The sequence below is a fragment of the Serratia sp. JSRIV004 genome (assembly GCF_019968705.1).
Taxonomy (GTDB): domain Bacteria; phylum Pseudomonadota; class Gammaproteobacteria; order Enterobacterales; family Enterobacteriaceae; genus Chania; species Chania fonticola_B.
Genome location: NZ_CP074140.1, coordinates 5455965 through 5513635 on the forward strand (window position 1 = coordinate 5455965; position 57671 = coordinate 5513635).

General features: G+C 55.0%; 52 protein-coding genes and 1 riboswitch (2 of these 53 cut by a window edge). Of the genes, 17 read left to right on the top strand and 35 right to left on the bottom strand.

What is annotated here, in order from left to right:
• Positions 1-126 carry the beginning of an LrgB family protein gene (locus tag KGP21_RS25925; protein WP_021180789.1) on the bottom strand. It extends 564 nt beyond the left edge of the window, so the window shows 126 of its 690 coding nt (coding positions 1-126); the start codon lies at positions 124-126; its stop codon lies off the left edge, out of view.
• The gene (locus tag KGP21_RS25930; protein WP_059199016.1) at positions 119-541 is read right to left on the bottom strand and encodes a CidA/LrgA family protein; all 423 of its coding nucleotides are present in this window, start codon (positions 539-541) and stop codon (positions 119-121) included. Before KGP21_RS25930 ends, KGP21_RS25925 begins: the two co-directional genes overlap by 8 nt.
• A 134-nt stretch (positions 542-675) precedes the next feature.
• Here KGP21_RS25930 and KGP21_RS25935 point away from each other — a divergent pair, with 134 nt between their 5' ends.
• Both KGP21_RS25935 and KGP21_RS25940 read left to right on the top strand, forming a co-directional pair.
• Positions 676-1560, top strand: coding sequence for a LysR family transcriptional regulator (locus tag KGP21_RS25935; RefSeq protein ID WP_094981540.1), 885 nt, complete (start codon positions 676-678; stop codon positions 1558-1560).
• Between the two features lie 252 nt (positions 1561-1812).
• Positions 1813-3540 (top strand): SulP family inorganic anion transporter, encoded by a 1728-nt coding sequence (locus KGP21_RS25940; protein WP_223498546.1) that lies wholly within the window; start codon positions 1813-1815, stop codon positions 3538-3540.
• Positions 3541-3576: 36 nt separating this feature from the next.
• On the opposite strand, the gene KGP21_RS25945 is transcribed toward KGP21_RS25940, so the two are convergent.
• The 5 genes from KGP21_RS25945 to KGP21_RS25965 form a co-directional block, all read right to left on the bottom strand.
• Positions 3577-5226, bottom strand: a complete 1650-nt coding sequence (locus KGP21_RS25945; protein ID WP_021180793.1) for a Na+/H+ antiporter — start codon at positions 5224-5226, stop codon at positions 3577-3579.
• Positions 5227-5410: 184 nt separating this feature from the next.
• Positions 5411-6772 (bottom strand): NCS2 family permease, encoded by a 1362-nt coding sequence (locus KGP21_RS25950; protein WP_039995975.1) that lies wholly within the window; start codon positions 6770-6772, stop codon positions 5411-5413.
• A gap of 388 nt (positions 6773-7160) precedes the next feature.
• Positions 7161-7568 carry a VOC family protein gene (locus tag KGP21_RS25955; RefSeq protein WP_021180795.1) on the bottom strand — a complete coding sequence of 136 codons (408 nt, stop codon included), beginning with the start codon at positions 7566-7568 and terminating at the stop codon, positions 7161-7163.
• Between the two features lie 46 nt (positions 7569-7614).
• A complete protein-coding gene (locus KGP21_RS25960) occupies positions 7615-8283 on the bottom strand; it encodes a glutathione S-transferase family protein (protein ID WP_094982835.1) in 669 nt (222 codons plus the stop codon).
• Positions 8280-8504: a lipocalin-like domain-containing protein gene (locus KGP21_RS25965; RefSeq protein ID WP_218832963.1), complete on the bottom strand. Its 225-nt coding sequence runs from the start codon at positions 8502-8504 to the stop codon at positions 8280-8282. Before KGP21_RS25965 ends, KGP21_RS25960 begins: the two co-directional genes overlap by 4 nt.
• Before the next feature lie 211 nt (positions 8505-8715).
• On the opposite strand from KGP21_RS25965, the gene KGP21_RS25970 reads away from it, so the two are divergent.
• Entirely contained in the window at positions 8716-8976 is a 261-nt protein-coding gene (locus tag KGP21_RS25970; protein ID WP_021180798.1) for a YdgH/BhsA/McbA-like domain containing protein, read from the top strand.
• Between the two features lie 196 nt (positions 8977-9172).
• Positions 9173-9922: a 3-oxoacyl-ACP reductase family protein gene (locus KGP21_RS25975; RefSeq protein WP_059199020.1), complete on the top strand. Its 750-nt coding sequence runs from the start codon at positions 9173-9175 to the stop codon at positions 9920-9922.
• Positions 9923-9980: 58 nt separating this feature from the next.
• Here the strand turns inward: KGP21_RS25975 and ssb1 are convergent, their stop codons facing one another.
• Complete coding sequence (gene ssb1 / locus KGP21_RS25980) at positions 9981-10523, bottom strand: single-stranded DNA-binding protein SSB1 (protein ID WP_024483970.1); 543 nt, start codon at positions 10521-10523, stop codon at positions 9981-9983.
• Between the two features lie 287 nt (positions 10524-10810).
• Here ssb1 and uvrA point away from each other — a divergent pair, with 287 nt between their 5' ends.
• Complete coding sequence (gene uvrA, locus KGP21_RS25985; RefSeq protein ID WP_141133084.1) at positions 10811-13639, top strand: excinuclease ABC subunit UvrA; 2829 nt, start codon at positions 10811-10813, stop codon at positions 13637-13639.
• A 218-nt stretch (positions 13640-13857) separates the two neighbouring features.
• Here the strand turns inward: uvrA and KGP21_RS25990 are convergent, their stop codons facing one another.
• The 4 genes from KGP21_RS25990 to KGP21_RS26005 all read right to left on the bottom strand — a co-directional run bounded on the left by KGP21_RS25990 (position 13858) and on the right by KGP21_RS26005 (position 16984).
• Positions 13858-14277, bottom strand: coding sequence for a DUF1090 domain-containing protein (locus tag KGP21_RS25990; protein WP_059199022.1), 420 nt, complete (start codon positions 14275-14277; stop codon positions 13858-13860).
• Positions 14278-14649: 372 nt separating this feature from the next.
• On the bottom strand, positions 14650-15003 hold the full coding sequence (locus KGP21_RS25995; protein ID WP_021180803.1) for an MmcQ/YjbR family DNA-binding protein: 354 nt from the start codon (positions 15001-15003) through the stop codon (positions 14650-14652).
• 245 nt (positions 15004-15248) lie between these two features.
• The gene (locus KGP21_RS26000; protein WP_179249245.1) at positions 15249-16442 is read right to left on the bottom strand and encodes an amino acid aminotransferase; all 1194 of its coding nucleotides are present in this window, start codon (positions 16440-16442) and stop codon (positions 15249-15251) included.
• Between the two features lie 74 nt (positions 16443-16516).
• Positions 16517-16984: an Lrp/AsnC family transcriptional regulator gene (locus tag KGP21_RS26005; protein ID WP_115159942.1), complete on the bottom strand. Its 468-nt coding sequence runs from the start codon at positions 16982-16984 to the stop codon at positions 16517-16519.
• Between the two features lie 224 nt (positions 16985-17208).
• Here KGP21_RS26005 and KGP21_RS26010 point away from each other — a divergent pair, with 224 nt between their 5' ends.
• Positions 17209-17976 carry a transporter substrate-binding domain-containing protein gene (locus tag KGP21_RS26010; RefSeq protein ID WP_223536530.1) on the top strand — a complete coding sequence of 256 codons (768 nt, stop codon included), beginning with the start codon at positions 17209-17211 and terminating at the stop codon, positions 17974-17976.
• A gap of 71 nt (positions 17977-18047) precedes the next feature.
• Here the strand turns inward: KGP21_RS26010 and KGP21_RS26015 are convergent.
• The 3 genes from KGP21_RS26015 to dnaB form a co-directional block, all read right to left on the bottom strand.
• Positions 18048-19408 (bottom strand): IS3 family transposase gene (locus KGP21_RS26015; protein WP_371824863.1). Its coding sequence is split into 2 segments (ribosomal slippage): positions 18048-18890 and positions 18893-19408, totalling 1359 coding nucleotides; the frame shifts between segments, so codons are not numbered across the junction.
• Between the two features lie 90 nt (positions 19409-19498).
• Positions 19499-20578, bottom strand: coding sequence for an alanine racemase (gene alr / locus KGP21_RS26020; RefSeq protein WP_059199025.1), 1080 nt, complete (start codon positions 20576-20578; stop codon positions 19499-19501).
• 17 nt (positions 20579-20595) lie between these two features.
• Positions 20596-22008: a replicative DNA helicase gene (gene dnaB / locus KGP21_RS26025; RefSeq protein ID WP_024483977.1), complete on the bottom strand. Its 1413-nt coding sequence runs from the start codon at positions 22006-22008 to the stop codon at positions 20596-20598.
• A gap of 167 nt (positions 22009-22175) precedes the next feature.
• Here dnaB and KGP21_RS26030 point away from each other — a divergent pair, with 167 nt between their 5' ends.
• Positions 22176-23165 (top strand): quinone oxidoreductase, encoded by a 990-nt coding sequence (locus KGP21_RS26030; protein ID WP_223536533.1) that lies wholly within the window; start codon positions 22176-22178, stop codon positions 23163-23165.
• A gap of 295 nt (positions 23166-23460) precedes the next feature.
• Here KGP21_RS26030 and pspG read toward each other — a convergent pair whose 3' ends face one another.
• The 3 genes from pspG to KGP21_RS26045 form a co-directional block, all read right to left on the bottom strand.
• A complete protein-coding gene (gene pspG, locus KGP21_RS26035; protein ID WP_021180810.1) occupies positions 23461-23679 on the bottom strand; it encodes an envelope stress response protein PspG in 219 nt (72 codons plus the stop codon).
• Between the two features lie 158 nt (positions 23680-23837).
• Positions 23838-24848 carry a tRNA dihydrouridine(20/20a) synthase DusA gene (gene dusA / locus KGP21_RS26040; RefSeq protein ID WP_223536535.1) on the bottom strand — a complete coding sequence of 337 codons (1011 nt, stop codon included), beginning with the start codon at positions 24846-24848 and terminating at the stop codon, positions 23838-23840.
• A gap of 153 nt (positions 24849-25001) precedes the next feature.
• Positions 25002-25574 (bottom strand): sugar O-acetyltransferase, encoded by a 573-nt coding sequence (locus tag KGP21_RS26045; RefSeq protein WP_059199028.1) that lies wholly within the window; start codon positions 25572-25574, stop codon positions 25002-25004.
• A gap of 220 nt (positions 25575-25794) precedes the next feature.
• Between KGP21_RS26045 and zur the strand changes: the two genes are divergently transcribed.
• On the top strand, positions 25795-26304 hold the full coding sequence (zur, locus tag KGP21_RS26050) for a zinc uptake transcriptional repressor Zur (protein WP_024483981.1): 510 nt from the start codon (positions 25795-25797) through the stop codon (positions 26302-26304).
• Positions 26305-26419: 115 nt separating this feature from the next.
• On the opposite strand, the gene KGP21_RS26055 is transcribed toward zur, so the two are convergent.
• The 4 genes from KGP21_RS26055 to KGP21_RS26070 form a co-directional block, all read right to left on the bottom strand.
• Complete coding sequence (locus KGP21_RS26055) at positions 26420-26629, bottom strand: CsbD family protein (protein ID WP_024483982.1); 210 nt, start codon at positions 26627-26629, stop codon at positions 26420-26422.
• 296 nt (positions 26630-26925) lie between these two features.
• Positions 26926-28278, bottom strand: coding sequence for an MATE family efflux transporter DinF (gene dinF, locus KGP21_RS26060; RefSeq protein ID WP_223536537.1), 1353 nt, complete (start codon positions 28276-28278; stop codon positions 26926-26928).
• A gap of 111 nt (positions 28279-28389) precedes the next feature.
• A complete protein-coding gene (gene lexA / locus KGP21_RS26065) occupies positions 28390-28998 on the bottom strand; it encodes a transcriptional repressor LexA (RefSeq protein WP_021180815.1) in 609 nt (202 codons plus the stop codon).
• 123 nt (positions 28999-29121) lie between these two features.
• Complete coding sequence (locus KGP21_RS26070) at positions 29122-29490, bottom strand: diacylglycerol kinase (RefSeq protein ID WP_021180816.1); 369 nt, start codon at positions 29488-29490, stop codon at positions 29122-29124.
• Between the two features lie 322 nt (positions 29491-29812).
• Between KGP21_RS26070 and plsB the strand changes: the two genes are divergently transcribed.
• Entirely contained in the window at positions 29813-32278 is a 2466-nt protein-coding gene (plsB, locus tag KGP21_RS26075; protein WP_209529597.1) for a glycerol-3-phosphate 1-O-acyltransferase PlsB, read from the top strand.
• A 69-nt stretch (positions 32279-32347) separates the two neighbouring features.
• Here the strand turns inward: plsB and ubiA are convergent, their stop codons facing one another.
• The 6 genes from ubiA to KGP21_RS26105 form a co-directional block, all read right to left on the bottom strand.
• The gene (gene ubiA / locus KGP21_RS26080) at positions 32348-33214 is read right to left on the bottom strand and encodes a 4-hydroxybenzoate octaprenyltransferase (protein ID WP_209523945.1); all 867 of its coding nucleotides are present in this window, start codon (positions 33212-33214) and stop codon (positions 32348-32350) included.
• Between the two features lie 17 nt (positions 33215-33231).
• Complete coding sequence (gene ubiC / locus KGP21_RS26085) at positions 33232-33753, bottom strand: chorismate lyase (RefSeq protein ID WP_223500467.1); 522 nt, start codon at positions 33751-33753, stop codon at positions 33232-33234.
• Between the two features lie 301 nt (positions 33754-34054).
• A complete protein-coding gene (gene malM, locus KGP21_RS26090; protein WP_094982846.1) occupies positions 34055-34957 on the bottom strand; it encodes a maltose operon protein MalM in 903 nt (300 codons plus the stop codon).
• A 112-nt stretch (positions 34958-35069) separates the two neighbouring features.
• Complete coding sequence (locus tag KGP21_RS26095) at positions 35070-36365, bottom strand: maltoporin (RefSeq protein ID WP_141234374.1); 1296 nt, start codon at positions 36363-36365, stop codon at positions 35070-35072.
• A 29-nt stretch (positions 36366-36394) separates the two neighbouring features.
• Positions 36395-37510 (bottom strand): maltose/maltodextrin ABC transporter ATP-binding protein MalK, encoded by a 1116-nt coding sequence (gene malK, locus KGP21_RS26100; RefSeq protein WP_059199032.1) that lies wholly within the window; start codon positions 37508-37510, stop codon positions 36395-36397.
• Entirely contained in the window at positions 37503-38477 is a 975-nt protein-coding gene (locus tag KGP21_RS26105; protein ID WP_223498555.1) for an alpha-amylase family glycosyl hydrolase, read from the bottom strand. Before KGP21_RS26105 ends, malK begins: the two co-directional genes overlap by 8 nt.
• 354 nt (positions 38478-38831) lie before the next feature.
• Between KGP21_RS26105 and malE the strand changes: the two genes are divergently transcribed.
• The 3 genes from malE to malG all read left to right on the top strand — a co-directional run bounded on the left by malE (position 38832) and on the right by malG (position 42599).
• Positions 38832-40028, top strand: a complete 1197-nt coding sequence (gene malE / locus KGP21_RS26110) for a maltose/maltodextrin ABC transporter substrate-binding protein MalE (protein ID WP_371822650.1) — start codon at positions 38832-38834, stop codon at positions 40026-40028.
• A gap of 93 nt (positions 40029-40121) precedes the next feature.
• Complete coding sequence (gene malF, locus KGP21_RS26115) at positions 40122-41696, top strand: maltose ABC transporter permease MalF (protein WP_218520213.1); 1575 nt, start codon at positions 40122-40124, stop codon at positions 41694-41696.
• Positions 41697-41708: 12 nt separating this feature from the next.
• Positions 41709-42599 (top strand): maltose ABC transporter permease MalG, encoded by an 891-nt coding sequence (malG, locus tag KGP21_RS26120; protein WP_223500470.1) that lies wholly within the window; start codon positions 41709-41711, stop codon positions 42597-42599.
• 88 nt (positions 42600-42687) lie between these two features.
• On the opposite strand, the gene psiE is transcribed toward malG, so the two are convergent.
• The gene (gene psiE / locus KGP21_RS26125) at positions 42688-43095 is read right to left on the bottom strand and encodes a phosphate-starvation-inducible protein PsiE (RefSeq protein ID WP_021180827.1); all 408 of its coding nucleotides are present in this window, start codon (positions 43093-43095) and stop codon (positions 42688-42690) included.
• A gap of 224 nt (positions 43096-43319) precedes the next feature.
• Between psiE and KGP21_RS26130 the strand changes: the two genes are divergently transcribed.
• Positions 43320-44756 (top strand): capsule assembly Wzi family protein, encoded by a 1437-nt coding sequence (locus KGP21_RS26130; RefSeq protein WP_223498557.1) that lies wholly within the window; start codon positions 43320-43322, stop codon positions 44754-44756.
• Positions 44757-44818: 62 nt separating this feature from the next.
• Here KGP21_RS26130 and pgi read toward each other — a convergent pair whose 3' ends face one another.
• The gene (pgi, locus tag KGP21_RS26135) at positions 44819-46465 is read right to left on the bottom strand and encodes a glucose-6-phosphate isomerase (RefSeq protein WP_059199036.1); all 1647 of its coding nucleotides are present in this window, start codon (positions 46463-46465) and stop codon (positions 44819-44821) included.
• A 336-nt stretch (positions 46466-46801) separates the two neighbouring features.
• A riboswitch (Lysine riboswitch) is annotated at positions 46802-46995 on the top strand.
• A 110-nt stretch (positions 46996-47105) separates the two neighbouring features.
• On the opposite strand from pgi, the gene lysC reads away from it, so the two are divergent.
• Together lysC and panS are read left to right on the top strand one after the other, a co-directional pair.
• A complete protein-coding gene (gene lysC / locus KGP21_RS26140; RefSeq protein ID WP_166733547.1) occupies positions 47106-48473 on the top strand; it encodes a lysine-sensitive aspartokinase 3 in 1368 nt (455 codons plus the stop codon).
• Positions 48474-48732: 259 nt separating this feature from the next.
• Entirely contained in the window at positions 48733-49653 is a 921-nt protein-coding gene (panS, locus tag KGP21_RS26145) for a ketopantoate/pantoate/pantothenate transporter PanS (RefSeq protein ID WP_223500472.1), read from the top strand.
• Positions 49654-49719: 66 nt separating this feature from the next.
• Here panS and KGP21_RS26150 read toward each other — a convergent pair whose 3' ends face one another.
• The gene (locus KGP21_RS26150) at positions 49720-51369 is read right to left on the bottom strand and encodes a Na/Pi cotransporter family protein (RefSeq protein ID WP_094982851.1); all 1650 of its coding nucleotides are present in this window, start codon (positions 51367-51369) and stop codon (positions 49720-49722) included.
• 320 nt (positions 51370-51689) lie between these two features.
• Here KGP21_RS26150 and KGP21_RS26155 point away from each other — a divergent pair, with 320 nt between their 5' ends.
• Complete coding sequence (locus KGP21_RS26155; protein WP_223500475.1) at positions 51690-52943, top strand: FAD-dependent oxidoreductase; 1254 nt, start codon at positions 51690-51692, stop codon at positions 52941-52943.
• Positions 52940-53212, top strand: coding sequence for a 4Fe-4S dicluster domain-containing protein (locus KGP21_RS26160; RefSeq protein WP_059199039.1), 273 nt, complete (start codon positions 52940-52942; stop codon positions 53210-53212). Before KGP21_RS26155 ends, KGP21_RS26160 begins: the two co-directional genes overlap by 4 nt.
• Here KGP21_RS26160 and KGP21_RS26165 read toward each other — a convergent pair.
• The 4 genes in view from KGP21_RS26165 to KGP21_RS26180 are tightly spaced (at most 54 nt apart) and all read right to left on the bottom strand, a layout consistent with a single transcriptional unit that may run on beyond the window.
• Positions 53209-54147: an electron transfer flavoprotein subunit alpha/FixB family protein gene (locus tag KGP21_RS26165; protein WP_223536539.1), complete on the bottom strand. Its 939-nt coding sequence runs from the start codon at positions 54145-54147 to the stop codon at positions 53209-53211. The two genes, KGP21_RS26160 and KGP21_RS26165, sit on opposite strands and share 4 nt — an antisense overlap.
• A complete protein-coding gene (locus tag KGP21_RS26170) occupies positions 54144-54947 on the bottom strand; it encodes a hypothetical protein (protein ID WP_223536541.1) in 804 nt (267 codons plus the stop codon). The genes KGP21_RS26165 and KGP21_RS26170 overlap by 4 nt, the downstream gene beginning before the upstream one ends.
• 12 nt (positions 54948-54959) lie before the next feature.
• Positions 54960-56294 (bottom strand): MFS transporter, encoded by a 1335-nt coding sequence (locus KGP21_RS26175; protein ID WP_223500478.1) that lies wholly within the window; start codon positions 56292-56294, stop codon positions 54960-54962.
• 54 nt (positions 56295-56348) lie between these two features.
• Positions 56349-57671 carry the 3' portion of an FAD-binding oxidoreductase gene (locus tag KGP21_RS26180; protein ID WP_094982857.1) on the bottom strand. Its footprint extends 132 nt past the window's final position, so only the last 1323 of its 1455 coding nucleotides appear in the window; the start codon falls outside the window, past its right edge; it ends in the stop codon at positions 56349-56351.

Consider the following 57671-nt stretch of genomic DNA (forward strand, 5'->3'; position numbering starts at 1 on the left):
TACCATCGGCGTTAGCACCAATGGCATCAACAGCAGGCTACGGCGACGGCGATAGAGCCGTTTATTGGCAAAGTAGAGTACCAATGTCACCACCAGGCAGGTGATGCTGAGGATCACGTCATTCATTACGCATTTTCCGCCGTTGCAGCCAGATCTCGAAGCGATAAACGCGATCCACCACCAACCCGGTCGCTCCCAGCGTCAGCATGGTGCTGATGGCAATCACCAGAAAAATCTTCCAGCCTTCCACCATCAACAGTTGGGCATAGTTCACCACCGCCACCACCGCTGGCACAAAAAACAGCAGCATTTCGGCCAGTAACCAACGCGATCCCGCTTTTACCCAGTTGAGCGGCAAAATGCGCAGCAGGATCAGCGCCAACATCATCAACATCCCCACGATATTGGCGGGCAAAGGCAGATGAAACAGTTGCACCAGCCGATCGGCAAGCAGGAATAACAAGGCATATAGCACTACCTGGATCGGCACCTGTAAGCGAGTCAGCAAAGCAGGCGCAGCACGGCGTAACGCCAGAGACATGAAAGCAACCTCAGAAAAAATCAAGGCTTACAGTATACGCAGCCGGGAAACCCTGCCTGAAATGAATTAAAATTATCAACATCATGCCGTAAGGGAATAGTTTCCCGGCGGCACCGCCTTCAGGAGAGCCCAAAGTGGATGTCCGCACCCTGCGTTATTTTGTGGAAGTGGTCCGCCAGCAAAGTTTCACCCGCGCGGCCGAGAAGCTGTTTGTTACCCAACCCACCATCAGCAAGATGTTGCGCCATCTGGAAGATGAGTTGGAGTGCACACTGCTGGTACGTGAAGGGCGCAAGCTGCACCTCACCGACAGCGGGCAGGCGGTTTATCAGCGCGGCCTGGCGATCCTCGATGAGTTCCGCCAGTTGGAGGCCGAACTGGAGGACATCAGCTCGGTGAAAAAGGGGGTGCTGCGGCTGGGTATTCCACCGATGGTCGGCAGGCAGATCGCCGGTTTGATCCGTCAGTTCCGCCAGACCTATCCGGGGATCGAACTGAAGATCTCCGAACTGGGCGGCCTTTCGGTCGAACAGGCGGTGTTAACCGGAGAATTGGATCTGGCGATGACGATACTGCCCGCAGTCTCTGACCAGCCGTTGACCTTTTTGCCCCTGCTAAGCCACCCGATGTGCGTAGTTGTGCCAAAGACGGCACACTGGCTCAACCGCACCAGCATCGCGATCAATGAGCTGGCCGAGTGGCCAATCCTGATTTATAACGAAGACTTCACGCTGTATAAAATGCTGATGGCAGCCTTTCAGCAGGCGGGCTTCGAACCCAAGATTGCCGTACGCAGCGGCCAGTGGGATTTTCTGGCAGCGATGGTGCAGGCCGGAGTGGGAATTGCCACCTTACCGGAGCCAGTCTGCCAATGGCTGGATAAAGAAAACCTGATCTGGCTGCCGCTGGAGCCACGTATGGAGTGGCAAGTGGGGCTGATCTGGCGCCAGGGCAGCTATCTTTCCCACAGCGCCCAGGCCTGGATTGCCTGCTGCCGGGAGTACTGGCCTCAGCCTTGATAGTCTTCTGTTTCCCCTCACCCCAACCCTCTCCCAAAGGGCGAGGGAGCCGATTCAGAGCGCCTATCAAGTAGCGTGATCAATCTGTGGCCCGTAAAGTCCCTCTCATTGCATAACGGTAGCAAATTCACGTCATAATCCCCTGCTATACTTCGGCTAATGCTCACCCAAAATCACAAAAAAACCGCTGATTTACTCTTCCGGCCAACGAAAGAGACAGCATGCCCCTTTATTCAGCCGGATGGAAATGATATGCAGCGGAAATCCCTCCAGAGTATCGCGCCTGGCCTGATGAACCTGCTCGCTTACGATCGTAGCTGGTTGAAACCTGATATCCGCGCTGGCCTCTCGGTGGCAGCAGTGGCATTACCGGTGGCGATTGCCTACGCCGAGCTGGCTGGCGTGAGCGCCATCGTCGGGCTTTACTCCTGTATTCTACCGATGATCGCCTACGCCATTTTTGGCTCATCGCGTCAGCTGATCGTCGGGCCTGATGCAGCCACCTGCGCGGTCATCGCCGCAGTAGTCACTCCTCTAGCGGCTGGCCATACCGAGCTGCACTGGCAATTGACCATCGTAATGACCCTGATGATGGGAACCTGGTGCCTGATTGCCAGCCGCTTCAAGCTGGGAGCCATTGCAGACCTGCTGTCACGCCCGATCCTCAATGGATTGCTCAACGGCGTGGCGCTTACGATTATCGTCAATCAGATCAGCAAGATATTCGGGTTTGCCTCGTCCTCCAGCGAGCTGATTGAACGTATTTACGCACTGCCGGTTAACTTACTCAACAGCCATTGGCCCACGGTGCTTATGTCACTGCTGACGCTGCTGATCCTGCTTGGCGTCCACTACACCCGGCCTAACTGGCCTGCACCGCTGTTCGCCGTAGTGCTGACAACGGCGTTGACCTGGGCGGCTAATTTGCCGCATTTTGGCATTGAAACGGTTGGGGGCTATACCGGTGGCGGTTTGCCCATGGTGTCATGGCCTGATTTTAAACCCGGGCTGCTGCGCGATCTGGTGATCCCGGCGCTCAACCTTGCCGTAGTCAGCTTTGTCAGCATGATGCTGACCACCAGGAGCTTTGCGGCAAAGAATGGCTACGAGGTTGACGCCGACAGCGAGTTTCGCGCACTGGGGCTGGTGAATATCGTCTCCGGGCTTTCGCAGGGGTTTGCCATCAGCGGTGCCAACTCTCGTACCGCCGTTAATGATGCCAACGGCGGAAAAAGTCAGTTGGTCTCGGTGATTGCCGCGCTGGCGATCGCTTTGGTAGTGGCATTTTTTAGCGAGCCGCTGCAGTTTATCCCCATCCCGGTGCTCGGCGTGGTGCTGATTTACGCCTCTTGGTCACTGCTGGATATGCGCAGCATTTTCCGGTTGCGCAAACGCAACCGCCCCGCGTTCTATCTGGCGCTGTTTACTTTCTTGAGCGTGCTGCTGGTAGGGATCATTCCCGGCATTGGGCTGGCGGTGCTGCTGGGTCTGTTGCAGTTTCTACAGACGGTTTTCCGGCCAACCGAACAGCTACTGGGGGTCAATGCAGACGGTATGATCCATTCGCTGGGTAAGAGCAACGGCGTCCAGCCTGTCGATGGCGTCATTATGTACCGCTTTAATTCGCCGTTGACCTATTTTAACGTTGCCTACTTCAAGCGGCGGATCACCACTCTGGTAAATGGGGCTCCGGGCCATCCACGTTGGGTGGTTATTGACGCGGTGGCCAGCTTCACCCATGCGGATATTAGCGTGTTAGCCGCTATCGAGGAATTGAAGCGGGATTTGCAACTACGGGGGATCGGCCTGGTGCTCGCAGGCCGCCGTACCGAGCTGACACGCTGGTTTCGCCTGGATCGCTCCGGCAGCAAGGAGAATAAACTGATCCTGGTTCCCGATCTGTATCTGGCGTTGAAGCTGATCCAAAGCAAGGAGAGTAAAGCGCAAGGGGATCGAGATGCCGAAGCCTTGGCTGAATAAGATAGGGGCCGCATAGCGGCCCCCGTAAAGATGTGGTTAGCCTTCTCGCTCAACCAGTAAGGCTTCCAGCAGATCGAGATCGTGCAGCAGTTTTTGCAGCGTCTCGTTGCTGATTTTTTGCGTAGCGCGTAGATGATAAAGCTCACCACGCTCCGCCCGCAAGGCGGTCAAACGGAAACGCCGCTCGAGATTTTCCAACGCCAGCGCATTTTCGATATCGTCTTTACTGGCAATACGCCGCCGCAACATTCCGGTCACCCTGGAACTGACCTCTTTGAGCACCTGCGGATCGAGGTTTTCCTCGGTGTCGGCCACCAGCCGCTCTTCCATCTTGTTGATGCTCTCAATCGCCACCTCGGCAGCCATGGCAATCGCCATGCGCTCTTCGGTCTTGCTGGCACTCTTGTCTGCGACATGCACCCCGCGCAGCAATAACGGCAACGCCAGTACGCCAACGATCAGTGACAGCAAGATCACCCCGGCGGCGATAAACACCAGCTGATAGCGCGCCGGGAAGGCGGTGCCATCGCTAAGTAACAGCGGGATAGAGAGCACACCAGCCAGCGTAATCGCCCCACGCACGCCAGCGAAAGAAGCAACCCACAGCTCACGTATGCTGTAATCGCCAAACTGTAGAGGGCGCTTTTTCATAAAGCGATTACTGGCCTTTTTCATTACCCACAGCCAGCTGAAACGCAGCACCAGCAGCGCGGCGTAGATAATCGCCACGTCGGTGAACAGATACCAGGTCTCGATAGTCGGATCCAGTTCAGCCTGCACAATCGAGGTTTCCAAGATCCCCGGCAGTTGCAGCCCCAACATGATGAACACCATGCCGTTGAACACGAACTCCAGCATCGCCCAGACGCTGTTAGCGCGCAAACGCATGGCCAGCGGTGCGTTACGGATCACGCCAGACTGGCTGATGGTCATCCCCGCCGCGACGGCAGCCAGGATGCCGGACACGCCGATATGTTCGGCAATCAAATAGGAGGCAAAGGGTAACAGCAACAGCAGCACAATCTGCGTGGCCGGATCGTCTCCGCTCCAACGGCTCATCACGCGCAGCGATTTACTGTAGGTCCACGTCACCGCCACACCGGCCAGCAGGCCACCGATTGCCACCTTCAGGAACTCCATAGTGGCGCCACCGACGGTAAACACCATGGTCCCCATTGCCACCGCGATGGCAAATTTTAACGATACCAGGCCAGAAGCGTCATTCATCAACGCCTCACCTTCCAGCACACTCATGATACTTCTTGGGATACGCCCTTTACCGACGATACCGCCCAGAGCCACGGCATCGGTAGGAGACAATACTGCCGCCAGCGCAAACGCGGCGACCAGCGGGATCCCTGGTACCATCAGGTAAATGAGATAACCCACGCCGACAACGGTGATCAACACCAACACCAGGGCCAACCCCAGGATTTCACGCCCGTGGTGCAAGAATTCACGGGTAGGCGTTTTCCATCCGTCGGCAAACAGCAACGGTGGAATAAACAGCACTAAAAACAGTTCGGGGTCAAAATCAACGTGCAACCCGAAATGCGGCCAGGCCAGCAAGGCCCCAATGGCAATTTGCATCAAGGGTAACGGGATCTGGAACGGCAACATGCGTGTTACCACCCCAGACAGGGAGACCACCAGGATCAAAATGAGGATTGTAAAAAATATTTCCATGCTTTCCTTAGACTCTTAAGTTCAGATCACCAAAGCGCGCGGGTAACAGTGTCCGAATAGTAGATCACTTTTTTTCTCAGTTATAAAGCTTGTTGTGCCTTTCAAAACACGTCGCAGAAAAGGGGAAGAATAGTCTTAAGGAAATGAACGACGGGGCCGGAGGATGGCCCCGTAGAAGAAAGGCTTAAATTGCCCAACCACCCGCATAGAATGCCACCAGCGCCACCGCGATTAACACGGTACCGATATTCAGCCTACGCCATTCACCAGAGAACACGCGGCCAATCACCAGCGAGCTGAAGCCCAGCATGATGCCCGTCACAATGTTACAGGTCAGCACGATAAACACCGCGCACAGCAAACCGGCCATGGCGTCGACAAAGTCGTCGAAATCCAGCTTGGTGACGTTGCTCAACATCAGCAGGCCAACGTACATCAGCGCAGGAGCGGTGGCGTACACTGGCACCAGATAGGACAGCGGCGACAGGAACAGGATCAGCAGGAATAACAGCCCAACCACGGTGGCCGTCAGGCCGGTTTTACCGCCCGCCGCCGTACCTGCGGCAGATTCGATATAAACCGCGGCAGGTGCAGCCCCAACCAGCCCGGAGAAAATGCTGCTCAGGGAATCAGAGGTCAGCGCTTTGCCACCGTTAATGATCTGGCCATCTTTATCCAGCAGATTGGCCTGCCCGGCGACCGCACGGATGGTGCCAGTGGCGTCAAACACCGCAGTCATTACCAATGCCAACACGCTTGGCAACACCACCGGTTGTAACGCCCCCATGATATCCAGGCTGAAGATCAGCGATTTGCCATCCGGCCCCGCCAGGCTAGGCATGGCGAACAACCCTTGGTATTTCACCGCCGGGTCGAAAATCAGGCCGATAACCGAAATGGCAATAATGACCAGCAAGATGCCGCCAGGTACACGCAGTTTTTCCAGGCCGAAGATAACCGCCAAGCCGATTAACGTCATCACCACCGGAAACGAGGTAAATGCTCCCAGCGCTACAGGCAAACCATCCAGCGGATTTTTCACCACCAGGCCGACACCGTTAGCCGCGATCAACAGCAGGAACAGGCCGATACCAATACCGGTGCCGTGCGCCACTCCCATTGGCAGGTTACGCAGGATCCAGGAGCGGATACCGGTAATCGAGATGATGGTAAACAGGATCCCCATCAGGAATACCGCGCCCAGCGCCACGGGAATGCTGATCTGCTGACCCAGCACCAGGCTAAAGGCGGTGAACGCCGTCAGTGAAATGGCACAACCAATCGCCATCGGCAGGTTGGCCCACAAGCCCATCAGCAACGACCCCAAACCGGCAACCAGGCAGGTGGCAACGAATACCGCAGTCGGTGGGAAACCGGCTTTACCCAGCATGCTGGGAACCACGATCACCGAGTAGACCATCGCCAGGAAGGTGGTTAGCCCTGCCACCACTTCCTGACGCACGTTGGTACCCCGTGCTGTAAGTTTAAAGTACGCATCAAGCCCGCCTTTGGGTGTCACGGCGTTATTTGCTTGAGAATTCGACATGTTGCTGTCCCCTGTTTTTCATTGCTGCCAGCCTGGATGAAGTGGCTTGTTATCCCACTGATGCATGGTCATTACGAAACCGTTTCCGTCACGTTCGCTTCCTTACCCTTCAGGAACGCGGCAACAGACGCCGTGTAAAAGGCAAACGTTTAACTCTCATCGCATGCAGCGGGTGATTTATGATGGTCTTATCCCCAAAAATCCCAAACGCTACCGGGTGGGATTTTCAAGGCAAACGATTATCTAGCCTTCTATGCCGTCTGATCAACTAAAGATCGCGACAATTTATGCGAAAACGTATTGGGATCGCTCATTGTTGAAGATGTGAGGTTTATCACATTACGACTTGAAGAGGAGAGATCGCCCCGACAGCTTGGGGCGGAAAAGATTATTGCGATTGCATCGCCTGCTCATCCATGTACATCAACTCCCAGATATGACCGTCCAAATCCTGGAAGCCATGGCCATACATAGTGCCGTAATCCTGTGGCTGATTATAGGTATTGCCACCGGCGGCAATGGCTTTGCGTACCAACGCGTCTACCGCAGCACGGCTGGGTTGCGACAGGCAAATCAGCACTTCCGTCGCTTTGTTGGCATCGCTGACGGGATTGGGGGTAAACAGTTGGAATTTCTCGTGAGTCAGCAACATCACGTAAATACTCTCACTCACGACCATGCAGGCGGCAGTGTCATCGGTAAACTGCGGGTTGAAGATAAACCCCAGTTGGCGGAAGAACTCGATAGAAGCGGGCAAATTGCTGACGGGCAGGTTAACAAAAATTTGCGTAGCCATGGGCTACCTCCTATGAAAGTGACCCTATCGAGTATAGTTCAAGCCTTCACCCCAGCACGCTAAACGGCCCACCCTGTTCCAGAGCCCGCTGATACGCAGGACGCGCGTGAATGCGTTGCAGATAGTCTTGCAGTTTCGGGCAACCATCCAGCCCGCCTCGCCCAGCTAGCGCCTCCACCGGGAAACTCATCTGGATATCCGCAGCGCTGAATTCATTGCCTACAAACCAGGTGCTTTTATTCAGGTGTTGCTCCAGATAATCGCGATGCGTGACAATCTGCTTATCCAGATACTCTTTCTGTACCCCTTTACCGATCGCCCCGGCAATCGGGCGTATCACCCATGGGATCGGCGGGTGTCCTAAACGGCTAAACACCAGTTTCATTACCAGCAGCGGCATCAACGACCCTTCTGCATAGTGCAGCCAATAGCGATACTCCTGGCGAGCGTGAAAATCCGTGGGCGTGAATAACCCTTGTGCGTCATAGGCTTCCTGCAGGTATTCAATAATGGCGCCCGACTCGGCCAGTGTCAGATCGCCGTCTACCACTACCGGCGATTTGCCCAACGGGTGGATCTTTTTCAATTCGGGCGGTGCCAGCATGGTGGTTTTATCACGTTGATAACGCAGAACCTGATAGGGAACACCGAGCTCCTCCAGAAACCATAAAATGCGCTGCGAACGCGAGTTGTTCAGATGATGCACGATAATCATGATTTTTCTCCCTCAGCGGCCTGGAGCCGTTGCCACACCAATTCGCCAATTTGCACGCTGTTGTCCAGTTGCAACGGCACGGTGCGTAATGTGAGTGTCTCGCCAGTGAAACTGTAGAAGCGGATCTGCTGGCTACCCAGCCAGTTGGGGAACGAACCCCCCTCGACCCGATGAATGACGCACTGTTTATCTTCATCAATCCGATAGTGGCCAACTGCCAATAAACTGATTCGTTGTCATCACATTCGCTCCCTTGACGCCCAGGTTAAAAGGTAGTTGTGATTTCAACTATCGCCAACCCTACGTATAATTCAATTTATTTGATGTAGATACTCAAAACTCTCCGATTTTCCATTACCGCCAAGTGGCCTATCATTCAACACATCGAGAGACAACGGCCTCTCACCTAACAAAACCCCTGAGGATTGAATTATGAAAAGCATCAAAATTTTTGCTACCGCTGTACTGTTAACTTCCGCTTCTTTCGCCAGCATTGCCGCTGACCAGGTCACCAGCCAGCCAACTGCCGACTCACAGAAAATCGGTGTGGTTTCCGTAAGCGGTGCCAGCAACCTGAGCGCTCTGGAAGCCGAACTGGCAAGCAAAGCGGCCGCATCCGGTGCCAACTCTTACCGTATCGTTTCCGCCGGTGGCCAGAACAAGCTTTACGGCACAGCAGAAATTTTTAACTAATCGTCAGATTATGAGCCCCGCAAGGGGCTTTTCGCGTTTTAACCGGTAATACAAACCGGAACAACCAGACTACTCTATAATGTAACCCATCCCCGCCAGCCAACCGGCACATGGCCCATTTTGGCAATCCCCTGCCTGCGTTTTCCCAGATACTGCAGTTGCTATTTATAACCATTACAACTTTTGGAGAGATATCATGTCGGTAACCCAACTTCTGTCTGGCCGAGTAGCTTTTGTCCAAGGTGGTTCACGCGGTATCGGTGCCGCCATCGTTAAACGCCTGGCACGTGAAGGCGCTACCGTCGCATTCACCTACGTTTCCTCCCCCGATAAAGCCGATGAGGTGGTTGAAGCCATTACGGCGGCTGGCGGTCAAGCCATTGCCATCCGTGCAGACAGTGCCGACGCAGAGGCTCTGCAACAGGCTATACGCCAGACGGTAAACAGCTTCGGCAAGCTGGATATTCTGGTGAATAACGCGGGCGTGCTGGCAATGGGTAACCTGGAGGAATTGTCGTTAGCAGATCTGGATCGCACGCTGGCCGTTAACGTCCGCAGCGTATTTGTTGCCAGCCAGGAGGCCGCCCGCCATATGAATGATAATGGTCGCATTATCAATATCGGCAGCACCAACGCCGAGCGTATGCCGTTTGCCGGTGGAGCGATCTACGCCATGAGCAAGTCGGCGCTGGTCGGCTTAACCAAGGGCATGGCTCGCGATCTGGGTTCACGCGGCATTACCGTCAATAACGTCCAGCCCGGCCCGGTAGATACCGATATGAACCCGGCAGATGGCGATTTTGCCGAACAGTTGAAACCGATGATGGCCGTTGGCCGTTATGGTAAGGATGAAGAGATTGCCAGCTTTGTGGCTTATCTGGCGGGGCCGGAGGCGGGATATATCACCGGTGCCAGCCTGGCGATTGACGGTGGCTTCTCAGCGTAATGCCCTCTAAAGCAAAAAAGCCCCAAAAAGGGGCTTTTCGTTTTGAACCTGAGGACAATCAGAACGGAATATCGTCGTCAAAGTCCATTGGTGGTTCGTTGCTGGCCGCTGGTGCGCTGTTTTGCGCTGGGCGAGCCTGCTGCTGTTGACCACCGCTGAACTGGTTGCCACCCTGTGGCTGCTGAGGTTGACCCCAACCGCCCTGCTGGCCACCCGCTGGAGCGCCGCCGCCTGCTGGAGCACCACCACCTTGGCGGCCGCCCAACATCTGCATGGTGCCACCCACGTTGACCACGATTTCGGTGGTGTATTTTTCTACGCCCGCCTGATCGGTCCATTTACGGGTCTGCAATGCACCCTCGATGTAAACCTGGGAACCTTTACGCAGGTATTCACCCGCCACTTCTGCCAGCTTGCCGAACAACACCACGCGGTGCCATTCCGTTTTTTCTTTCTGCTCGCCAGTAGCCTTGTCACGCCAGCTCTCGGAGGTCGCCAGGGTAATGTTGGCAACTGCGCCGCCATTAGGCATGTAACGGACCTCAGGGTCTTGACCCAGATTCCCGACCAAAATTACTTTGTTTACGCCTCTGCTGGCCATGTTCGATCTCCCGATGAGTCATTTAAGTGGATTCAGACCACATTTTGGATAGTCTAAACCACAAATTGTAGCATGCCACCTGCTTAGATTATACCTGCGAAGTGCCTTCCAAAAATGTCCCGGCGATCGACCTTGTTGCATTCGTATACTGGATATTCATTCAGGTTTTTTTGTGCCATAATTATGCGTTTCGTACTGGCCGAGCCGTTTTTTTGCGCAATAGATCACATAATCGCCCACAAAAGAACGCAGACAGGCGCGGTGTATCATCAAGACGGGAAGTGTAAATGGACAATATCGAAGTTCGTGGTGCTCGAACCCACAATCTCAAAAACATCAACCTGATTATCCCGCGCGACAAGCTGATCGTCGTCACCGGTTTATCAGGTTCAGGCAAGTCCTCACTGGCTTTTGATACCCTGTATGCCGAGGGGCAGCGGCGCTACGTTGAGTCGCTCTCTGCCTACGCTCGCCAGTTTCTTTCGCTGATGGAAAAACCGGACGTCGACCATATTGAAGGTCTATCCCCGGCGATCTCCATCGAGCAGAAATCGACCTCGCATAACCCGCGCTCCACGGTCGGGACCATCACCGAGATCCACGATTACCTGCGCCTGCTGTTTGCCCGCGTCGGCGAACCGCGTTGTCCGGATCACCACGTTCCGCTGGCGGCACAAACCGTCAGCCAGATGGTGGATAACGTGCTCAACCAGCCGGAAGGCAAACGCCTGATGCTGTTGGCACCGGTGGTGAAAGATCGTAAGGGTGAACACACCAAGACGCTGGAAAACCTGGCAACCCAGGGCTATATCCGCGCGCGTATCGACGGTGAAGTGTGCGATCTCTCCGATCCGCCAAAGCTGGAACTGCAAAAGAAACACACCATTGAAGTAGTGGTGGACCGTTTCAAAGTGCGTGACGATCTGGCACAGCGTTTGGCCGAATCGTTTGAAACCGCATTGGAACTGTCCGGCGGTACCGCCGTCGTCGCCGATATGGATGACGAAAAGGCCGATGAACTGCTGTTCTCCGCCAACTTTGCCTGCCCCATCTGCGGCTACAGCATGCGCGAGCTGGAACCCCGGCTGTTCTCGTTCAACAACCCGGCCGGCGCCTGCCCTACTTGTGACGGACTGGGCGTGCAGCAGTTCTTCGATCCTGAGCGTGTGGTTCAGAACCCCGAGCTTTCTCTGGCCGGTGGCGCTATCCGCGGTTGGGACCGCCGTAATTTCTATTATTTCCAGATGCTGCGCTCGCTGGCGGAGCACTATAGCTTTGATGTGGAAGCCCCGTTCAGCAGCCTGGATGCCAACGTGCAGAAAGCGGTACTGAGCGGTTCGGGCAAAGAGTCGATCGAATTCAAATACATCAACGATCGCGGTGACACCACCGTGCGCCGCCATCCGTTTGAAGGCGTGCTGCATAATATGGAGCGCCGCTACAAAGAAACCGAATCCAGCGCGGTGCGTGAAGAGCTGGCCAAATTTATCAGCAACCGCCCTTGCGCCTCGTGCCGTGGCACCCGCCTGCGTGAAGAAGCCCGTAACGTGTTCGTGGAAGATACTACGCTGCCGGAGATCTCCGAGCTCAGCATCGGCCATGCCATGACCTTCTTCCAGAATATGAAGCTGAGCGGTCAACGTGCCCAGATCGCCGAGAAGGTGTTGAAAGAGATCGGCGATCGTCTGAAGTTCCTGGTTAACGTCGGGCTGAACTACCTTTCACTGTCACGCTCTGCGGAAACGCTGTCCGGCGGTGAAGCCCAGCGTATTCGCCTGGCAAGCCAGATCGGTGCTGGTCTGGTAGGCGTGATGTACGTGCTGGATGAGCCATCTATTGGCCTGCACCAGCGCGATAACGAACGCTTGCTGGAAACCCTGATCCACCTGCGTAACCTGGGGAACACGGTGATCGTGGTAGAACACGATGAAGACGCGATCCGCGCAGCCGACCACGTGATCGATATCGGCCCTGGTGCCGGTGTTCACGGCGGCCAGGTGGTAGCGGAAGGCACCGTCGATGACATCATGGCCCAACCGGATTCACTGACCGGCCAGTTCCTTAGCGGCAAGCGCTCAATCGCCATTCCGGCCGAACGCGTACCCGCGGATCCGAGCAAAGTGCTGAAACTCAGCGGCGCACGCGGCAACAACCTGAAGGACGTGACGCTTACGCTGCCTGTCGGGCTGTTTACCTGCATTACCGGCGTTTCCGGTTCCGGCAAGTCAACGCTGATCAACGATACGCTGTTCCCGATCGCCCAACGCCAGCTCAACGGTGCAACCATTGCCGAAGCGGCTCCTTACCGCGAAGTGACCGGCCTGGAACATTTCGACAAGGTGATCGATATCGATCAGAGCCCAATTGGCCGTACGCCACGCTCTAACCCGGCCACCTATACCGGGATCTTCACCCCGGTGCGCGAGCTGTTTGCCGGAGTACCTGAATCCCGTACCCGTGGCTACACGCCGGGCCGTTTCAGCTTTAACGTCAAGGGCGGCCGCTGCGAAGCCTGCCAGGGCGACGGCGTGATCAAGGTAGAGATGCACTTCCTGCCGGATATCTACGTGCCTTGCGATCAGTGCAAAGGCAAACGCTATAACCGCGAAACGTTGGAAGTGAAGTACAAGGGTAAAAACATCCATGAAGTGCTGGAAATGACCATTGAGGAAGCCCGTGACTTCTTCGATGCCGTGCCCGCCTTGGCGCGTAAGCTGCAAACGTTGATGGAGGTTGGGCTTTCCTATATCCGTCTCGGGCAGTCGGCCACCACCCTTTCCGGTGGTGAAGCGCAGCGTGTGAAACTGGCGCGTGAGCTGTCGAAGCGGGGTACTGGTCAGACGCTGTATATCCTCGATGAGCCTACTACCGGCCTACACTTCGCCGATATCCAGCAGTTGCTGGCGGTACTGCATCAGTTACGCGATCAGGGCAACACCATCGTGGTGATTGAACACAACCTGGACGTCATCAAGACGGCGGACTGGATCGTCGATCTGGGGCCGGAAGGCGGCAGCGGCGGCGGTGAGATCCTGGTGTCCGGCACGCCGGAAACCGTGGCCAACTGTAAAGAGTCTCATACCGCGCGGTTCCTGAAACCGATGTTGCAGAGATAACACCGTGGCCAACATGCCGAACACCAAGCTCGGCATGTTGGCCGTTATTACGGCGCAACCTAGGGACAGCAATAAGTTTCCACCTTAGAATGGCAGGAGCGGATTTGGGGTTTTAACTATCACACGGATATGTAAGTGCCGCGCAGTGGTGAAATAACTCTCACCACCCAAATTCAGCATTATTTATCTGCAGCTAAAATATACTCATATCGGCAAGGCTACCTTCCCCATGACTCCACCTGCTTCAGTTCAAATTCGGCCTCAGCTAATTTTCTCTGTCGCTTAGCAATTTTGCTCGGTTTGCCTTTGAGCTGTGCTTCATATAGCTCTTGTTTTCTTTTCTCTACCTTACGTTGCTTCTTGGCAATTTCATACTGGCGATCGAATTCGAACGGCTGAGTGGCAGGTGCATAATCGTATCTATTATAACGGCCTTTGTAACCACCGTGGCAGTAGGTCTGCACATTGGCCAAGGCCCGATTCAGCCCCTCAACACGATGGACATTGCCATAACGCGTCGCGTACTCGAGCTGCTCTCGCAGTTTTTGTTCTTTTATTGCACAATTTGGCGCCGCCAATGATAATGAGGAATAAACGAGCAGTGGCAGTACGAGAAATATTGAATGATGCAGTTTCATAATTAAATTTCCTTTTAGTAGGTTCCCCTACGGATCCCTTATCCTTATTTGCCTTTAAGCAGATTGATATAGACGCATTAATAACACAGTCATAATTTAAATTCCAATGAGAACTCTCTTAATTAACAGCTCCGTGTATTTAAAATAAATTATCATCCTATTTTTATCAAAATTTAAATATGCTCCAATTAATAGAAAATAATCTAATTAGTGGAATTAAACCAAAAAAAACCTTGCCAATCCTGTTTCTCAGAACTAAATAACGCAGTAAACGATATTGGACTACAAAATAAAATTTCCCCATAGGTATCGGGGGCGTCGTCCTCTGGCCTGTCGCCACTCTTGAGCCAACAGGCCTGGCCACCTATAAATTCAAATGCGCAGCTCTTGGCGCACCTGATCGGGCAACCCTTCCAGCACCAAACGATATGAGCTGTCGATCAAATGATAAAACTGCGAATTGGGCAAGTTGCCGTCCAGAAATACCGCGTTCCAATGGGCTTTATTCAAATGTTCGCAGGGGACGATTTCCGGATGCTGCTCACGTAGGCTTTCTGCCAGCTCCGGGCTGCTTTTGATCGCCAACGCTGGGCGACCCTGCACTTCACACACCATAGCGAACATGACATCACCCACCTTGATCTGGCTGGCCTGCCATTGGTTTTGATCGCTTTGGTGTGCGCCAGGTTTCGCCATGCAGTATTCCAGCAGTGCTGAGTTATTCATTGGGTTATTTCCCGAAAGACACAATGCGGCGCGAACCACTGTGAGTATGCTGTTACCAGCCAGATACCCTGCCAGTCAGATAGAGAACCGCGCCTGGTCGCTGAAAGCAAGGCTTGATGGCGCTTGCGAAAAGTCTTAGCGCTCTCAGACAGTATATTCTTTATCCAGTTGGCGGCAACCGCCAACACGCAGAAACAATAAGGGGCGATATCGCTATCGCCCCTAAAATCAATGCATTCAGGTCGTTACTGCACCGCGGCAAAGGCCTCGGCCACTTGACGAACGTTATTGTGGTTCAGGCCCGCCACACACATACGACCGCTGTGGATCAGATAGACACCGAACTCTTCACGCAGCCGGTCAACCTGAGCCGCGCTGAAGCCGGTGTAGCTGAACATGCCGCGCTGCTCGAGCAGGTAATCGAAGTTACGCTGTGGCAACGCGCCCTTGAGCGTTTCGACCAGCGCTTTACGCATCTCCAGAATACGGTTGCGCATGGACTCCACTTCGGCCAACCATTGCGCTTTCAACTGCGCATCGTTCAGCACTTTTGCCACCACCTGAGCACCGAAGTTCGGTGGGCTGGAGTAGTTACGGCGCACGGTCGCTTTCAGCTGCCCCAGCACACGCTCGGCGGCTTCGCTGCTTTCACACACCACAGAAAGCCCACCCACGCGCTCACCGTACAGTGAGAAGATTTTCGAGAATGAGTTGCTCACCAGGCACGGCAAACCGGCAGCCGCAATGGCGCGAATGGCGTAGGCATCCTGATCCATTCCGCCGCCAAAGCCTTGATAGGCGATGTCGAGGAACGGGATCAGTTCACGTTCGGCTATCACTTTAACCACCTGATCCCACTGGGCATTGGTGAGATCGGAACCGGTCGGGTTATGACAGCAAGGATGCAGCAGGGCAATGCTCTTGGCCGGCAGCTGTTGCAGCGTGCTCAGCATGGCATCAAATTTCACCCCCAGTTTTTCACCGTCGAAATAGGGGTAAGTATTCACTTTGAAACCGGCGCCACCAAAGATGGCCACGTGGTTTTCCCAAGTCGGATCGCTGACCCAAACCTGAGAGTCCGGGAAATAGCTTTTCAGGAAGTCAGCCCCCACTTTCAACGCACCAGAACCGCCCACGGTTTGAACGGTGGCAATGCGCCCTTGTTGCAGCATGGGGTGTTCAGCACCAAATAACAGTTGCTGGATTGCGCTACGGTAAGGCTGTAGGCCTTCCATCGGCAGGTAGACCGAGGCCCCCTGTTCAACGCTGTTAAGTTGGGCTTCAGCAGCGGCAACGGCCTTCATCTGTGGGATGATGCCTTGCTCATTGTAGTAAAGGCCAATACTCAGGTTCACCTTGTGCGCACGGGGATCTTTTTTGAATTTTTCCATCAGCGACAGGATCGGGTCACCTGCATAGGCTTCAACATTCTGGAACACGGGTTGGTTCTCCTGATTTTGGTTGTTCGGGCACAGTCCCTAATATAGCCACAAATCGGCGTTGGGTTTTAGCTTTATCTGGTCACCGGAAGCAAACCGTTTTCTTTGATCCGTTCCAGCACCACCGCCGTTTTGATATGCCCGACGCTTTTATGGCGGGAAAGCGTCTGGCTGATAAACTCACTTAACGCTGGTAGGTCTGCTACCGCCACTTTCAGCAGGTAGTCGGCATCGCCGGTAGTTTTATAAACGTCAACAATTGCGTCCACTTCTGCCAGCATCTGATGGAAACTGTCGATCTGCTCTTGGGTATGGGTCAGCAGGCTTACCTCTATCAGCCCCACCAGTCCTAATCCCATCGCCTCCGGTGCCAACCTGGCGTGATACCCTTTGATCAACTGGGCCTGCTCCAGGCTGATACGGCGGCGCGAGCATTGCGAGGCCGAAAGCCCGACCAGTTCGCTCAGTTCCTGATTGGTCAGACGGCCATTGGCCTGTAACAGCGTCAGGATTTTCATATCAAAATCGTCAATGTTGTACATAGCCACCTGTAAAATGTGTTAATAAATGTTGACGCTACAGACTAGCAGCTTTTTTAGCCTTGCAACCATCGGTGCTGGCGGGTTGTGAGAGACATAGCAGCAAAGCCAGCTTCCTTGCTCAGAAATGGCATAAAAAACGGCCAAATTACGCAAACCAACAACAATTAACGGCAAAACCGCGCATAAAACCACAAATGTATTTGTCGACATGAAAAGGAAATTTGATGAAAAAACTATTGCCTCTCGCCTTGCTGGTCGCCACCGGGAGCGCCAACGCACAATCCAATCTGGACAAGGTATTGCAGCAAAAAACGCTGACGGTCTGTACCACCGGCGATTACAAGCCCTACACCTTCCTGAAAGAGGATGGCAGCTACGAAGGCATTGATATCGCTATGGCCGAGTCGCTGGCCAACAGTCTGGGGGCCAAAGTGAAATGGGTAAAAACCACCTGGAAAACCCTGACGCCTGACTTCGTGGCCGGGAAATGTGATATCGCCATGGGGGGGATCTCAGTGACGCTGGAACGCCAGAAGCAGGTGTTTTTTGCCGAGCGGCTTGATACCGACGGCAAGATCCCGCTGGTACGTTGTACCGACGTGAAAAAATACCGCACCATTGAGCAGATTAACAAACCTGCGGTGCGGCTGATCGAGCCTGCCGGTGGCACTAACGAAGCCTTTGTCCGTGCTCATCTGCCCAAGGCCAACCTGACGCTGTCCCACGATAATATGGGCATTTTCCAGCAGTTGGTGGATCGCAGGGCCGACGTGATGATCACCGATACCTCCGAAGCCCTGTACCAGCAGAAACGTTATCCCAAGCTGTGTGCGGTGAACCCGGATAAGCCGATGCAGTACGGTGAGAAGGCCTATATGTTGCCGCGTGATGATATGAGTTGGAAGCTGTATGTCGATCAGTGGCTGCACTTGAGCAAGGCCAGCGGGGAGTATCAGAAGATTATCGGCCAGTGGCTGGCAGTGAAGAAGTAAAGCTCCTCCTCACCTAATACGTTAAGCGGGCGCACATGTGAACTGACCCCAAGAAGTTGGACGGTTTAAAATTAAGCAACCATCAAAGCCTGCGTTCTGTACTCCACAGGGCTCAGGCCTTTGAGCTTCTGTTTGATACGATGGTTATTGTAGTAATCTATGTACATGTCTATCTCTTCAGACAGCTGTTCCACACTCTCAAAGCGTTGTAAATAATACAGTTCAGCTTTCAGATGGCCAAAGAAGTTTTCCATTACCGCATTATCCAGGCAGTTACCCTTGCGAGACATGCTCTGTTCTATCCCATTTTCCTGCAACTGATGCTGATAAGCCGCCATCTGATAGTGCCAACCTTGGTCACTGTGCAGCAACGGCTTTTCTTCCGTTTTTAGCGTACTGAGCGCCTTATCCAGCATCGTTTTTACCAGACTGAACACAGGTTTACGGGACATCTCATAGGCAATGATTTCACCGTTAAACAAGTCGAGTACCGGCGATAAATACAGCTTTTTATCCGCCACCTGGAACTCCGTGATATCGGTCACCCACTTTTGGTTAGGCTCCAGAGCGGTAAAATCGCGCTGCAAGGTATTCGGGGCCACTTTACCGACATGTCCCTTGTACGAACGGTATTTTTTACGGCGAACGGGCGATTTCAATTGCAGCTCAACCATCAGTTTTTGCACGGTTTTATGATTTAGCACAGCCCCCATCTTTCGAAGAACACTGGTCACCCGGCGATAGCCGTAACGGCCTTTATGCTCGTTAAAAACAGCCATTATTTGCTGCTTGGTTTCACCATACTTATCCGGTGCTTGATGGCTTTTACAACAATAGTAATACGTACTGCGCGGCAGTTTTCCGGCCCACAGCAAAACCTCCAAACGGTGTTCTGACCTCAATGCTCTGATTATTTTTGCCCTTTTCGACGAGTCTGGGCTTCCTTCTGTTGCATCAAGGCTCTCAACTTTTTTATGTAATCATTCTGCGCACGTAAAAACTCGATTTCCTCCCGCATCTCTTCGGGGGTCAACTCATCAGGCGATTTATCGGCATGGGGGGTTTTGGGATGCTGACGCATTTGGCGACTACGCTTATTCAGGTTGAGGGCTTCAGCCCCATTCTCCCGATAGAGTTTAATCCAGCGTTCCACAGTAAGGTAAGAAGGAATATTGAATTTAGCGGCGACTGTCGCTAAAGAGAGCGGATTTGAAAGCGCGAATTCGACAACAGAGAGCCTGAAGTCAGGTGTGTAATGTTGCTTGCGTCCTAACCGCAGCCCCTGTTCCCCATGATGCTGATAAGCGGCAATCCATCTGCGTAGTTGGACATGGGCAATAGAAAACTTCTTAGCGGTCTGTTTTTGACCGCCGAGTCCGGCAAGATAGTACCGGACAACGTCAAGTTTGAACTGAAGTGAATACTTCATCAGAACTGTACCTCCAAATGTCAGATGTTTGTCCAACATTTGGGGTTCAGTTCAATGCGGCGCCCTTACGCAGTAGTGTGAGACTTGGGGAAGTTACTCGCCTATATATTCCATCGTGACGCGCTGGGTAAGCTTGGTGATCAGTTCATAAGCGCTAATGCCGCTAAAGGCAGCCACCCGTTCAACCGGCAGTTCATTACCCCACAGCACCACTTCGTCACCCACCTTATCGCTGGCATCCGGCCCCAGATCGACGGAAATCATATCCATGGAGACGCGGCCGACGATCGGTACTTCACGTCCGTTCAGCCATATCGGCGTGCCAGAAGGCGCACTGCGTGGATAACCGTCGCCATAGCCCATCGCCACTACGCCCAGGCGGGTATCTCGTTCACTCACCCATAGCCCGCCGTAGCCCACCGGTTCACCAGCTCGATGCTCACGCACCGCGATCAGGCTGGATTTCAGCGTCATGGCTGGTTGCAGCCCAAAATGATCGGCGTAGGGCTTCTCCAACGGGGATACGCCATACAGGATAATCCCCGGGCGTACCCAGTCACGATGAGCCTGTGGCCACAGCAAGATCCCACCGGAAGCCGCGATCGACTTCAGGCCCGGCTTATCGTTGGCGAAATGCTCAAAGCAGCTGATTTGCTTTTCGGTAGCATCCACCAAGGGCTCGTCGGCGCGGCTGAAGTGGCTCATGATATTGACAGGCTGAACCACGTTGCGACAGGAGCTCAAACGCTGGTAGAACGCCTCTGCCTGTTCCGGACGCACGCCCAGACGATGCATACCGCTATCGAGCTTCATCCATACCGATACCGGGTGCGCCAGTTCAACCTGCTCCAGCGCTTCAAGCTGTTCGATGCTGTGAACGGCGGTTTCGATATTATTCGCCACCAGCGCGGGCAAATCTTCAGCACAGAAAAAACCTTCCAGCAGCAGGATCGGTTTAACGATGCCACCGGCACGCAGCATCAATGCTTCGCCGATACGCGCTACGCCGTAACAGTCGGCATCTTGCAAGGTATGAGCCGTTTCCAACAGGCCATGTCCATAGGCGTTGGCTTTCACCACGGCAATCAGGCGGCTTTGCGGCGCCAGGCGACGGATCTGTTGTAGGTTGTGTCGCAGGGCGCGGCGGTCGATAACAGCAGTTGCCGCTTTCATTTCAATTCCTTAGCTGATTATTCGTCATCATATTGTGGCCCCGCATAGTTATCGAAGCGTGACCACTGGCCGTTAAAGGTCAGGCGTACGGTACCAATCGGGCCGTTACGCTGCTTACCCAGAATAATTTCGGCAATCCCTTTCAGATCGCTGTTCTCGTGATAAACCTCATCACGGTAGATGAACATAATCAGGTCGGCATCCTGCTCGATGGAGCCAGATTCACGCAGGTCGGAGTTAACCGGGCGCTTATCGGCGCGCTGTTCCAGGCTACGGTTCAACTGCGACAGTGCCACCACCGGCACCTGCAGCTCTTTCGCCAACGCTTTGAGCGAGCGGGAAATTTCAGCAATCTCCAAGGTACGGTTGTCGGAGAGTGACGGCACGCGCATCAACTGCAGGTAGTCGATCATGATCAGGCTGATCCCGTCATGTTCACGGAAAATACGCCGCGCGCGGGAGCGCACTTCGGTAGGCGTCAGGCCAGAGGAGTCGTCAATATACATATTGCGCTTCTCCAGCAGGATCCCCATGGTGCTCGAGATCCGCGCCCAATCCTCGTCATCCAGTTGGCCGGTACGGATACGGGTCTGATCCACGCGCGACAGCGAGGCCAGCATACGCATCATAATCTGGTTGCAGGGCATCTCCAGGCTGAAGATCAGCACCGGTTTATCCTGCGTCATCGCGGCATGTTCGCACAGGTTCATCGCGAAGGTGGTTTTACCCATTGCCGGACGGGCCGCGACGATGATCAGGTCAGACTTTTGCAGACCGGCGGTTTTCTTGTTGAGATCGTGATAGCCGGTGTCTACGCCGGTAACACCGTCGTGCGGCTGCTGATAGAGCTGTTCAATGCGGGCGACGGTATCTTCCAGAATACGTTCGATACCTTTGGGGCCTTCATCTTTGCTGGCACGGTTTTCCGCGATCTGGAATACCCGGGATTCCGCCAGATCGAGCAGATCTTCGCTACTGCGCCCTTGCGGATCGTAACCCGCATCGGCGATTTCGTTGGCGACGGAGATCATTTCACGAACTACCGCACGTTCACGTACGATGTCGGCATATGCACCAATGTTGGCCGCACTTGGGGTGTTTTTCGATAATTCTGCCAGATAGGCAAAACCGCCCACCGTTTCCAGATCGCCCCTCTGTTCCAACGATTCGGACAGCGTGATCAGGTCGATGGGCCGGCTCATCTCCAGCAGACGCTGCATTTCGGTAAAGATCAGGCGGTGTGGACGGCTGAAGAAGTCGTTGGCGACCACGCGCTCCGCCACGTTATCCCAGCGTTCGTTATCCAGCATCAAACCGCCCAACACGGACTGCTCCGCCTCCAGCGAATGTGGCGGCATCTTCAGCCCTTCCATCTGGCGGTCTCTGGGTTCGTACGTGTTTGTCTTGTTGGTTGGTTTTTTGCCTGCCATGAAGCCTATTCTTTATTCAGTTGCGAATGGGGGTAGCTGACGCAAGAGTATACGTGATTTTCAGTCATGATTCCCTGCGCAAAAAAGGATTAATCACTGCGCAACGAGCTAGATAGTGTGGGCTGATAAGCGTAGGGTGAAAACAGCCATTTAAACGAGGTAGCGACATGTCAAAACGCATCCAATTCTCCGCCACCGGCGGCCCAGAAGTGCTGCAGTATGTTGATTTTACTCCTGTCGATCCCGCTGCGGGGGAGGTTCAGGTCGAGAACAAGGCGATCGGTATCAACTATATCGATACCTACGTACGTAGCGGCCTGTACCCACCGGCAAACTTCCCTAGCGGGTTAGGTACCGAAGCGGCTGGGGTAGTCATCAAGGTCGGGGCAGGTGTCAGCGCGGTCAAACCGGGCGATCGTGTGGTTTATGCCCAGTCCGCACTCGGTGCCTACAGCGAAGTTCACAACGTCCCGCTGGAAAAGGTAGCTATCCTGCCGGATAACCTCACTTTCGAACAGGGTGCTGCCTCGTTCCTCAAAGGGTTGACCGTACATTATCTGCTGCGACAAACCTATGAGATCAAGCCAGGAGAGGTGTTCCTGTTCCATGCCGCCGCTGGGGGCGTTGGACTGATCGCCTGCCAGTGGGCCAAAGCGTTGGGTGCCAAACTGATCGGCAGCGTGGGTTCAGATGAAAAAGCAGAGCTTGCCTTGCGTGCCGGAGCCTGGGCTACCATCAATTATCGCCAGGAAAACATTGCCCAGCGCGTAGCTGAACTGACCAACGGCGAAAAGGTTAACGTGGTCTATGACTCCGTAGGGCAAAGTACCTGGCAGGACTCTTTGAACAGCCTGAAGCGCCGCGGGCTGATGGTGAGCTTTGGTAATGCCTCTGGCCCGGTTACCGGTGTCGATCTGTCGTTACTCAATCAGAAAGGTTCGCTGTACGTCACCCGCCCTTCACTCAACGGTTACATCACCAACCGCCAGGAATTGCAGTTTGCCAGTAACGAGCTGTTTTCGCTGATAGGCAGTGGTGCGATCAACGTTGACGTGAAGGAAACACAAAAGTTTGCGTTGGCAGATGCCCAGCGGGCACACCAGATCCTGGAAAGCCGCCAGACCAGCGGTTCCAGCCTGCTGATCCCTGTCCTGTAGCAGCAAAAAGAAAGGGCCTCATAAGGGGCCCTTTCTAGTTTACAGCGCTTTGTAGGGGTAGAGCAGAGTCCGCCAGAGATGGGGGTTGCTTCAAGCAACACTCTTGTCAGCTCTCGCGGTGATGAAAATGATTAGCATCACTGCTGCGGAGCCATCCTAGCAGCCTCGATAAGTAAAAAATATGATTAATGTGCCGCATTCGCATTTAAAACATCAAGCTGTGATCCCCGCCACACTGGCAAGCAATCTGCCTAGTGAGTTTCAGCGTGACTGACTGATATTTCGGCAAAAAATATTAATAGCGCCGTATCTGTGGTTTCTGCATAGAACGGTATATCCACACGCCAACCACCGCCAGGATCAGCCACGGCAGCAGTTTAAACACCATGGCAAACAGCCCGCCCAGCAGCATAAAAGCCGCGGCCACAAATAACGCAGCCATCACGCCCAGCAGTGAAATACCCGTTACCAGCAGCATGGCGACAAAGCCAATCAGAAAGAACAGTTCTAACATGGGTTGCTCCTTGGCAAAACAATAGGTCTGTCTTGTTCTTTACAAGAAACGTGCCAACTTGAAGCCAATGATAACTTATTGAAATTATATAAAAATAGCGCCACAACCGGTGGCGCCATTGGTCAAAAAAACCAACTTTTAGTCAAATTTTTTGCCGATTATGCCATTTCAGTGCGCGGTGAGCGCACCAATGCCAAAGCCTGTTCGACGGTGCGCACATCGGCCCCTGGCTTATGGGCATTTTCACTCAGATGGCGGCGCCACTGCCGCGCGCCAGGAATGCCCTGGAACAGGCCAAGAATATGGCGAGTGATGTGACCCAGATAGGTTCCGTTCGCTAGCTCGCGCTCGATGTACGGATACAGCGATTCGATAATCGCCACGCTGTCCATCACCTCGCTCTGGCGGCCGAAAATCTCGCTGTCCACCCGCGCCAGAATGCCAGGATTTTGGTACGCCTCGCGCCCCATCATCACACCGTCCAGATGCTGCAGGTGCTGTTGGGCTTCTTCCAGCGTTTTCACGCCGCCGTTGATCGCAATGGTCAACACCGGGAAGTCACGTTTCAACTGATAAACACGCGGATAGTCCAACGGAGGGACTTCACGGTTTTCTTTCGGGCTCAGGCCGGAAAGCCAGGCTTTACGGGCATGAATGGTGAACATATCGCATTCCCCACGCCCGGCAACGGTAGAGATAAAATCGCACAGGAACTCATAGCTGTCCTGATCATCAATGCCAATACGGGTTTTTACCGTCACCGGGATCGACACCACGTCGCGCATCGCCTTGATACAGTCGGCCACCAAGGTCGCCTGCCCCATCAGACAAGCACCAAACATGCCGTTTTGTACCCGATCCGACGGGCAACCGACATTAAGGTTGATCTCGTCATAGCCACGCTGTTCCGCCAGTTTGGCACAGTGCGCCAGTGCTGCCGGATCGCTGCCCCCTAGCTGCAAAGCCACGGGGTGCTCTTCCTCGCTGTATGCCAGGTAGTCACCTTTACCGTGGATGATCGCGCCGGTGGTCACCATTTCGGTGTACAGCAGCGTTTCCTTACTCAGCAGGCGATGGAAGTAACGGCAATGGCGATCGGTCCAGTCCAGCATAGGGGCAATGGAAAAACGATTGGCGGCGTATTGGGTATTATTAATATCTTTCGTCATGCTGAGTTACTGGCTACCTGATAAGTCCGGGACTCGACAATCAGCGCGTTGTGCCGATGCCGCAAATGGCTATTATAACGGCAATCGACGGTCTTGGGGAAACCGTCGTTCATTCTGATTAGGATCTCAGAGCGGTAACGTTTTCTCTCGGCCCTATTCCAATTGTCGGATCACGCGACACGGCTGCCCAAGCGCCAACACGTTAGCCGGAATATCCTCGGTCACCACGCTGCCTGCGCCGATGGTAGTGCCATCACCAATGGTGACGCCAGGCAGGATCACCACGTTGCCGCCAATCCAGACGTTACTGCCAATCACCACCGGCTTGGCTGAGGTATGGAACGGAAAATCGGCATTGCCGGTAAACCGCTCGCTGGCCTTGAGCGGGTGGCTTGGCGTGTAGATTTGCGCGTTTGGGCCAATCAGCGTGTTATCACCAATGGTGATGGTGTTGCAGTCAAGAAACACCGCATTGACGTTGATAAAGCAATTCCTGCCAATGCTGATATGCTGGCCATAGTCGCACCAGAACGGTAATTCAATCCAGCTGTCATCACCCCATGCTGCAAACAACTCACGCAACAGACGCTGTTTCTCTTCAGACTGAGGTGAGTCCAACGCTGCGAGCTGTTTAGTCAGGCTCCTCGCCCGATGGTACATGGCAATCAGCTCATCATCACGGCTGTTATATACCTCACCACGCAGCAATTTCTCTCTTTCTGACATCCCAGGCTCCTGAAAGGTTTGACACCTTACGGGTTATACCGCCGTGCCCGAGTGGAGCCTATGACATAAAGCGGCAAATCGTGATCCACATCTCATTGTGCCTAGTCTTGCTGCGCAAAATCGCCCGATTTGCTGCGTTATCCAGGGAAAGCGGGGCAACCCTCGGCGATTGCGTTGAAACATGATAAAATCGGCTTCTTTGCATAGCCGGATAATTGCCATGAACTCAACCAACCAGGAAAAGCTGCTCGCGCAGGCTGAACAACTCTGTCAGCAACGCAACGTGCGACTGACCCCGCAACGGCTGGAAGTGTTACGCCTGATGGCTGAGCAACCCGGCGCCATCAGCGCTTACGATTTGCTGGATTTACTGCGTGTGGCAGAGCCGCAGGCCAAACCACCTACGGTCTATCGTGCACTGGATTTCTTGCTGGAACAGGGATTTATCCACCGCGTTGAATCGGCAAACAGCTATGTGCTGTGCCACCACTTCGAACAGCCGATGCATACCTCCGCCCTGTTTATCTGCGATCGCTGCGGACAGGTCACGGAGCGTACTACCGAAGGGGTGGAAGAAACCTTGCAGAAACTGGCTCAAGAATCAGGGTTTGTGCTGCGCCACAGCGTAGTGGAAGCCCACGGTCTGTGTTCTGCCTGTGTGGTGGTAGAAAATTGTGAAAACCAACACGATTGCGATCATGACCACAGCATTGTGGTGAAGAAAAAATAAGCGGATTGGGTTGCAGGAGGGAGCGGGTACATCCTTGTTCCCGTGGCCGTGGCAGGGGGGAAATCTGCCAGGCCGGATGGTGTCGTAGCGCCGCAATACTCAGCGGCTCATCGCGCTACCAACGATACTTGCTGTGTTCTTCCCAGGCTTTGACTTCTTTTTCGGCTGCCTCTTTCTGGTAGCCATAGCGTTCCTGGATTTTACCGACCAGCTGTTCGCGTTTCCCTTCGATCACGGTGATATCGTCATCGGTCAGCTTGCCCCATTTTTCCTTCACTTTACCTTTAAACTGCTTCCAGTTACCGTCGGCTTGATCTTTGTTCATAATCTCTCCGTTACTCTTGGTTGTCAGTTTTAGATAAATCTGGCTGGACTTAACTGAGTCAAATTTAAGGTTATCTAATGCGTCCGTTGCCAATTAAGCGCGGGCTTAATTCGCCAGCCACGTGATTAACTATAGTCACCCATCACGAAAAGTGCCCGAAAAGCAGCATGAAATAGGGTTAGGAAAAGTCTTAATAGCAAAAAACGCCGTTAAAACAGTAAGCAAGCGAACCAAAACAGCCCTCAGCACATGTAACTAAATGTGAATATCCATCCCGTATCATCAACTAGTCTGGCCTATCCATCGCTAATGGGGGGGGATGAAAACCAGGTGCCCTGCACGCTATGACGATGCCATACCCAGCCCAAAGCCGCCCCGCGCAGTGCCAGGAATACCGCCAGAGCCAGCCATAAACCGTGGTTGCCCAATACCGGCAGGGTGAACAACGTCAGCCCGTAGCCCACTGCGGCTACCGCCATGCTGTTACGCATTTCTGCGCCACGGGTGGCGCCGATAAACATGCCATCCAGCAGATAGCACCAAACCCCCACCAGAGGCAGCACCACCTGCCAGGGCAGATAATGATTTGCCAGCGCACGCAACTCCGGCAGCGAGGTTAAGCCCGCCACAATCTGCTGCCCGGCGAACAGATAAATAACGGCAAAACCACAGGCAACCAGGCAAGCCTGCCGGCAGGCGGCACGCCATACTTTACGCAGTTGCCGCCCGTCCCGCGCACCATAGGCGTGGCCGGAATGGGCTTCCACCGCGTAGGCAAAACCATCCAGAGCATAGGCGGTAAAGGTCAGTAGATTCATCAGCACCGCATTCACCGCCACCACCTCTCCGCCCATGCGGGCTCCCAGAATGGTCAACGAAGCGAAACACAGTTGCAGTAATAACGAACGCAGCATGATGTCGCGGTTAAGTGCCAACAGGCGGCGCATATCCCCACGCCACGCGGTTCGCAGCATTGTCAGCGAAATCCCCCGCATGCGTAGTACCCGCCATGCTAACCACAAACCCAGCAACAGCGTGGCGTACTCCGCAATCACCGTGGCAGTTGCGGCCCCCTGCACGTTCCAACCCAGCCCCATTACCAGCCAGATATCCAGCACGATGTTCAGCAGGTTACCGACAATCAACAGGATCACCGGCGCCCTCACGTATTGAACTCCCAGCAACCAACCGAGCAACACCATATTGGCCAACGCCGCCGGGGCACTCAGCCAGCGGATCTCCAAAAATAGCCTGGCCTGAACCAATACTTCCCGATCGCCCCCCACAATGTTCAGCGCCAAGGTGATCAACGGGGCTCGCAACAGCACAATCGCCAGCCCGGCCACCAGCGCCAACAATAACGGCTGCATAAATGCGCGAGCCAGCCGGTAGGGATCTTGCGCACCCAGCGCCTGCGCCGTCAGCCCGGTGGTGCTCATACGCAGGAACAACAACAACATAAACAGGAAGCTGGTGGCCATTGATCCCACCGCGACCCCGCCAAGGTAGCTAGGGCTATCGAGATGACCGATAACGGCGGTATCCACCAGGCCAAGCAAGGGGACGGTAATATTGGAGAAGATCATCGGCAACGCCAGACGCCACAGAGCTTTGTCGGTGTCACTGGTGAAGGCAGAAAGCAGGCGCATGGCGATATGTTCCCGTACAAGCATGGATTTTAGCGTAGCTTAGAAATGACATCGCCCCAGAGTTGGGGCGAGGTTTGCCGTTTTAAAGGGCTGTAATACGAGGTAAAACGGTTAGATCCAGTCGCCGTTGCGGATCACACCCACCGCCAGGCCTTCGATGGTGAAGTTCTGCTGGCGCAGATCGACCACGATCGGTTGGAATTCGCTGTTTTCTGGCAGCAGTTCGACAACGTTACCGTGTTTCTTCAGGCGTTTGACCGTGACCTCGTCTTCAATGCGGGCGACGACGACCTGGCCGTTGCGTACGTCTTGAGTCTTATGCACTGCCAGCAGATCGCCATCCAGGATGCCGATGTCGCGCATCGACATGCCGCTAACGCGCAGCAGGAAATCGGCATTAGGCTTGAACAGTGAAGGGTCCACCTTATAGTGCCCTTCAATGTGCTGCTGAGCCAACAGAGGTTCACCGGCAGCCACACGGCCCACCAGAGGTAACCCCTCTTCATCTTCCATCAGCAAGCGGATACCGCGTGATGCACCGGAGATGATCTCGATAACGCCTTTGCGAGCCAGTGCTTTCAAGTGCTCTTCTGCAGCATTTGGTGAGCGGAACCCCAGGCGCATTGCGATCTCGGCACGCGTCGGTGGCATGCCCGTTTGCGAAATATGATCGCGAATCAGGTCGTAGACCTCTTGCTGTCTGGTAGTTAGTGCTTTCATTCCGCCCCCTGTTTGTTTATACAGTCTTGCTGTGAGTATATACAGCTAAGTCTGGATTGGGAACCGAAGAATAAATAAAAATCAGCAGGTAGCGAGCGTGATCGCAACGATACCCGCTGGTTTTCACGCCAAATGCTGCCAAAGTACCGAAGCCCAAACGAACAGCGCCAGAATGATTGCCAGCGATACCGCCGCCGAGCCCATATCTTTGGCCCGCCCGGAAAGCTCGTGATATTCCGTCCCCACGCGATCGACAACGGCCTCAATCGCACTGTTGAGGATTTCGACAATCATCACCAGCAGCACCGAGCCGATCAACAAGATGCGCGCTATCGCTCCCACATCCAGCCAAACCGCCACGATGATAGCCACCACCGTCGCCACCAGTTCCTGACGGAATGCGGCTTCGTTCTGCCAGGCAGCGGTTAAACCTTTATAGGAATAGCCTGCCGCTTTAATGATACGCGTCAGGCCAGTTGCTTGATTTGCCATAGTTAAGAACGCCTTTCTCCAAGATGGATCATGTACCCGTCGTGTTGCAGCCGCAACGTTCCAGACAGATTTGTCAGCCCAATCACATTTTTATCGCAGCGCAGTATACAGCAAGGTTGGAATACCTTAATCACCTAGCTATGTCGTACCAATGCCGCGCGCGCATGAGTGCGCTAGAGCGGCCAATTTGATATCCATCAGGTATAATTCAACTATGTACTTCCATTGCCGTGAATGGCCGTGGATTTCCCAACGCCACAGATCTGCTACCCGGTTTCTGGTATGCTTGCGGCGAATTGCTAACAAGAGGCTTCACGTTGTCATGTCAGGTTGGCGTAAAATCTATTATAAGATATTGAACTTACCACTAAAAATGTTGGTAAGAAGTAAGGTTATCCCAACAGATCCGGTCACAGAGTTAGGGTTGGATCCCTCACGACCGATTTTGTATGTTTTACCTTATAATTCCAAGGCGGATTTACTCACCTTGCGCACCCAGTGTCTGGCGCAAGATCTGCCCGATCCCCTTAACCCGTTGGAAATCGATGGCACCGTGCTGCCAAGCTACGTGTTTATCCACGATGGCCCACGCGTATTCCGCTATTACACCCCCAAAGAAGAATCGGTAAAACTGTTTCACGATTATCTGGATCTGCACCGCAGCAACCCGGATCTCGATATTCAGATGTTGCCGGTATCGGTGATGTTTGGCCGCTCCCCAGGGCGCGAAGGCCACGGCACGCCGCACCTGCGCCTGCTGAACGGCGTACAGAAGTTCTTCGCTGTACTGTGGCTGGGGCGCGACAGCTTTGTCCGTTTCTCCAACACCGTGTCCCTACGCCGGATGGCGACAGAGCACGGCACCGATAAGACCATCGCGCAAAAACTGGCCCGTGTCGCGCGTATGCACTTTGCACGCCAGCGCCTTGCCGCCGTTGGGCCAAGCCTGCCAGCCCGTCAGGATCTGTTCAACAAGCTGCTGGCCTCCAAGGCGATTGAAAAAGCGATCGAAGATGAAGCGCGCAGCAAAAAAATCTCCCACGAAAAGGCCCAGCAGAACGCGATTGCGCTGATGGAAGAGATTGCCGCCGATTTCTCCTATGAAACGGTGCGCCTGTCCGACCGCGTGTTGAGCTGGACCTGGAACCGGCTGTATCAGGGTATCAACGTCACCAACGCCGAGCGTGTGCGTCAGCTGGCGCAGGATGGTCACGAGATCGTCTATGTGCCGTGTCACCGTAGCCATATGGACTATCTGCTGCTGTCCTATGTGCTCTACCATCAAGGGCTGGTGCCACCGCATATCGCAGCGGGTATTAACCTGAACTTCTGGCCTGCCGGGCCGATCTTCCGTCGCCTGGGCGCATTCTTTATTCGCCGCACCTTCAAGGGCAACAAACTCTATTCAACCGTGTTTCGTGAATACCTCGGTGAGCTGTTCACCCGTGGTTACTCGGTAGAATACTTTGTTGAAGGCGGGCGTTCCCGTACCGGCCGCCTGCTGGAACCGAAAACCGGCACCCTGTCGATGACCATCCAGGCCATGCTGCGTGGCGGTACACGTCCGATCACCCTTGTGCCGATTTATATCGGTTACGAGCACGTGATGGAAGTAGGTACTTACGCCAAAGAGCTGCGTGGCGCGACCAAAGAGAAAGAGAGTCTGCTGCAAATGGTGCGTGGCTTGCGCAAGCTACGCAACCTCGGCCAGGGCTACGTAAACTTTGGTGAACCGCTGCCGTTGACTACGTACCTGAACCAAAACGTCCCGCATTGGCGTGAGTCTATCGACCCGATCGAAGCACAGCGCCCAAGCTGGCTGACGCCTGCGGTCAACGATCTGGCGGCTCAGATCATGGTGCGTATCAACAACGCTGCCGCCGCCAACGCCATGAACCTGTGTTCCACCGCGCTGTTGGCCTCACGCCAACGTTCGCTGACCCGTGAGCAGTTGCTTGAGCAGTTGGAATGCTACTTACAGTTAATGCGTAACGTGCCGTATGCACCGGACGCCACCGTACCCGCGCAAACGCCAGACCAGTTGCTGGATCACGCTTTAAACATGAACAAGTTTGAAGTGGAGAAGGACAACATCGGCGACATCATCATTCTGCCGCGCGAGCAGGCGGTGCTGATGACATACTATCGCAACAATATCCATCATATGTTGGTACTGCCTTCGTTGATCGCCTCTATCGTGATGCATCACCGCCGCGTGTCGCGCGTTGAGCTGTTGCGTCAGGTCAGCCTGATCTATCCGATGCTGAAGGCCGAGCTGTTCCTGCGTTACGACAAAGAACAGCTAGCCGACGTGCTGCAACCGCTGATCGAAGAGTTGATACGCCAGCAGCTGATTTGTAGCAAAGGCGATGAGCTGGTGCTGAACCCTGCGCGCATCCGTCCGTTGCAGCTGTTGGCCGCCGGGGTGCGTGAAACCCTGCAACGCTATGCCATCACCATGTCGATCCTCAGCGCCAACCCAAGTATCAACCGGGGTGCCCTGGAGAAAGAGAGCCGCATTATGGCCCAGCGTTTGTCGGTGCTGCACGGCATCAACGCGCCGGAATTCTTCGATAAGGCGGTGTTCTCCACCTTGGTGGCGACGCTGCGTGAAGAAGGCTTTATCAATGATATTGGCGATGCGATCCGCGAGCACACCATGGAGGTTTACACCATGTTGAGCGATCTGATCACCCCGGAAATCAAGCTGACCATCGAAAGCGTCAGCATGCCGGAAGAAACCAATACCCCAGCGCTGACAGCTGAAGTCGTAAAAGAAGACGAGTAACTTACAGGCCAGTTACCACGAAAAAGGCATCCGATAATGGATGCCTTTTTACTTTTTGCGTTGGGCAAATCATACGTAGCTAAGCGCAATACCGATGAACAACACCAAGCCGACGTAGTTGTTATTCAGGAAGGCACGGAAGCAGGCATCGCGATCGCGGCCAGCCACCTGCTTTTGCTGATGGATAAACAACGCCCCGGCCAGCAACAGCGACCAGTAAAACGCGCCCCCTAACTGCATCAGATAACCTACCCACAACATCAGTAACAGCGTAGCAAACTGCAACAGCCCTACGATCAGCTTGTCATGGCGGCCAAACAGCACCGCGGTGGATTTGATCCCAATCTTCACATCGTCATCACGATCGACCATGGCATACAGGGTATCGTAAGCCACCGTCCAGCAGATATTGGCCAGAAACAGCAACCAGCAGCTCAGTGGCAGCGACTCGCTGACAGCGGCATAGGCCATCGGGATCGACCAGCCAAACGCCGCCCCCAGCACCACCTGAGGCAAATTGGTCACCCGCTTCATAAACGGGTAAACCCAGGCCAGCGCCAGAGCCGCCAGCGACAGCCAGATGGTCATCGCATTCAACGTCAGCACCAGCGCAAAGGAAACCAGCACCAGCGAGACAAACAGGATCTTGGCCTCTTTTTCGCTGACGCGGCCGCTCGGCATTGGGCGGCCTGCGGTGCGTTTCACATGCCCATCGAAAGCGCGATCGGCATAGTCATTCACCACGCAACCCGCAGCACGCATCAGGAAAACGCCAAGCACAAATACCAGCAATACCGACGGCGAAGGAACTCCCCCCCCTGCCAACCACAATGCCCACAGGGTGGGCCACAGCAACAATAGCGTGCCAATCGGCTTATCGATGCGCATCAGATGGCAATAGGCCTGCCATTTGCTTTGAATCACGCTCCCTTCCAAAGTTCTTTCTCCCCTAATTATGCCGGAGTGCCCTTTTCCACCGCATACAGTGGAGAGGCCGGTAGAAACAGTTCCGTCAGTAACAATGGTTTTCCCGCCAGACGGAGGCGAGAACGCCGCGCCCACAGATCCTTCTGCTGGCCAACATGGATAAAATCACGAGTCAGGCTTTCACTGCTGAACAGATAACGGCCCAGTGGCAACGTCCCCAGGTCGACCAGCGCCAGATCCGGCCCGGTCAGCGTTTCCTGTGGGATCACCGTACGCCCCAGCAGCCAAGGCTCGCCGTCACCCAGTAAGACGATCTCTCGCAGCCAATAGCGCTCGCTGTGTGGCAGATGAACCGCCTCTTCGGCAAGCTGGTCACGAGTGATGAAGCATTCACGCTGTGGTTCTACCTGCACACGGCCACAATGGCGCTCAAAACGGCGGGTCATGGAACCTAACTCCATCAGCCAATCGCTAACGGCGGCAGGTATTGAGGAATGTTCAGACAGCCACTCAATAGGCGGCAGGATAGGCTCCCTAATGTCAGACATTATGCTACTCCAGGCCGGAGGCTGCGTGCCGCGCCAAGCCATACAAACTGTTAACAGAAATCCATTGTAACGCAGAAACGCAAAAGCGGCAGGCAGATTCGTGACGTAACGCATCCCCCATTATCAGGGGGTAAAACGGCAGGCTGTCGTAGTGGAAGATGTCATAACGCGAGAGAGTTCGTACTGTTGGCGCCACGCTGTCCCCCTCTGCTCGGTATCAGTGGGGAAACGCGGGTGGGCAGATGAAAAAAGGTGCGCCGAAACGCACCAATCATCAAGCCAGCATCGGTAGCGTGGGGGATTACCCCTTGCCTTTCACGCTGCCAATAAACGTTTCACGAGCGGTGGTGGAACCCAGTTTTTCGGCCTCATTCATCAGTTTCAGCGCCTTATCGATATCGCCCGCCTTGACCGCCTGTTTGATGCCGTTATTGAAGTAAGCCTCGGTGTCATTGAGCATCGGTTCTGCCGGTGCGCTGGCAACCGGTGCTGGAGCCGCAACTGCCGGAGCGGTGGCACCCACCACGACCGGTGGCGTTGCCGGAGCCGATTGCAGCATGCCAATCATGATGTTGCTGGCCCCTTGTTCTGCCGTCACCTTCAGCTTCAACGTGCCGCCAGTGCTGTGGCTGGCGATCGGATCCGGGATGTCCGGTACCGCGTTACCCACCCCTTGGGCGTAGGCTTTGGCCGGGTTGGTCAGGATGGTGGTTTTAGCCAGATCCTGCTGGGTGGTGTACACCAACAGATAGATCTGTTTTTGCCCCAGCGCAGGGGTCAGTTTCAATGTGCCCTCCAACCGATCGGCAGACATCACGCCCGGTGGCTGGTAAGCGAAATAGCTGCTCGGATAATAGGCCGCCGGGCGCATATGTTCATCCAGCACCAATACGCTTGGAGCATAGATTGAGTTTTTATTGGCCAGACTGCTCAATTGGATTTCCAGCGATCCCCGATCGGCCGGCAGCGCAAATGCAGCAACGGCTCCCTGGATCTGGCCCTGGTTGATCTGTGGGCTGACATTATTAAGTTGGACATCCTGGGTCACCGGCGGTACCAACGGCTGCCAAGGCAAACTTTGCAGGGTAGTGGCACTGATGGCCGGTGCGACAGAAACGTTGGCCGGAGTATCGGCATAGGTCGCCAGCGGTGCGCCGACGGTCAACGCCAGAGACAGGCAGAGTGACAGTAGATTTTTTTTCATTGTTATACCCTCTCGCTTTGAGCGTGTATCCCGGCAGCGGGCAGGCAAGCGCACTACTGCCGGTTAAACGATAAGAGGGAGAGCGTACAGGCGCCCTCCCGTCAAGCCAGTATTACCACCAGATTTCCATCTGGGCACCGAAGGTGACTTCGCTGTCTTTACCACGGCTGAAGGTATGCATGCTGGTATCGTTATAAGCCGTACCTGCGTTGTAGCCCGCACCGGAATCGTTGTTTGCGTAGCCCCACTTCTCATCCCAGTTGGCGTAGGTCGCGAAGACACGGATCGCCGGACGTGACCAGATGCTGTTACCCGCTTGCCACTGTTGTGCCAGGGTGACTTTGTATTGGCCGTTGCGATCGCCAGTACGTTGCGACTTCACGTTGTCGTAGCCAACTTCCATCAAGGTGCTCATGATTGGCGTCCATTTGTACATTGGGCGCACGCCCACGGTGTACCAGGTGGTGCCGTTGTCATTGTCGCGGTTAACGTCCTGATACATGGCAACATACATCATTGCCCAATCATCGTTGAAGTCGATGGCACCGTGATCCAGCACGCGGATCATCTTGCCGTTGTTATCAATGGAAGAACCTTGGCTGCGGCCGTTGTTCTGCGCAGTCATGGAATCGGTGGCGTACTGTACCGTGAATTTGTTGAAGCCGCCCAGGATGCTCTGGGTATGTTCCGCGGTAAACATCCAACCGTCTTTGCTTGCCCCGTCGACCAGGTGGTAACCGTCTTGCTCATTGGCACGGCCATAATCCACACCCAGTTCCAACGTACCGCCAGGATTCAGCTCAAGGCCAGCCAAACGCAGGTCGTAGGTATCGTTGACGGTTGGACGCTCGTCACGTTGATTGTCGATATAACCTAAGGAACCACCGGATTCGGTGTTACGGGTCACTGCAGCAGACAGCTTGCCGAAGCCCAAGTCGATATTTTCCAGACCGGCACCAGGACCTGAGATGTCCCAGTAGTAGAAGTCGATCATATGGACGTCATGACGTTGATAGAAGCGCTTACCGGCCCACATGTTGGCACCTGGCAACGCGTCGATCAGGTTTTTACCCTGCACGTTCACTTCACGGAAGGCCGGATTGGTCGATTCCCAATCAGACTGTTGCGACACGGAATAGGCCACGTTGGTGTCGAAGTAGAAGCTCTTGTCGCCCTCTTTCCACACTTCCTGGCCCAGTTTCAGTTCCGCATAGGTTTCACATTCGTTACCCAGACGGTACTTACTGCTGGCACCGGTGGTCTGGAAACACTGTTGCTCACCGCCGCTCCCGGTCCAACCGATACCGGAACGTGCGTAGCCGTGGAAATCCACCGCCATCGCTGATGAGGATAAGACACCGGCGGCGACAGCCAGAGTCAGAGGAAGTTTGCGCAGAGTAGTCATCATTATTCTCCTGTTATACAGACCTTGATGCTTTAAACACCCGGTTCCTGATGCAGCCGTTTACACGCCGTCCCGTCCTCGCGGAACAGGTGGCAACGGTGTGGCGGCAGGCCGATGGCGAATGTTGCACCTTCTTCTACCAGCACCACGTCGTTCTGGCGGTAAACCAGGTTTTGACGAATTGCCGGAATTTGGATATGGATTTGCGTCTCGTTGCCGAGCTGCTCCACCACCTGTACTTCACCCATCAATGTCACTTCAGACTCGGAACTCGGTAACAGATGTTCTGGGCGGATCCCCAACGACAGGTTGGCCCCAACCTCAATGCCCTCCCCCTCAACCGGCAGCCATACCAATTGGCGATTGGGCATCGGCAGTTCGATCTGTACCCGCAGCGCTTCCACACCGGTCACTTTCACCGGCAGGAAATTCATTTTTGGCGAGCCGATAAAGCCCGCGACAAAGCGGTTGGCCGGGTAGTGATAGAGTTCCAGCGGCTTACCGATCTGGGCTACACGCCCGGCGTCCAGCACCACGATTTTGTCGGCCAGCGTCATCGCTTCGACCTGATCGTGAGTGACGTAAATCATGGTGCGCTGCAGCCGCTTGTGCAGACGTGAGATCTCAATGCGCATCTGCACCCGCAGTGCGGCATCCAGGTTGGAAAGCGGTTCGTCCAGCAGGAACACATCCGGCTCAGCCACCAGCGTACGGCCAATCGCCACACGCTGACGCTGTCCACCGGACAGGGCTTTTGGGCGTCGGTCCAGCAAATGCGCTAATTGCAGCACTTCAGACACCTGATTAACCCGCTGATTGATTTCCGCTTTTTTAGCACCAGCCAACTTCAGGCCAAACGACATGTTGTCGGCCACGGACAGATGTGGGTACAGCGCGTAAGACTGGAACACCATGCCGATACCGCGCTCAGAAGGCGGTACCTCATTCATCCGTTTTTCACCGATGAACAGATCGCCAGAGGTAATATCCTCAAGCCCGGCGATCATGCGCAGCAGCGTTGATTTACCGCAGCCGGATGGCCCGACAAACACCACAAACTCGCCGTCATCGATAGTCAGATTGACGTCTTTGGAAATCACGACCTCGCCGAAGGCCTTATAAACGCTGCGCAGTGTGACGCTAGCCATGCGTAACTCCCCTGCTTTCGCAGTTAACATTTCGTGTAAAGATGGCGGAACCGAAGCCCGCCAAGACCCATTGATGACCCTCTTGCTGCGCACCGTACTGCCATGCCATAGGCTTGGTCGCCTCAGCCGGTGCGGCCGGCTGAGTATAAGGCTGTAGGTTGATCAGCGCTTCAAGGCATTGATCCTGATGGGTAATAAGTAAGCGAATAACGCCATTTTCCTGGCTGATCTGGTTCAGAACACCACATTGGATCACCGGGTGCTGACGCAGGGCCAACAGAGCCTGGCAGTAACGTAAGGTTGAATGGTGGTCGTGTTGCTGGCGGCTGATGGCCAGCGCACGGTGTTCTATCGCCACCTGTTGATACCAATGGATCTCTCCTGCGGTGACCTGCTCCGGCGCTTCATGCCAAGGCATCGGGGTTTGTGCCCCCTGCGGTTCTTGCAGATCCGCCGCGTGTGGCAAGCCCAGCTCTTCGCCCTGATACAAGCAGATAGGTGCGGGCAGTAATGCCAACAGGGTCAGGAAAGCCTGTGCAGAACGCAGATCGCCTTGCCCCCAATGGCTGACCACTCGCGGCTGATCGATTTCGCCGGTGCTCCAGACTTTTTCGCCCAGTTGGTGACGATGGGTATGCAACACCTCCACCAGCTTTTCGCAGCTGAACGGCACCACTTCCAGCGCCAACGCGCTGCGGACATAGTGCTGTTCGGGAGCGGCACTGCGGCAGATACGCTGAGAGCCTTCACTGTGCCAAAGTGCCAGCCCGTGCCCGGCGACTTCCGCTCCAGCCTCTGGCGATAACGCCTGCGGCAATAACAGCCCGTCCACCGCCAGTGCTTTCAGATAGGGCAGCGCCGCCATCATGCCGTGCATGTCGCCCACACCATCGCCGTTTCCATCGCGGAAACTGACCGGATGGATCCGGTACAGCGTGGGGTGAGTGGCGGTACGCACTGGTGACATAGGTCCGGGTTCCTGCAGCGTTAGGCGGTAAAAATCAATGTTGCCAATAGTGGGGTAACGGCAAGAAGGGGTAATCATCCGTAACAGAATTTTTCATGGGGGAGGAGATGGGAGGATGAGAGAACGACGATGCGCGGCGAAAGTTCCCGGCATAAGGCAAATCTGTGATCTTCCTTGCAAAAATAGCCCTGTCTTTTCGTGTCCGACACCACAGAATAGGGCGGTTTGCTAGCTGGATCACACTACTCAGGCATGGGGCGTAGACGGGGGGAGGATGAGAACACAGCGGGTTGTGACCCACTATTAGCGCGTAACCGCTCTCCTTACCGCAGTCCCCACAGAAGGATTGGATTTATGAATCGCATAATGACAACAACCGTACGCCGGCTTGCGCTTTCAGCATTAACAACGCTGGTGCTCTCCTCCTCCGCTTTCGCCAAAATAGAAGAAGGCAAACTGGTTATCTGGATCAACGGCGATAAAGGCTATAACGGCCTGGCCGAGGTGGGTAAAAAGTTTGAGAAAGACACCGGTATCAAAGTGACCATTGAACATCCGGACAAACTGGAAGAGAAGTTCCCGCAGGTTGCCGCTACCGGTGACGGTCCGGACATCATCTTCTGGGCTCACGACCGTTTCGGGGGCTACGCGCAATCGGGCCTGTTGGCAGAAATCCACCCTTCCAAAGCCTTCCAGGAAAAAATCTATCCGTTCACCTGGGATGCGGTACGCTTTGACGGCAAGCTGATCGGTTACCCGATCGCGGTGGAAGCCCTGTCGCTGATTTATAACAAAGACCTGATCAAAGAAGCGCCAAAAACCTGGGAAGAGATCCCGGCGCTGGATAAAGAGCTGCGCGCCAAAGGCAAAAGCGCCATCATGTGGAACCTGCAAGAACCCTACTTCACCTGGCCAGTCATTGCCGCCAATGGCGGTTATGCCTTCAAGTTTGAAGATGGCAAATACAACATCAAAGACGTGGGCGTAGCCAACGCCGGTTCACAGGCTGGCCTGCAGTTCATCGTCGATCTGGTGAAGAACAAGCACATCAACGCCGATACCGACTACTCGATTGCCGAAGCCGCTTTCAACAAGGGCCAGACGGCGATGACCATCAACGGGCCTTGGGCCTGGACCAACATCGAGCAAAGCAAAATCAACTATGGCGTCACGCTGCTGCCAACCTTCCAGGGCAAGCCGTCCAAGCCGTTCGTTGGCGTGCTGACCGCGGGCATCAACGCCGCCAGCCCGAACAAAGAGCTGGCGACCGAGTTCCTGGAAAACTACCTGATCACCGATCAGGGCCTGGCTGACGTTAACAAAGACAAACCGTTGGGTGCCGTGGCGCTGAAATCGTTCCAGGAACAGTTGGCCAAAGATCCGAAGATTGCCGCCACCATGCAGAACTCGCAAAACGGCGAAATCATGCCAAACATCCCGCAGATGAGTACCTTCTGGTATGCGATGCGTAGCGCCGTGATCAACGCCATCACTGGCCGCCAGACGGTGAAAGCCGCACTGGAAGATGCTCATACCCGTATCACCAAGTAAGACCCTGGCCATTGGCGGGCTGTGATGCCCGCCTTTGCCCTGCTGTGTGAGAGGCCGTTGGTCTCTCGCGGTAACACCTGAAAGGAAAGCCCTATGCAACTTGCTCACGCCGGAACACCCGCGCGAAAAAAATCGAAGTGGTGGCAGAGTGACCTACTGAAATGGCTGATTGTCGGCCTGTTCAGCCTGGTGACCTGCTATCTGATTGTGGTGATGTATGCACAGGGAGAATATCTGTTCGCCATCCTGACGCTGGTGCTGGTCAGTGCCGGGCTCTACGTGTTTGCCAACCGTCGTGCCTATGCCTGGCGCTATGTCTATCCAGGCGTCGCCGGGATGGGGCTGTTCGTCCTGTTCCCGCTGATTTGTACCATCGCTATCGCCTTTACCAACTACAGCAGCACCAACCAACTGACCTTTGAACGCGCTCAGTCGGTATTGATGCAACGCCAGTTCCAGACCGGTAAAACCTTCACCTTTGGGCTGTATCCGGCAGAAAACCAACAGTGGCGTCTGCAATTAACTCATCCGGACAGCGGTCAGTTACTGATTTCCGAACCGTTCAGCCTCAACGCCACCGAGCCACAAACATTGAAATTGGCGGTCGAAAGCACAGAGCCTGCCGGTGAGCGTGCTACGCTGCGCGTGATCACCCAGAATCGCCAGACGCTGAGCCAGCTTGTCGCCATCCTGCCGGAAGGTGGCGAGCTGCGCATGAGTTCCTTGCGCCAGTTCTCCGGCACCAGCCCGTTATACACACTAGGCAAAGACGGCACGCTGACCGATAACCAGACCCAGGTACAGTATCGCCCTAACCCGGATATCGGTTTCTATCAGGCCATCAATGCCGAGGGTAATTGGGCCACCGACACCCTCAGCCCGGGTTATACCGTCACCATCGGCTGGAAAAACTTCTTACGGGTGCTCAACGATGAAGGCATCCAGAAGCCGTTTATCTCCATCTTTGTCTGGACCATTATTTTCTCGGTGATGACCGTGATCCTCACCGTGGCCGTAGGCATGGTGCTGGCCTGCGTGGTGCAGTGGGAAGCGCTGAAAGGCAAAGCGGTGTATCGGGTGTTGCTGATCCTGCCTTACGCAGTGCCTTCGTTTATTTCCATTCTGATTTTCAAAGGGTTATTTAACCAGAGCTTCGGTGAAATCAACCTGATGCTCAACGCGCTGTTCGGCATTAAACCGGCCTGGTTTACCGATCCGCTCACCGCCAAAAGCATGATCCTGGTCGTCAATACCTGGCTGGGTTATCCGTACATGATGATCCTGTGCATGGGCCTGCTGAAAGCCATTCCCGACGATCTGTATGAAGCCTCGGCAATGGACGGCGCCAGCCCGATGCAGAATTTCTTCCGTATCACCCTGCCATTGCTGATCAAGCCGTTGACTCCGCTGATGATTGCCAGCTTTGCCTTCAACTTTAACAACTTCGTGCTGATCCAACTGCTGACCCGCGGCGGGCCAGACATGATCGGCACCACCACACCGGCCGGCTATACCGATCTGTTGGTGAGCTACACCTATCGCATCGCGTTTGAAGGCGGTGGGGGTCAGGACTTCGGGCTGGCGGCGGCCATTGCCACGCTGATTTTCCTGTTGGTTGGCGCACTGGCGATCCTGAACCTGAAAGCCAGCAAGATGAACTTTGACTAAGAGAGAACGACAATGGCCATGGTGCAACCCAAATCCCAGCGCGTACGCCTGTGGATCACCCATATTCTGATGCTGAGCTTTATTGCCCTGATCATGTTCCCGTTGCTGATGGTAGTGGCGATTTCGCTACGCTCCGGTAACTTTGCCACCGGCAGTCTGATCCCGGATCAGATCTCCTGGGACCACTGGCGGCTGGCGCTGGGGATGAGCGTCACCCAGGCGGATGGCAGTATCACCCCACCGCCTTTCCCAGTGCTGTTATGGCTGTGGAACTCGATTAAAGTCGCGGCGATCACCGCCGTGGGAATAGTGACGCTCTCTACCACCTGTGCCTACGCCTTTGCCCGCATGCGTTTTCGTGGCAAAAGCACCCTGCTGAAAAGCATGCTGATCTTCCAGATGTTCCCGGCGGTGCTGTCTTTGGTTGCGCTGTACGCCCTGTTCGATCGCCTGGGGCAGTACATTCCGTTTATCGGCCTCAATACCCATGGCGGTGTGATATTCGCCTATATGGGCGGTATTGCGCTGCACGTCTGGACCATTAAAGGCTACTTCGAAACCATCGATAACTCGTTGGAAGAAGCCGCCGCCCTGGACGGTGCCACACCTTGGCAAGCGTTCCGCCTGGTGCTGCTGCCCCTTTCAGTTCCGATCCTGGCGGTGGTGTTTATTCTGTCGTTTATCGCGGCGATCACCGAGGTGCCTGTGGCTTCACTGTTGTTACGTGACGTGAACAGCTACACGCTGGCCGTCGGCATGCAGCAATACCTCAATCCGCAGAACTACCTGTGGGGTGACTTTGCCGCCGCCGCTGTGCTGTCCGCCATTCCGATCACCGCCGTATTCCTGCTGGCACAGCGCTGGTTGGTCGGTGGCCTGACGGCGGGAGGGGTGAAAGGTTAATTTATGCCACTGCAATACGTTTGATGTACTTTGCTTCTCTCTATGAACTGTGTCTTTGGCGGCCTTCGCTGGGCCGCCATTTTTATTTTTACTCCCGCTTCAGCCGATCGGTGTTGGCCAGATACAAGGTCACTACCAGTAATAATATGGCGCCGGAATAAACCAGCGTGTCGAAAGGGTTTTCATGATCAACGATGATCAAACGAATAATCGCGGTAATGCCAATATAGATAAAGTAGCGTAGCGGGAAGTGATAACCCGACTCAAAGTATTTAACAATCAAGGCGATAAATTCGAAGTAGAGGAAATAAATCACAATCCCTTCAATCAGCTGATACGAAGAAGACTCCTCGTTGCTGACGAATAATACTTTCGCCAAATGAAAGGTTTCTTTGACCAAAAAAACTACCAGAATCGCCGCCAATAGCAGCAACCCCACGTTCAGTACCCGCTGTAACCCTTTGGCGATCATCAATGATCGTGATGTTTTTGCCATGACTTCTCCCGTCGTTCGGCCAGTTATTAGTGCAGAAAATGCCTAATGGGCTTTTTCCTAAAGTTGCCCTGAGGGTTTATCTTCAGGCGAATTTCCCTATTTTCAATTAGTTGTGTGAATTGATTACGCTTGTATATATTTGTAGCAAATTGAAATGTCCTCTATCATGGGCGTAGTCTCAGGCATTATGCCTCCAAATTCCCGTAATCTAGAAAGGAACTTTCATGCGAGCTAAACTCCACGCACTGGTCGCGGCAGGCCTTTTCACCTGTTCGTTTGCCAGCTACGCCGGCGGACTGGTGACTCCTGATAACGATCTGCGCAATGACCTCGCCTGGTTATCCGATCGCGGTGTGATTAACGTCAGCCTGTCTACCTGGCCGCTAAGTCAGGAAGAGATCAACTCGGTGCTGGCGCAAGCCAAGCCGGTGACCAACACAGAAAAAACCGTCATTGACCGCGTACAACGCCGGGTGGGTGACTTAAAAGCCAATATTACCGTCACCGGTTATACCTCTACCGACAAACCGGGCACGCCGCAGGGCTTCGGCCAAAGTCACTATGCCGACAGCAGCCTGACCATCGGCGCCGGTGCCAACGGTGAGTTCTGGGACGTGCGCCTGCAAGGTGCCGTGGAAGGCGATCAGCGCGTCTCTGATGGTTCCAAATTCAACCTGAACGGCTCATACGGTGCCATCAAAGTGTGGAACCAGTGGCTGTCATTCGGTGAAGTCTCTCAATGGTGGGGCCCTGGCTATGACGGCAGCCTGATCCGTTCCGACGCGGCACGCCCGGTGGCTGGCTTTATGCTGCAACGTGCCGATCAATCCCCGTTTGAAACGCCTTGGCTGTCCTGGATTGGTCGTTGGCAATATCAGATCACCGCAGGTCAACTGTCACAATATACCGCAGTACCTAACACCAAACTGATCGGTGGCCGTCTGACCATGATGCCAACCGACTTCCTGGAACTGGGTGCCTCACGCATTATGCAGTGGGGTGGCGATGGTCGTCCGCAGTCCTTCAGCTCATTCTGGGACGCCTTTGCTGGCCGCGATAACGACGACTCCGGCCAAGGTAACGATCCGGGCAACCAGCTTGCCGGTTTCGACTTCAAGCTGAAAATGCAGCCATTGATCGGTATGCCGGTCAGCCTGTATGGCCAGTTGGTGGGGGAAGATGAGGCCGGCTACCTGCCATCACAAAACACCTACCTGCTCGGCCTGGAAGGTCACCCAGAGTGGGGCCCAACCGTTATCAACTGGTATATCGAAGGGGCTGATACTCGCGCCGATATGAGCCGTAAGGGTTATGTTTATACACATCATACCTATAAAGACGGCTACTACCAGCAGGGTTACCCGCTGGGTCACGCTATGGGCGGTGACGGGCAAATGCTGTCCGGCCGTGTCGAGCTGGTGCTGGACGATGGCCAGCGCTGGAGCACTCGCCTGGTGTATGCCAAGGTGAACCCGCTGAACCAGAGCATTAACCAGGCATTCCCGAAATCTGACACGCTGAAAGGCATTCAGTTGGGTTGGGGTTATAACTTCGCTTCACAAGTGAAATTTGATACCAGCCTGTGGTACACCGATAACAACAACAGCACCGCCGATGACGTGGGTGCCGGTGTCAGCCTGGCAGTACCGATCAATCTGTAATCCCTGCAGATGTCAAAAAACCCGCCGCGGCGGGTTTTTTATTGGCTGCAATTCAGAGCAACTTAACGCCAGGCTTTAAAGCGATTGATCAAGCCGTTGGTTGAGGTGTCGTGGCTGGTCACCGCTTCTTTACCCGCCAGTTCCGGCAGAATACGGTTAGCCAGCTGTTTACCCAGCTCTACGCCCCATTGGTCGAAGGTGAAGATGTTGAGGATCGCGCCTTGGGTGAAGATCTTGTGCTCGTACAGGGCAATCAGGCTACCCAGGCTGAACGGAGTGATTTCGCGCAGCAGGATGGAGTTGGTTGGACGGTTGCCTTCAAACACTTTGAATGGAGCAACGTGCTTGACCTCTTCCGGCGTTTTACCCTGTGCGGCGAACTCTTCCTCAACCACGTCCAGTGACTTGCCAAACGCCAGCGCTTCCGTCTGTGCGAAGAAGTTCGACAGCAGTTTCGCGTGGTGGTCGCTCAGTGGATTATGGCTGATGGCCGGAGCGATAAAGTCACAAGGCACCAGTTTGGTCCCCTGATGGATCAGTTGATAGAACGCATGTTGGCCGTTGGTGCCTGGTTCACCCCAGATAATCGGGCCGGTCTGGTAATCTACCGGGTTGCCGTTACGGTCAACGTATTTGCCGTTTGACTCCATGTTGCCCTGTTGGAAATAAGCGGCAAAACGGTGCATATACTGGTCGTACGGCAGGATCGCTTCGGTTTCTGCGCCGAAGAAATTGTTGTACCAGATACCGATCAGCGCCAACAGCACCGGCAGGTTTTGCTCAGCAGGCGTCTGGGCAAAGTGTTTGTCCATCTCATGCGCGCCGCTCAGCAGCTGCTCGAAGTTTTCAAAGCCCAGAGACAGCGCGATAGACAGGCCGATTGCCGACCACAGAGAGTAACGGCCACCCACCCAGTCCCAGAATTCGAACATATTGTCAGTGTCGATACCAAACTCGGCTACCGCTTTACCATTGGTAGACAGCGCGGCGAAGTGTTTCGCGACGTGCTGCTGATCGCCAGCAGTGCTCAGGAACCAGTCGCGCGCGCTGAGGGCGTTAGTCATGGTTTCCTGGGTCGTGAAGGTTTTAGACGCCACCAGGAACAGGGTCGTCGCCGGATCCAACGGTTTTAGCGTTTCGGCAATATGGGTGCCGTCTACGTTGGAAACAAAGTGCATGTTCAGGTGGTTTTTATACGGGCGTAGCGCTTCGGTTGCCATATAAGGGCCGAGGTCTGAGCCGCCGATGCCGATGTTGACCACGTCGGTAATCGGTTTACCGGTATAACCTTTCCAGTCACCACCGATGACACGGTCGCAGAACTGTTTCATCTTCGCCAGCACCGCATTGACTTCCGGCATCACGTCCTTGCCATCAACAATGATTGGCGTGTTACTGCGGTTACGCAGGGCAACATGCAGCACGGCGCGATCTTCAGTACGGTTGATTTTCTCACCGGAGAACATCGATTTGATCGCACTTTGCAGATCGGTTTCTTTCGCCAGTGCCTGCAGCTTCTCCAGGGTTTCTGCGGTGATGCGGTTTTTGGAGTAATCCACCAGCATCTGATCGTTGAAAGTGGCAGAGAACTTGGAGAAACGCTCACTATCCTGAGCAAACAGGTCACGGATCTGGACGTCTTTGATTTGTTCGAAATGTTGCTGCAGGGCTTGCCAAGCAGCGGTTTGACTAGGATTGATATTTTTCATAGCGCGCTCTTATGCTTGAGAATGAATAGGAGGTAATGGACCGATTGTAGCCTGTTCGACTGTGATTATGATCTCTTTTCTTGCGATAGGCGTTAACTCTCAGGCCGCCGCACTCCATTTTTACCTTTCCACAACAATCTGCTGATATTTCACCTAACAGCCTGTTATCACGACGCTGAAACGTCCTTCTCATCACGCTTTTCTCTTCATGCGCAGTCCGCAATATTCGGTCGCTCTGCTTCTTCCAGAGCGCAGATGAAAATCCCTCAGCGTCTACCCGTTGACAGTAGCCAATAAACCCGTTATTCCTAATCACCTACTTGCACATCCACTGTGCAAGCCAGAAGAGGCGCGTCGCCCAGGTAGAGTGTCAGAGGAGCCATTATCCGATGACGGCACTGGAGGGGGAGCGACGCCGAGGCGAGATGCTTACGGCAATCATCACGTCGGCTACAGGGGCTGAATCCCCTGAGTTGTCACCATGGGCTGCTCTGTGTGAGCAGTCAGCAAGGTGGGGCGCTTCTGGGTGTATCGTAGCCTCAACCTCTACGCCTGCTCCCTGTTTACCGCTCTTCCCTTGTGCCAAGGCTTATGGAAATTAAATGCCAATTTGAATGGCGTCCCTGACACGAGGTTTTACATGACTCAAGCAGCACCCCAAAACGCAACCGTAGTAGCCAAATTCGGCGGCACCAGCGTGGCCGATTTCGAGGCGATGAACCGCAGCGCCGACGTGGTACTTTCTAATCCTGAAGTTCGCTTGGTGGTTTTGTCCGCCTCTGCCGGCATCACCAACCTGTTGGTAGCCCTGGCCGAGGGTTGCGACGCCGACAAGCGCAACGAACAGCTGGCCGAAATCCGCCGCATTCAATACGCCATTCTCGATCGCCTCGAGAACCCGATGGTGATCCGCGAAGAAATCGACCGTATGCTGGAAAATATCACCACGCTGTCGGAGGCCGCTGCGCTGGCCACCTCTGCCGCACTGACCGATGAACTGGTCAGCCATGGCGAGCTGATGTCTACCCTGCTGTTTGTGGAAATTCTGCGCGACCGTAAGGTTCAGGCAGAATGGTTCGATGTGCGTAAAGTGATGCGTACCGACGACCATTTCGGCCGCGCCGTACCGGATAGCGCTGCGCTGACCGAGTTGGCTCAAACCCTGTTGAAGCCCCGCTTGCAACATGCGTTGGTGATCACTCAGGGCTTTATCGGCTGCGAACCCAAAGGCCGCACCACTACGCTGGGCCGTGGCGGCAGTGACTTTACTGCGGCCCTGCTGGGTGAAGCGTTAAACGTCAGCCGCGTGGATATCTGGACTGATGTTCCGGGTATTTATACCACCGACCCACGCGTGGTGCCTGCCGCCAAACGTATCGATAAAATTGCCTTTGAAGAGGCGGCGGAAATGGCCACCTTCGGTGCCAAAGTGCTGCACCCGGCCACTCTGCTACCTGCCGTGCGCAGCAACATCCCGGTCTTCGTCGGCTCAAGCAAAGATCCTGCTGCGGGTGGCACGCTGGTGTGCAATACCACGGAAAACCCGCCGCTGTTCCGCGCGCTGGCCTTACGTCGCAAGCAAACCCTACTGACGCTGCACAGCCTGAACATGTTGCATGCACGCGGCTTCCTGGCCGAAGTGTTCAACATTCTGGCCCGGCATAATATCTCGGTCGATCTGATCACCACTTCCGAAGTCAGCGTGGCATTAACCATGGATACCACCGGTTCCACCACCACCGGCGGCAGTCTGTTAACCACCTCCCTACTTACCGAATTGTCCTCGCTGTGCCGGGTAGAAGTGGAAGAAAATCTGGCGCTGGTCGCCCTGATCGGCAACAAGCTCTCCCAAGCTTGCGGCGTCGGTAAAGAGGTGTTCGGCGTGCTGGATCCGTTCAATATCCGCATGATCTGTTACGGAGCCAGCAGCTATAACCTGTGCTTCCTGGTACCGGGTGATGATGCGGAGCGCGTGGTACAAACGCTGCATCACAATCTGTTTGAGTAAGCCCCTCACCCTAACCCTCTCCCACAGGGAGAGGGGACTGAACGTGCCACAGGTTACTATCTGCACCTACCTGTAGCTCCGGACTCGCCCCCTCTCCCCACCACAGTTCAACAGGCATCCCTGGACGCCATATCGGGAGAGGGCTGGGGTGAAGGGAAATTGATTGGCCTTAACTGAATCTACAGAGGCTCAGCAAACTGAGCCCACCACAACACACACCACCACACCCGTTCAATATTGGCAAAGGATAACCTCTCTCATGCTGGCAAAAATCACACGCTTATTCCCATTATGGGCCGTGCTGCTGTCTATTGCGGCCTATTACACCCCGTCGACCTTTACCGGTATCAGCCCTTACGTCAGTACGCTGCTGATGCTGATCATGTTTGCCATGGGCGTCACCCTGCGCCTGGATGACTTCAAGCGCGTGCTGTCGCGCCCCGGCCCGGTAGCGGCGGGGATCTTCCTGCATTACCTGATTATGCCGCTGGCCGCCTGGCTGCTGGCGATGCTGTTCCGTATGCCGCCGGATCTCTCCGCCGGTATGGTACTCGTTGGCAGCGTAGCCAGCGGCACTGCCTCCAACGTGATGATCTATCTGGCTAAAGGCGATGTTGCCCTGTCGGTGACTATTTCCGCCGTTTCGACTCTGGTTGGTGTCTTTGCCACCCCGTTGCTGACACGCCTGTATGTCGATGCCGAGATCAGCGTGGATATCATGGGGATGTTATTCAGCATTCTGCAGATCGTGGTGATCCCTATTGGGCTGGGCCTGATCGTCCACCACAGCTTTACCAAAACCGTCAAGCGGATTGAGCCCTATCTGCCAGCCCTGTCGATGGTGTGTATTGTGGCTATCATCAGTGCGGTGGTCGCGGGTAGCCAGAGCCATATTGCTTCGGTCGGGTTTGTGGTGATTATTGCGGTGATCCTGCACAACGGGATCGGGCTGCTCGGGGGCTACTGGGGAGGAAAAATGCTCGGCTTCGACGAATCTACCTGCCGTACGCTGGCTATTGAAGTCGGTATGCAAAACTCCGGTCTGGCGGCAACGCTGGGCAAGATTTACTTCTCACCGCTGGCCGCACTGCCGGGTGCGCTGTTCTCGGTTTGGCACAATCTGTCCGGTTCACTGCTGGCAGGCTATTGGTCTGGCCGCCCGATCAAGAAAGTGGATTAACAGCAAATAGGTTCATAAGGGGCGCGGCATGTGCAGCGCCCCTACGCAGGTATTGTTCTTCATTCATTACGGCGTTCTAGGGCTTTCCTCCCAATCACGGTCGTCATCTTTCTCATCTTGATCCAGCGCGTTATAAGCAACCGCGCAGAACAGCGAGTTAAGCCGCTTCATATCCCCCAACAGGGCCAGGTGCAGCGAACTGGTTTCAATACTTTGCACGTTTTGCTGATGCAGGCGATCGACGTGCGCATGGGCATAGCGACGATCCAGAATACGGAAACGGTGTTTGGAACGGCGTAACCGCTTGGCGCTGGTGATATCCCCAGAGAGGAATACCGATAGGCTAAGGCGCAGATTGTCAGTCAACTTTTCATGCAATTGGTCCAGTTCAGCCAGACCTTCGGCGGAGAACGAACTGCGCGCGCCATGCGATTGATCCGCCACATCACTAGCCATACGTTCGATGATGTCGCCAGCCTGCTCCAGGTTGAGGGCCATTTCGATGATCTCCGCCCAGCGGCGCGAATCCGCCTCTCCCAGGTCTTCCTTCTGGATCTGCGCCAGGTAAAGTTTGATCGCGGTGTATAGCACGTGAACGTCATCGTCCAGACGACGAACTTCTTTGGCCTGGATGCGCTTACCATGCAATACCTCATGGTGCAGGATCATCATATGCTCTATCACATCCCCCATCCGCAGGGTTTCCCGCGCCGCATTGGCCAGTGCCAAACTTGGCGTATCCAGCGCGCTGACGTCGAGGTGGCGTGGCCGCAAACGGGGATCCTCTGTCGGAGCATCGACAATCCACGTTTCGCACAGGCGCGCCATCGGCCCTGACAACGGCACCTGTAGCAGACAACGCACCAGGTTGTAGAACATGTGGAAATAGATCACCAACTCTTCTGTATTACCAGGCAACCGCTCAATACCGTGCGCAATCAGGGAAACAAACGGCAGCACCAGCGCACTGCCCAACAGTTTGAACAACAGGCTCCCCAACGCCACGCGACGGCCTGCGGCATTCTGGCCGCTGGTGTTTAACATCACCAACAGGCCGCTGCCCAGGTTGGCACCAATCACCAGGCACAGCGCCACCTGTAGAGAAATCACTCCCGAGGCGGTCAACGTCGCGGTCAACAACACGGCAGCCAGGCTGGAATAGCTGATAATGGCAAACAGGGCACCGATCAGCGCATCGAGCATCACATCGCCGGTCAGCGACGAGAAGATCACTTTGACGCCATAGCCCTGAGTGATCGGCGTAGCGGCGGCCACAATCAGTTCCAGCGCCAATACAATCAGGCCAAGACCAATGGCGACGCGCCCCATCTGGCCTACGCGGGTTTGCTTACGGCTGAGGAATAAAATCACGCCGACAAAAATCAGCAGCGGCGAAAGCCAGGAGAGATTGAACGTCAGCACCCGCGCCATGATCGCCGTGCCAACATCGGCCCCCAGCATAATCACCAGCGCAGGCCCAAGCCCCACCAGCCCTTGCGCCACAAAAGAAGAAACCAGCAACGCCGTCGCATTGCTGCTTTGCACCAACGCGGTTACACCGATACCTGCCACAAAGGCCAGCGGCTTTTTCTCTATGCTGCTGCTCAGAACCTGGCGCAAATTGGCGCCATAGACCCGCATGATGCCGGTCCGGACGATATGGGTTCCCCACACCAGCATGGCAATGGCGGAAAGCAGATTAAGAAGGGTCAACACGGAAGGCTCGCTCCATTGACGCCCGGCAGGCACCACAGGCTATCCCGCCTGCCAGACGCCAGTTAAGCAGGACAGCGGCAAATCGCTTATTGCTATCAAGAAGGAATACTCTAGAGGGAGAGCGCACCATGCATTATCAATCAATGCGACAGTGAAATCATGCAACTACCCGGAATATAACAGTTTCCAATTGTAGCCTAATTTGGCTGCTCTCGGGCGAAAATCGGCCACGAGCGCGCAAAAACTGTGCAATATCAATGAACTCTGGCACACGAGTGTTATTCTAATCGTCACACTTCACCCCTTGGTAAACAGAGCTGATGGAACATCCTGGTTTTGCAGCCATTATCGTTGGCGGCGGCGTTGCGGGCTGCACCGCGGCGCTGTTGTTGGCACGCGCGGGCATCAATACTTTGTTACTGGAACGGGGTACTCAGGCGGGCAGTAAAAACGTTAGCGGTGGCAGGTTATACACCCATGTTTTGGCCAATCTGCTGCCAAATTTTGCCGCTACCGCCCCTCTGGAACGCCATATCACCCAGGAAAGGCTCTCAATGGTGAGCGGCAATAGCGCGGTGACGCTAGATTATCGCCATGCCTTGCCCTGTTCCTACAGCCTACTGCGCGCCCGTTTCGATCCCTGGCTGATGGCACAGGCGGAAGCCGCCGGGGCACAATGCCTGACCGGTGCCTTGGTCGATGAGCTGATCGTGCAGCAAGGCCGGGTGGTCGGCGTTATGGCGGCGGGTGAAGCGTTATACGCCAATACGGTGATCCTGGCAGAAGGGGCCAATACGCTGCTTGGTGAGCATGCCGGATTGCAGCCAAAGCCACCAGCAGCAACGATGGCGATCGGCGTGAAAGAGGTGTTGGCACTGCCGCGCGAGCGGTTGGAAGATCGTTTCGCACTGGAGGATAACCAAGGTTGCGCCTGGCTGTTCGCTGGCCAGCCCACGCAGGGGAAAGTCGGCGGTGGTTTCCTGTACACCAACCGCGATAGCCTGTCGCTCGGCGTAGTATGTAATCTTTCCAGCCTCACTGAGAGTAAAATCGCCCTGCCGCAGATGTTGCAACAGTTCAAACAACACCCTGCCGTGCGGCCATTGCTGAAAAATACCGAGTTAAGGGAATACAGCGCCCATCTGATCCCCGAAGGCGGGGTGGAAAGCATGCCACCGCTGTTTGGTCCTGGCTATCTGCTGGTCGGCGATGCCGCGAGGTTATGTATTAATACCGGGCATACCGTGCGGGGTATGGATCTGGCGATGCTATCGGCACAGGCGGCAGCGGAAACCTTGATTGCCGGGCAAGAGTTGCAGCATTACCCCCTGCGGTTACAGCAAAGTTCGCTCTGGGCGCTGATCCAGCAGTATCGGCGTCTGCCGGAGATGATGTTGCAGTCGCCCCATTGGTTTAGCCGTTACCCGCAGTTGGCTGCCGACGTGCTGCAAGAGATGTTTGAGGTCAATGGAAATGCCCCTACGCCGTTGCGCAAGCTACTATGGCGCCACGCGCGCCGCATCGGTCTGAAGCAATTACTGAAAGATACCGTCAATGGAATGCGCAGCCTATGAACCAGCCCGATCTCAGCCACAACCATTATCAGGGGGATCACGCCAATCCACACATCATCCTGGCCGATGCACAGGATCGGACGATGCTGATGCGTTTGGTGATCGCCTGCCCCGCCGGGCTGTACCAGTTCCAGCCGGACGGCAGCCTGCGTTTCGACGTTCAGGGTTGCCTGGAATGCGGCACCTGCCGCCTGCTGTGTGGGGAAGAAACCATTACCCGTTGGCGCTATCCGCAGGCAGGCAACGGGATTGAGTTCCGCTTCGGTTAAAGGGCGTGGGCCAGAGCCTCTAGCACCTCGTGCATGTCCCCCACAATCCCTACGTCTGCCTGGGCAAAAATAGCCGCCTGTGGATCCTGGTTGATCGCCACAATCAGCTTGCTATGGCGAATACCGATGGCGAACGCCGGAGCACCGGAAATCCCGGCAGCAATACACACCTCAGGGGCAATGATGGCACCGGACATGCCCAGTAAGCGATCCATCTCGCACCAGGCGTTCATTACTACTGGTCTGCTGGCTGCCAGCTCCGCACCTATGCGGATAGCTAACTGCTGCATATGGGCAACCTGCCCGGCACTGCCAACCCCTTCCCCGATGGCCAGCACGTAGCGCGCCTGGCTCAGCGGTGACGCTGCGGGTTGTGGTGAACACGCCGAGGCCAGTATCCACTCGGCATCAGGAATATTGGTTGGCTCAAAGCGTTTGGCTATCACCGGGCCTGGCACTATTTCCATGCTTACCGCACCGCTGCGGGCCACGCTCAGGCACCAAGGCTCCCGCATCATCACCAGCTTGGCGGTGAGATGATTGCCATAGATAGCTTTGGTTACCCGGCATTCGCTGCCGTTAATGTGCGCCCGTTCTACCGCACAGCAGGCAGAACCACCACTCCGGCAGGCCAGTCGCGTGGCCAACTCGCCGCCTTCATCTCCAGCAAACAGCAGTAATCGGGGTGTGAAAGCTTGCCGCATCTGCTCCAATACCGCTAATCGCGTCTCTGCCAGCCGGGGAGCGCTAACCCAACGTATTTCTACTACCTCACCGTCCAGGCGTGGCAGACTCTGCGGTACCCCGTTGCTGAATAACCACAGCTCCAGGCTCTCTGCAGTAAGCTCGCTCAGCCGCAAGAACTGATTAATCTGACTGGCCTGCGTAGCAAAGTTAGGGGCATCTGAATCCAATATCAGTGCAATATTCATCATGGCCACCTTTCACCGAGATAATCCCGGCACAACCGCTGCACTTTCTGCTCCACGCTGTCCCCCTCAATCACTATCCCGGCGCGACGATGCTCCAGATAGCTTAAGCCACACAGCCGCACATCACCGGCAAGCTGTTCGGTCATCGCCAGCTCGGCAGATGACAGACGTTGGATCTGCCGTTTACCCGCCGCCAGCTTCTGCTGCAACGTAGGAACACGTAATGCACTCGCCTGTTGCGAGTTCCCCACGACCAGCACCAAAGGAGGCATCACTGTCATCACCTCCTGCCCATAAGCTGTTTGCCGAGTAACCCTTAAGGCCCCCGCTTCTTCTGCCGCAGCTAATTGGCAAACGCCGGTGATACAAGGCCAGCCAAGGCGCTCTGCCAACAGCAAAGGCGTTTGGCTATTTTGCCCTTCCAGGCTTTGCGCGCCCATGACGATCACCTGTTGGGATCCCATATGCTGCTGATAGGCCGCGATCAGGGCGGCAACCGTTGCAGGGTTAAAACGCAGATCCCACTCCGCAGGAGGTTCAATGCGTACCGCCTGCTGATATTCCAGCGCCATCAGTTGCTTCAGCGCCGGTTCGGCCATAGCATCGGCCACCGTCACGACGCTCAGGTTAAGTTCCCTCGCATCACGCAGCATCAGCACCATTTCCGCCGCGCTTTCGTCATAGCCGCTTAACAGACGTCGGGCAAAGCGGGTATCAATCTGCAACCGCCCATCGGGTTGCCAATCGCTTTTTGCCAACATGCCCAGATCCGGTGCGACCTTAATCGCCAACAGCAGATTCATCCGTTTCTCCTGTCAGTGGGCGATTAACGGCTTTACCGAGGAGGCGCCCACCAGCGTCATATCCTTGGTTTCCGGCGCCCACATGATCGAGACCACCGCCCCCAGCACCAATACGCCAGTCAGGATCAGCATGGTGCCTTGCAGACCCAGTGAAAGCATCGACACCGGTAGCAAAGCGGTGCCGATGGCCGAGCCAAGCCGGCTCATCGAGGTGGCAAAACCGACCCCCAGTGAACGAATATCGGTCGGGAAGCTTTCCGCCGGGAATACCCCGACCAGGTTACTGACCGCCGAAATCGTCAGCGTAAACAGAGCAAACAGCATTAACATGGCTCCCTGACCCGGAGGCACAAAGGCCAATGCCCCCAGGCTGACAGCCAGGATCCAGAACGCGCCGATCAGGAAGCGACGGCGCGGCAACCATTGGGTAAGGGCAATTCCCATCACCGCCCCCACCATCAGCAAGCCATTAAGCAGCAAATCGGTCGCAAAGCTTTGGTTCTGCCCCAGGGTGGTCAGGATCGAGGGGAGGAAGGTATAAATGGCGAAATAAGGGATCACCAGGCAGACAAAGAACAGGCTGTTGAACGCGGTACGCCGCCAGTAACGCGGTGAAAATAAGGTGTGCATATGGCGTGCGGTTTCTACCGGGATTTCGTCATTGAGGATCACCTGCGGGCCAAAACAGCGCAGCACTACCAGATGAGCCTCGGCGATCCTCCCTTTGCGCATCAGCCAGCGTGGCGACTCTGGCGTACCGATGCGTAAAAGCATAATCATCAACGCAGGCACGGCGCTGGAAGCCAACAGCCAGCGCCAGGACTCCGGCCCCAGATCGGCAAGGAAATGGCCAGCAAAGCCAGCGGCGACGTAGCCTAACGTCCAGATCACGCTAAAGGATCCCAGCAGGATGCCGCGATGTTTACGCGGAGCAAACTCGGCCAGCATGGTATGGCCTACGGCGTAATCGCCCCCTAGCCCGATCCCGACCAATACCCGTAGCCAGAACAGCTGTTCCGGCGTAGTGGCGAAAAATTGCATCACGGAAGCCAACGTAATGATGACAAAACTGAAGCTGAAAATTTTCTGACGGCCAATATGGTCGGAAACCCAACCCAATACCAGGCTGCCCAGGAACAGGCCAATCAGCGCCGAGCTGCCAATCATTCCTTCCCAAAACGGCGTCAACCCCATCTGCGGCTTGAGCTGGGCCAGCGCAAAGCCTATCACGCCCAGTACATAGCCATCGGTGAGGTGAGCGCCAAAGGTCAGCCCCGCCATTTTGTAGTGAAAAGCGTTGAGCGGAATATCATCCATGCGCACTTGCCGAGGCAGCCGTGTTGTCATCGTTACCCCCTATTCCAGCGCAAAAGGCCCGGCAAGCCGGGCCAGACAGGAACATTATTTTTCAATCGGATAAATGGTGCCGGTATTCATGATGCCATTCGGGTCGTACACCTCTTTCAGCGCCTTGAGGATATAGTAGGCACTGCCGTGTTCATCCTTGGTCCAGTGCACACGGTGCTTACCTATACCATGGTGATGCACCATCGAACCACCCTGCTTGATGGTCTCCTCCACGATGATTTTATTCAGTGGATTGTGATACTTGTCGATCTCTTCTTCCGGCTTGCAGTCCACCACGTTGTAGTCGTACACAAAGTACATATTGGTGCCGTTGATATAGCTGTGTGACGAGTGGCCGCCCAGCATAGTGATATCACCGGCATGTGGGAACTCATCGCGGATGCGGCGGATCACATTCTCGTAAATCGCATTGATGCAGCCCCAGTCGCCGGAAACCTCGGTGGTGAAGCCCATATTGTTGGTCTTCATGATCTGTACACGTTCTGCCGCCACTTTTTCCGGGCCCCAGTTCAGATTGTTGAACCAGGTTTCAATCAGCTTGCTGTCGACCTTTTTACATTCCGGATAGCGTTTAACGATCTCATCAATCCCCGCGCCGGTCGCCTGCGCGATCCCTTTGGCTCCTTCGGCCATAAAGATCAGCACGCATTTGCCTTCGGCAAAGTGGGTAAAATGCTGGGTCCCGTCTTCCGCGTCATACAAGCGGGCAATGGAAGGGCGATAGCCTTCGACCATCACTTCCCGCAGGATGTCGAAACCGGTTGCCATGTTATCGAGGATGTAACCGTAGAACAGGTTGTTTTCCGGCATGTATTTGAAGATTTTCACCGTCACTTCGGTGATAAAACACAGCGCCCCTTCGTTACCGATAATCACGTGGCGGATATCCGGGCCAGCGGCACGGCGCGGTACGTTTTTAATGCGGGTGATGTTGCCGTTCGGGAACACCGCTTCCAGCCCAACCACCATGTCTTCAATCGCGCCGTACAGCGTAGAGAACTGACCGATACTACGTGTTGCCACCAGGCCTCCCATCTGGGCCAACGGCTTGGATTGCGGAGAGTGGCCGGTCGTATAACCCTGGGCACGCAATTGATTTTCCAGCACTTCCAGCGGTACGCCGCACTGCGCCGTGGCCTGCATATTACGGATATCAATGTTGATGACCTTATTCATTCCCGAGCCATCCAGCACCACGGAATTCTTCACTACCGTTTCCAACCCGCCCTCGGTGGCCGAAGCCCCGGTGCGCGGTACGCCAGTAATGCCGTGCTTATTCATGAACGCCAGCACATCGGACACCTGCTGGGTGTCGGCCAATTTCACCACGGCGGCAGGCAGCGGCTGGGTAAACAC

What these genes read in the sequence shown, in the direction of transcription:
- KGP21_RS25930 (WP_059199016.1), bottom strand. Translation starts at nt 541, where the DNA reads ATGTCTCTGGCGTTACGCCGTGCTGCGCCTGCTTTGCTGACTCGCTTA.
- KGP21_RS25940 (WP_223498546.1), top strand. Translation starts at nt 1,813, where the DNA reads ATGCAGCGGAAATCCCTCCAGAGTATCGCGCCTGGCCTGATGAACCTG.
- KGP21_RS25945 (WP_021180793.1), bottom strand. Translation starts at nt 5,226, where the DNA reads ATGGAAATATTTTTTACAATCCTCATTTTGATCCTGGTGGTCTCCCTG.
- KGP21_RS25950 (WP_039995975.1), bottom strand. Translation starts at nt 6,772, where the DNA reads ATGTCGAATTCTCAAGCAAATAACGCCGTGACACCCAAAGGCGGGCTT.
- KGP21_RS25955 (WP_021180795.1), bottom strand. Translation starts at nt 7,568, where the DNA reads ATGGCTACGCAAATTTTTGTTAACCTGCCCGTCAGCAATTTGCCCGCT.
- KGP21_RS25960 (WP_094982835.1), bottom strand. Translation starts at nt 8,283, where the DNA reads ATGATTATCGTGCATCATCTGAACAACTCGCGTTCGCAGCGCATTTTA.
- KGP21_RS25970 (WP_021180798.1), top strand. Translation starts at nt 8,716, where the DNA reads ATGAAAAGCATCAAAATTTTTGCTACCGCTGTACTGTTAACTTCCGCT.
- KGP21_RS25975 (WP_059199020.1), top strand. Translation starts at nt 9,173, where the DNA reads ATGTCGGTAACCCAACTTCTGTCTGGCCGAGTAGCTTTTGTCCAAGGT.
- ssb1 (WP_024483970.1), bottom strand. Translation starts at nt 10,523, where the DNA reads ATGGCCAGCAGAGGCGTAAACAAAGTAATTTTGGTCGGGAATCTGGGT.
- uvrA (WP_141133084.1), top strand. Translation starts at nt 10,811, where the DNA reads ATGGACAATATCGAAGTTCGTGGTGCTCGAACCCACAATCTCAAAAAC.
- KGP21_RS25990 (WP_059199022.1), bottom strand. Translation starts at nt 14,277, where the DNA reads ATGAAACTGCATCATTCAATATTTCTCGTACTGCCACTGCTCGTTTAT.
- KGP21_RS25995 (WP_021180803.1), bottom strand. Translation starts at nt 15,003, where the DNA reads ATGAATAACTCAGCACTGCTGGAATACTGCATGGCGAAACCTGGCGCA.
- KGP21_RS26005 (WP_115159942.1), bottom strand. Translation starts at nt 16,984, where the DNA reads ATGTACAACATTGACGATTTTGATATGAAAATCCTGACGCTGTTACAG.
- KGP21_RS26010 (WP_223536530.1), top strand. Translation starts at nt 17,209, where the DNA reads ATGAAAAAACTATTGCCTCTCGCCTTGCTGGTCGCCACCGGGAGCGCC.
- alr (WP_059199025.1), bottom strand. Translation starts at nt 20,578, where the DNA reads ATGAAAGCGGCAACTGCTGTTATCGACCGCCGCGCCCTGCGACACAAC.
- dnaB (WP_024483977.1), bottom strand. Translation starts at nt 22,008, where the DNA reads ATGGCAGGCAAAAAACCAACCAACAAGACAAACACGTACGAACCCAGA.
- KGP21_RS26030 (WP_223536533.1), top strand. Translation starts at nt 22,176, where the DNA reads ATGTCAAAACGCATCCAATTCTCCGCCACCGGCGGCCCAGAAGTGCTG.
- pspG (WP_021180810.1), bottom strand. Translation starts at nt 23,679, where the DNA reads ATGTTAGAACTGTTCTTTCTGATTGGCTTTGTCGCCATGCTGCTGGTA.
- dusA (WP_223536535.1), bottom strand. Translation starts at nt 24,848, where the DNA reads ATGACGAAAGATATTAATAATACCCAATACGCCGCCAATCGTTTTTCC.
- KGP21_RS26045 (WP_059199028.1), bottom strand. Translation starts at nt 25,574, where the DNA reads ATGTCAGAAAGAGAGAAATTGCTGCGTGGTGAGGTATATAACAGCCGT.
- zur (WP_024483981.1), top strand. Translation starts at nt 25,795, where the DNA reads ATGAACTCAACCAACCAGGAAAAGCTGCTCGCGCAGGCTGAACAACTC.
- KGP21_RS26055 (WP_024483982.1), bottom strand. Translation starts at nt 26,629, where the DNA reads ATGAACAAAGATCAAGCCGACGGTAACTGGAAGCAGTTTAAAGGTAAA.
- dinF (WP_223536537.1), bottom strand. Translation starts at nt 28,278, where the DNA reads ATGCGCCTGCTTTCTGCCTTCACCAGTGACACCGACAAAGCTCTGTGG.
- lexA (WP_021180815.1), bottom strand. Translation starts at nt 28,998, where the DNA reads ATGAAAGCACTAACTACCAGACAGCAAGAGGTCTACGACCTGATTCGC.
- KGP21_RS26070 (WP_021180816.1), bottom strand. Translation starts at nt 29,490, where the DNA reads ATGGCAAATCAAGCAACTGGCCTGACGCGTATCATTAAAGCGGCAGGC.
- plsB (WP_209529597.1), top strand. Translation starts at nt 29,813, where the DNA reads ATGTCAGGTTGGCGTAAAATCTATTATAAGATATTGAACTTACCACTA.
- ubiC (WP_223500467.1), bottom strand. Translation starts at nt 33,753, where the DNA reads ATGTCTGACATTAGGGAGCCTATCCTGCCGCCTATTGAGTGGCTGTCT.
- malM (WP_094982846.1), bottom strand. Translation starts at nt 34,957, where the DNA reads ATGAAAAAAAATCTACTGTCACTCTGCCTGTCTCTGGCGTTGACCGTC.
- KGP21_RS26095 (WP_141234374.1), bottom strand. Translation starts at nt 36,365, where the DNA reads ATGATGACTACTCTGCGCAAACTTCCTCTGACTCTGGCTGTCGCCGCC.
- malK (WP_059199032.1), bottom strand. Translation starts at nt 37,510, where the DNA reads ATGGCTAGCGTCACACTGCGCAGCGTTTATAAGGCCTTCGGCGAGGTC.
- KGP21_RS26105 (WP_223498555.1), bottom strand. Translation starts at nt 38,477, where the DNA reads ATGTCACCAGTGCGTACCGCCACTCACCCCACGCTGTACCGGATCCAT.
- malE (WP_371822650.1), top strand. Translation starts at nt 38,832, where the DNA reads ATGAATCGCATAATGACAACAACCGTACGCCGGCTTGCGCTTTCAGCA.
- malF (WP_218520213.1), top strand. Translation starts at nt 40,122, where the DNA reads ATGCAACTTGCTCACGCCGGAACACCCGCGCGAAAAAAATCGAAGTGG.
- malG (WP_223500470.1), top strand. Translation starts at nt 41,709, where the DNA reads ATGGCCATGGTGCAACCCAAATCCCAGCGCGTACGCCTGTGGATCACC.
- psiE (WP_021180827.1), bottom strand. Translation starts at nt 43,095, where the DNA reads ATGGCAAAAACATCACGATCATTGATGATCGCCAAAGGGTTACAGCGG.
- KGP21_RS26130 (WP_223498557.1), top strand. Translation starts at nt 43,320, where the DNA reads ATGCGAGCTAAACTCCACGCACTGGTCGCGGCAGGCCTTTTCACCTGT.
- pgi (WP_059199036.1), bottom strand. Translation starts at nt 46,465, where the DNA reads ATGAAAAATATCAATCCTAGTCAAACCGCTGCTTGGCAAGCCCTGCAG.
- lysC (WP_166733547.1), top strand. Translation starts at nt 47,106, where the DNA reads ATGACTCAAGCAGCACCCCAAAACGCAACCGTAGTAGCCAAATTCGGC.
- panS (WP_223500472.1), top strand. Translation starts at nt 48,733, where the DNA reads ATGCTGGCAAAAATCACACGCTTATTCCCATTATGGGCCGTGCTGCTG.
- KGP21_RS26155 (WP_223500475.1), top strand. Translation starts at nt 51,690, where the DNA reads ATGGAACATCCTGGTTTTGCAGCCATTATCGTTGGCGGCGGCGTTGCG.
- KGP21_RS26160 (WP_059199039.1), top strand. Translation starts at nt 52,940, where the DNA reads ATGAACCAGCCCGATCTCAGCCACAACCATTATCAGGGGGATCACGCC.
- KGP21_RS26165 (WP_223536539.1), bottom strand. Translation starts at nt 54,147, where the DNA reads ATGATGAATATTGCACTGATATTGGATTCAGATGCCCCTAACTTTGCT.
- KGP21_RS26170 (WP_223536541.1), bottom strand. Translation starts at nt 54,947, where the DNA reads ATGAATCTGCTGTTGGCGATTAAGGTCGCACCGGATCTGGGCATGTTG.
- KGP21_RS26175 (WP_223500478.1), bottom strand. Translation starts at nt 56,294, where the DNA reads ATGACAACACGGCTGCCTCGGCAAGTGCGCATGGATGATATTCCGCTC.